General features: G+C 41.0%; 49 protein-coding genes and 1 pseudogene. 28 read left to right on the top strand and 22 right to left on the bottom strand.

The window, feature by feature from the left end; translation table 11 throughout:
* Positions 1-1008, top strand: a 1008-nt coding sequence (locus RRG12_RS08430; protein ID WP_420758960.1) for a calcium-binding protein, incomplete at its 5' end; no start/stop codon positions are given.
* Positions 1009-1230: 222 nt separating this feature from the next.
* On the opposite strand, the gene hypB is transcribed toward RRG12_RS08430, so the two are convergent.
* From hypB to RRG12_RS08395, 7 genes are all read right to left on the bottom strand, one after another.
* Positions 1231-2052 (bottom strand): hydrogenase nickel incorporation protein HypB, encoded by an 822-nt coding sequence (gene hypB / locus RRG12_RS08425; RefSeq protein ID WP_420758959.1) that lies wholly within the window; start codon positions 2050-2052, stop codon positions 1231-1233.
* Positions 2043-2384, bottom strand: a complete 342-nt coding sequence (hypA, locus tag RRG12_RS08420; RefSeq protein ID WP_420758958.1) for a hydrogenase maturation nickel metallochaperone HypA — start codon at positions 2382-2384, stop codon at positions 2043-2045. The genes hypB and hypA overlap by 10 nt, the downstream gene beginning before the upstream one ends.
* A gap of 20 nt (positions 2385-2404) precedes the next feature.
* Entirely contained in the window at positions 2405-3508 is a 1104-nt protein-coding gene (hypE, locus tag RRG12_RS08415) for a hydrogenase expression/formation protein HypE (RefSeq protein ID WP_420758957.1), read from the bottom strand.
* A gap of 83 nt (positions 3509-3591) precedes the next feature.
* Positions 3592-4773, bottom strand: a complete 1182-nt coding sequence (gene hypD, locus RRG12_RS08410) for a hydrogenase formation protein HypD (protein ID WP_420758956.1) — start codon at positions 4771-4773, stop codon at positions 3592-3594.
* Between the two features lie 249 nt (positions 4774-5022).
* Complete coding sequence (locus RRG12_RS08405) at positions 5023-5283, bottom strand: HypC/HybG/HupF family hydrogenase formation chaperone (protein WP_069074263.1); 261 nt, start codon at positions 5281-5283, stop codon at positions 5023-5025.
* Between the two features lie 65 nt (positions 5284-5348).
* Positions 5349-7697, bottom strand: a complete 2349-nt coding sequence (gene hypF, locus RRG12_RS08400) for a carbamoyltransferase HypF (RefSeq protein WP_420758955.1) — start codon at positions 7695-7697, stop codon at positions 5349-5351.
* 78 nt (positions 7698-7775) lie between these two features.
* A complete protein-coding gene (locus RRG12_RS08395; protein ID WP_420758954.1) occupies positions 7776-8990 on the bottom strand; it encodes a hypothetical protein in 1215 nt (404 codons plus the stop codon).
* 562 nt (positions 8991-9552) lie between these two features.
* Between RRG12_RS08395 and RRG12_RS08390 the strand changes: the two are divergent.
* The 13 genes and pseudogenes from RRG12_RS08390 to RRG12_RS08330 form a co-directional block, all read left to right on the top strand.
* A pseudogene (locus RRG12_RS08390) lies at positions 9553-9735 on the top strand (transposase); the annotation flags it as partial.
* A gap of 215 nt (positions 9736-9950) precedes the next feature.
* Complete coding sequence (locus tag RRG12_RS08385) at positions 9951-11222, top strand: ISAzo13 family transposase (RefSeq protein WP_069074259.1); 1272 nt, start codon at positions 9951-9953, stop codon at positions 11220-11222.
* A 991-nt stretch (positions 11223-12213) separates the two neighbouring features.
* Positions 12214-13404, top strand: coding sequence for a calcium-binding protein (locus RRG12_RS08380; RefSeq protein WP_420758953.1), 1191 nt, complete (start codon positions 12214-12216; stop codon positions 13402-13404).
* Positions 13405-13902: 498 nt separating this feature from the next.
* The gene (locus RRG12_RS08375; protein WP_069069225.1) at positions 13903-15495 is read left to right on the top strand and encodes a hypothetical protein; all 1593 of its coding nucleotides are present in this window, start codon (positions 13903-13905) and stop codon (positions 15493-15495) included.
* Positions 15419-16882, top strand: coding sequence for a hypothetical protein (locus RRG12_RS08370; protein ID WP_420758952.1), 1464 nt, complete (start codon positions 15419-15421; stop codon positions 16880-16882). Before RRG12_RS08375 ends, RRG12_RS08370 begins: the two co-directional genes overlap by 77 nt.
* Before the next feature lie 227 nt (positions 16883-17109).
* On the top strand, positions 17110-17580 hold the full coding sequence (locus RRG12_RS08365; protein WP_069069223.1) for a (2Fe-2S)-binding protein: 471 nt from the start codon (positions 17110-17112) through the stop codon (positions 17578-17580).
* 13 nt (positions 17581-17593) lie between these two features.
* Positions 17594-19750 carry a molybdopterin cofactor-binding domain-containing protein gene (locus RRG12_RS08360; RefSeq protein ID WP_420758951.1) on the top strand — a complete coding sequence of 719 codons (2157 nt, stop codon included), beginning with the start codon at positions 17594-17596 and terminating at the stop codon, positions 19748-19750.
* 98 nt (positions 19751-19848) lie between these two features.
* On the top strand, positions 19849-20946 hold the full coding sequence (locus RRG12_RS08355) for an NAD(P)-dependent alcohol dehydrogenase (RefSeq protein ID WP_420758950.1): 1098 nt from the start codon (positions 19849-19851) through the stop codon (positions 20944-20946).
* A gap of 55 nt (positions 20947-21001) precedes the next feature.
* Entirely contained in the window at positions 21002-21523 is a 522-nt protein-coding gene (locus tag RRG12_RS08350) for a DMT family transporter (RefSeq protein ID WP_069069220.1), read from the top strand.
* A gap of 57 nt (positions 21524-21580) precedes the next feature.
* Positions 21581-22018, top strand: a complete 438-nt coding sequence (locus RRG12_RS08345; protein ID WP_420758949.1) for an SRPBCC family protein — start codon at positions 21581-21583, stop codon at positions 22016-22018.
* A gap of 1 nt (position 22019) precedes the next feature.
* Positions 22020-23174 (top strand): amidohydrolase family protein, encoded by a 1155-nt coding sequence (locus RRG12_RS08340; RefSeq protein ID WP_420758948.1) that lies wholly within the window; start codon positions 22020-22022, stop codon positions 23172-23174.
* A gap of 36 nt (positions 23175-23210) precedes the next feature.
* The gene (locus RRG12_RS08335; protein WP_256090859.1) at positions 23211-24476 is read left to right on the top strand and encodes an XdhC family protein; all 1266 of its coding nucleotides are present in this window, start codon (positions 23211-23213) and stop codon (positions 24474-24476) included.
* Complete coding sequence (locus RRG12_RS08330; RefSeq protein ID WP_420758947.1) at positions 24458-25063, top strand: nucleotidyltransferase family protein; 606 nt, start codon at positions 24458-24460, stop codon at positions 25061-25063. The genes RRG12_RS08335 and RRG12_RS08330 overlap by 19 nt, the downstream gene beginning before the upstream one ends.
* Before the next feature lie 67 nt (positions 25064-25130).
* Here the strand turns inward: RRG12_RS08330 and RRG12_RS08325 are convergent, their stop codons facing one another.
* The 3 genes from RRG12_RS08325 to RRG12_RS08315 all read right to left on the bottom strand — a co-directional run bounded on the left by RRG12_RS08325 (position 25131) and on the right by RRG12_RS08315 (position 28018).
* Positions 25131-25760, bottom strand: a complete 630-nt coding sequence (locus RRG12_RS08325) for a glutathione S-transferase family protein (RefSeq protein ID WP_069069217.1) — start codon at positions 25758-25760, stop codon at positions 25131-25133.
* 152 nt (positions 25761-25912) lie between these two features.
* Positions 25913-26971, bottom strand: coding sequence for a methyltransferase (locus RRG12_RS08320; protein ID WP_069069216.1), 1059 nt, complete (start codon positions 26969-26971; stop codon positions 25913-25915).
* A gap of 183 nt (positions 26972-27154) precedes the next feature.
* Positions 27155-28018 (bottom strand): NAD(P)-dependent oxidoreductase, encoded by an 864-nt coding sequence (locus tag RRG12_RS08315; RefSeq protein WP_069069215.1) that lies wholly within the window; start codon positions 28016-28018, stop codon positions 27155-27157.
* 109 nt (positions 28019-28127) lie between these two features.
* On the opposite strand from RRG12_RS08315, the gene RRG12_RS08310 reads away from it, so the two are divergent.
* The 3 genes from RRG12_RS08310 to RRG12_RS08300 all read left to right on the top strand — a co-directional run bounded on the left by RRG12_RS08310 (position 28128) and on the right by RRG12_RS08300 (position 29778).
* The gene (locus tag RRG12_RS08310; protein ID WP_069069214.1) at positions 28128-29030 is read left to right on the top strand and encodes a LysR family transcriptional regulator; all 903 of its coding nucleotides are present in this window, start codon (positions 28128-28130) and stop codon (positions 29028-29030) included.
* A gap of 170 nt (positions 29031-29200) precedes the next feature.
* Complete coding sequence (locus RRG12_RS08305; protein ID WP_069069213.1) at positions 29201-29461, top strand: AbrB/MazE/SpoVT family DNA-binding domain-containing protein; 261 nt, start codon at positions 29201-29203, stop codon at positions 29459-29461.
* Positions 29461-29778 carry a type II toxin-antitoxin system PemK/MazF family toxin gene (locus tag RRG12_RS08300; RefSeq protein WP_256090858.1) on the top strand — a complete coding sequence of 106 codons (318 nt, stop codon included), beginning with the start codon at positions 29461-29463 and terminating at the stop codon, positions 29776-29778. Before RRG12_RS08305 ends, RRG12_RS08300 begins: the two co-directional genes overlap by 1 nt.
* 74 nt (positions 29779-29852) lie before the next feature.
* Here RRG12_RS08300 and RRG12_RS08295 read toward each other — a convergent pair whose 3' ends face one another.
* The 3 genes from RRG12_RS08295 to RRG12_RS08285 form a co-directional block, all read right to left on the bottom strand.
* On the bottom strand, positions 29853-31073 hold the full coding sequence (locus RRG12_RS08295; protein ID WP_420758946.1) for an ISL3 family transposase: 1221 nt from the start codon (positions 31071-31073) through the stop codon (positions 29853-29855).
* A gap of 181 nt (positions 31074-31254) precedes the next feature.
* The gene (locus RRG12_RS08290; RefSeq protein ID WP_069069211.1) at positions 31255-31944 is read right to left on the bottom strand and encodes an SAM-dependent methyltransferase; all 690 of its coding nucleotides are present in this window, start codon (positions 31942-31944) and stop codon (positions 31255-31257) included.
* Positions 31945-32096: 152 nt separating this feature from the next.
* Positions 32097-32642, bottom strand: coding sequence for a protein-tyrosine phosphatase family protein (locus tag RRG12_RS08285; protein ID WP_069069210.1), 546 nt, complete (start codon positions 32640-32642; stop codon positions 32097-32099).
* 571 nt (positions 32643-33213) lie between these two features.
* On the opposite strand from RRG12_RS08285, the gene RRG12_RS08280 reads away from it, so the two are divergent.
* From RRG12_RS08280 to RRG12_RS08270, 3 genes are read left to right on the top strand one after another with little or no spacing between them, the layout of a single operon-like run.
* The gene (locus RRG12_RS08280; protein ID WP_012406943.1) at positions 33214-33423 is read left to right on the top strand and encodes a DUF2997 domain-containing protein; all 210 of its coding nucleotides are present in this window, start codon (positions 33214-33216) and stop codon (positions 33421-33423) included.
* Positions 33424-33462: 39 nt separating this feature from the next.
* On the top strand, positions 33463-33849 hold the full coding sequence (locus tag RRG12_RS08275; RefSeq protein ID WP_012406942.1) for a DUF1257 domain-containing protein: 387 nt from the start codon (positions 33463-33465) through the stop codon (positions 33847-33849).
* Positions 33849-34310: a ferredoxin gene (locus tag RRG12_RS08270; RefSeq protein WP_069069208.1), complete on the top strand. Its 462-nt coding sequence runs from the start codon at positions 33849-33851 to the stop codon at positions 34308-34310. Before RRG12_RS08275 ends, RRG12_RS08270 begins: the two co-directional genes overlap by 1 nt.
* 265 nt (positions 34311-34575) lie before the next feature.
* Here the strand turns inward: RRG12_RS08270 and RRG12_RS08265 are convergent, their stop codons facing one another.
* From RRG12_RS08265 to RRG12_RS08250, 4 genes are all read right to left on the bottom strand, one after another.
* Positions 34576-34860 carry a YiaA/YiaB family inner membrane protein gene (locus RRG12_RS08265; RefSeq protein WP_069069207.1) on the bottom strand — a complete coding sequence of 95 codons (285 nt, stop codon included), beginning with the start codon at positions 34858-34860 and terminating at the stop codon, positions 34576-34578.
* Positions 34861-35071: 211 nt separating this feature from the next.
* Complete coding sequence (locus tag RRG12_RS08260; RefSeq protein ID WP_420758945.1) at positions 35072-36304, bottom strand: RNA-guided endonuclease InsQ/TnpB family protein; 1233 nt, start codon at positions 36302-36304, stop codon at positions 35072-35074.
* 272 nt (positions 36305-36576) lie between these two features.
* Positions 36577-38250 (bottom strand): DUF4335 domain-containing protein, encoded by a 1674-nt coding sequence (locus RRG12_RS08255; protein ID WP_420758944.1) that lies wholly within the window; start codon positions 38248-38250, stop codon positions 36577-36579.
* Positions 38251-38463: 213 nt separating this feature from the next.
* Complete coding sequence (locus RRG12_RS08250) at positions 38464-39069, bottom strand: DUF3038 domain-containing protein (protein ID WP_069069205.1); 606 nt, start codon at positions 39067-39069, stop codon at positions 38464-38466.
* Positions 39070-39790: 721 nt separating this feature from the next.
* Here RRG12_RS08250 and RRG12_RS08245 point away from each other — a divergent pair.
* Positions 39791-39979, top strand: coding sequence for a hypothetical protein (locus RRG12_RS08245; protein ID WP_420758943.1), 189 nt, complete (start codon positions 39791-39793; stop codon positions 39977-39979).
* A 245-nt stretch (positions 39980-40224) separates the two neighbouring features.
* On the opposite strand, the gene RRG12_RS08240 is transcribed toward RRG12_RS08245, so the two are convergent.
* Together RRG12_RS08240 and RRG12_RS08235 are read right to left on the bottom strand one after the other, a co-directional pair.
* Positions 40225-41112, bottom strand: coding sequence for a 2Fe-2S ferredoxin (locus tag RRG12_RS08240; RefSeq protein WP_069069204.1), 888 nt, complete (start codon positions 41110-41112; stop codon positions 40225-40227).
* A 642-nt stretch (positions 41113-41754) separates the two neighbouring features.
* Complete coding sequence (locus RRG12_RS08235; RefSeq protein ID WP_069069203.1) at positions 41755-42354, bottom strand: hypothetical protein; 600 nt, start codon at positions 42352-42354, stop codon at positions 41755-41757.
* Between the two features lie 338 nt (positions 42355-42692).
* On the opposite strand from RRG12_RS08235, the gene RRG12_RS08230 reads away from it, so the two are divergent.
* Positions 42693-43613 carry a lysylphosphatidylglycerol synthase domain-containing protein gene (locus RRG12_RS08230; RefSeq protein WP_420758942.1) on the top strand — a complete coding sequence of 307 codons (921 nt, stop codon included), beginning with the start codon at positions 42693-42695 and terminating at the stop codon, positions 43611-43613.
* 12 nt (positions 43614-43625) lie between these two features.
* On the opposite strand, the gene RRG12_RS08225 is transcribed toward RRG12_RS08230, so the two are convergent.
* Complete coding sequence (locus RRG12_RS08225; protein WP_420758941.1) at positions 43626-44948, bottom strand: hypothetical protein; 1323 nt, start codon at positions 44946-44948, stop codon at positions 43626-43628.
* 1053 nt (positions 44949-46001) lie between these two features.
* Here RRG12_RS08225 and ndhL point away from each other — a divergent pair.
* The 5 genes from ndhL to RRG12_RS08200 all read left to right on the top strand — a co-directional run bounded on the left by ndhL (position 46002) and on the right by RRG12_RS08200 (position 50490).
* Positions 46002-46214 carry an NAD(P)H-quinone oxidoreductase subunit L gene (ndhL, locus tag RRG12_RS08220; RefSeq protein WP_069069200.1) on the top strand — a complete coding sequence of 71 codons (213 nt, stop codon included), beginning with the start codon at positions 46002-46004 and terminating at the stop codon, positions 46212-46214.
* A 24-nt stretch (positions 46215-46238) separates the two neighbouring features.
* A complete protein-coding gene (locus tag RRG12_RS08215; protein ID WP_069069199.1) occupies positions 46239-46550 on the top strand; it encodes a DUF3007 family protein in 312 nt (103 codons plus the stop codon).
* Between the two features lie 101 nt (positions 46551-46651).
* Entirely contained in the window at positions 46652-47479 is an 828-nt protein-coding gene (gene trpA / locus RRG12_RS08210) for a tryptophan synthase subunit alpha (RefSeq protein ID WP_420758940.1), read from the top strand.
* 242 nt (positions 47480-47721) lie between these two features.
* Positions 47722-48387, top strand: a complete 666-nt coding sequence (locus tag RRG12_RS08205; RefSeq protein WP_069069197.1) for a heterocyst differentiation related protein — start codon at positions 47722-47724, stop codon at positions 48385-48387.
* Between the two features lie 1368 nt (positions 48388-49755).
* On the top strand, positions 49756-50490 hold the full coding sequence (locus RRG12_RS08200) for an FHA domain-containing protein (RefSeq protein WP_420758939.1): 735 nt from the start codon (positions 49756-49758) through the stop codon (positions 50488-50490).
* Between the two features lie 869 nt (positions 50491-51359).
* Here RRG12_RS08200 and RRG12_RS08195 read toward each other — a convergent pair.
* On the bottom strand, positions 51360-51494 hold the full coding sequence (locus RRG12_RS08195; protein ID WP_420758938.1) for a hypothetical protein: 135 nt from the start codon (positions 51492-51494) through the stop codon (positions 51360-51362).
* Between the two features lie 975 nt (positions 51495-52469).
* Between RRG12_RS08195 and hetF the strand changes: the two genes are divergently transcribed.
* Entirely contained in the window at positions 52470-55016 is a 2547-nt protein-coding gene (gene hetF / locus RRG12_RS08190; protein WP_420758937.1) for a cell division protein HetF, read from the top strand.
* A gap of 148 nt (positions 55017-55164) precedes the next feature.
* Here the strand turns inward: hetF and RRG12_RS08185 are convergent.
* Positions 55165-57214, bottom strand: a 2050-nt coding sequence (locus RRG12_RS08185; protein WP_420758936.1) for a COR domain-containing protein, incomplete at its 5' end; no start/stop codon positions are given.

The raw sequence follows: 57214 nt of genomic DNA, 5'->3' as shown, positions 1-57214 counted from the left end.
ACTGGTTCACAATACGCCGATATCCTACGTGGTACTACTGGCAATGACATCCTCACTGGTGGCGCTGGTGATGACCAGCTTTTTGGTGGTGTTGGCAATGATACGCTCAACGGTGGCGATGGCAACGACAGAATAACTGACACCGATGGTATTGTTGATGGTGGTGCTGGCACTGATACTCTAGTTGCAGACTACAGCAAATTGAGCAATGGGGCTGGTGTTGATGTCGGATTCAATGGACAGAATGCCATTTTCAGCCGTTTGAGTGGGAATCCCGTACTCAGCTACAGCAATATTGAGCGATTTGAACTTACTGGTTCACAATACGCTGATGTCTTGCGTGGTGCTGCTGGCAATGATATCCTCACTGGTGGCGCTGGTGATGACCAGCTTTTTGGTGGTGTTGGCAATGATACGCTCAACGGTGGCGATGGCAACGACAGAATAACTGACACCGATGGTATTGTTGATGGTGGTGCTGGCACTGATACTCTAGTTGCAGACTACAGCAAATTGAGCAATGGGGCTGGTGTTGATGTCGGATTCAATGGACAGAATGCCATTTTCAGCCGTTTGAGTGGGAATCCCGTACTCAGCTACAGCAATATTGAGCGATTTGAACTTACTGGTTCACAATACGCTGATGTCTTGCGTGGTGCTGCTGGCAATGATATCCTCACTGGTGGCGCTGGTAATGACCAGCTGATTGCTGGTGCTGGCAACGATCTTCTGGTTGGCGGAGTTGGCAGTGATATTCTCACTGGTGGTACTGGCGCAGATCAGTTTGTTTTCAATTCTAAGCTTGAAGGACTTGACGTTATCAAGGACTTCAGTCGAGTGGAAGGTGATAAGATTCAGATTTCTAAAATTGGATTTGGTATTACTGACTTCAGTGGTTTCAGCTACAATGACGCGACTGGTGCGTTGTTATTCCAAGGAACTCAATTTGCGACTCTTGAGAATAAGCCTAGTAATTTCGCGGTTAGCTTAGACATCCAGCTGATCTAGAATTTTGGAGAAATGAGTCTGACAAGTTCATAATTTGAAGCCGACAAACTTACACCCGGAAATTATTTTTGAGTTCCGGGTGTAATTTTTTCATTGTCAAGATGACTATTCAAAATTCAAGACATTTCATTTACGATAAATTAAGACAAAAAGACGCGATAAATCGCCGTCTCTACAATAATCAGTCTTTTGTCTTGGCGGCGATTTATCGCGTTTCTTACCTTAATTTTTAGTTATCCATTTATACCAATTATCTAAACCTACACCAGTAGTTGCGGAAACCTGAAAAATCTTAATTTGGGGATTTACCTGTACAGCATATTCTATGCACTTTTGCACATCAAAGTTCACATAAGGTAGCAAATCAATTTTCGTGAGAATCATTACATCACTAGCACGGAAGATATGCGGGTATTTTAGCGGCTTATCCTCTCCTTCCGTGACTGAGAGAATCACAACTTTTGCCTGTTCTCCCAAATCAAATAAGGCTGGACAAACTAAATTTCCCACATTTTCAATCATCACAACTGAATTCAGTGGTGGATTCAGTTGTTGTAAACCCTTGTCTATCATTGATGCATCTAAATGACAGCCTGTTCCGGTATTTATTTGGATGACTTTAGAACCTGTTTCTTTAATTTTTTTGGCATCATTAGCAGTTTCTTGGTCGCCTTCAATAACGCTAATAGATAATTGATGTTTTAAATCATTAATGGTTCGCGTCAAAAGAGTTGTTTTACCTGCACCGGGAGAACTCATTAAATTTAAGGCGAGAATATTTCGACCTTTAAACCATCCGCGATTTTGGGCAGCTAGCAGGTTATTCTTTGCCAATATATCCTGTTCTAAAGATATCGTTGTGTTGTGTATTTTGGCATGAATTTGAGGCGCTTCTATATGAGTGTCGTGACTATGGGAATGAGTAATGACAGTACCATCTGGTAAAGTATGAGTATGGTGATGATGGTTATGTTCAGCTTCATCTGTTTCTAAATTGGTAATTTTAGCTTCACCATCATCCGAACAACCACAGGTTACACACATAATTCCTCGATTTCTATTTCTTTAATTTTCAGCTCTTCACCAGTAATTAAATCTAATTCCACGCTACCGCAGTTACAGATTCCAAATGGTTTATCTAAAGAAATTTCTGCACCACATTGGCGACATCTCCATAAACCTGGAATTTCTAAAATTTCTAATGTCGCCCCTTCTAAAACTGTACCTTGAGTGCAAATATCAAAACAAAATCGGATAGCGTCGGGCATGATGGCTGAAAGTTTGCCAATTTCTAATAAAACTCGCTGCACTTTTGCGCCTTTGGCATTTTCAGTCACAATTGCCACAATATTTTGGGTGATTCCGAGTTCGTGCATACTATAAAATCTATTAAATATTAACAAATTCGTGGCAATTGGTCGCCTACCAACATATCAACAATTCTTTCAGCACCAAAAACTGTTTTTAACAATACAATACCTGGGGGTGAGGTAATAACTTCGCCAATAATACAAGCATCTTTCCCTGCTGGGTGAGATTTCATAGCTGATAAAACGTTGTCAGCATTCTCTTTTGGAACCACTACAACTAACTTACCTTCATTAGCTAAATATAATGGGTCTAAACCGAGAATTTCGCAAACTCCGTTGACTTCTTCACGCACTGGTATAGATTCTTCGTAAAGACGAATTCCCACATTTGAACTGAGGGCAAATTCATTTAATACTGTAGCTAACCCACCGCGTGTAGCATCTCGCATAGCATGAACTTGTGGACATACTTGGAGAATAGTTTCTACTAAATTATGCAACGGCTGACAGTCACTTTCAATAGTAGTTTCTAAGGCTAATTCCCCACGGGCAATTAAAATTGCTGTCCCATGATTGCCTATTTCACCATTAATTATTACGGCATCTCCAGGTTTAATATTATGGGCGGAAATGCTAATTCCTCGTGGGATGATACCAATACCAGCAGTATTAATAAAGAGTTTATCGGCAGCACCACGATGTACAACTTTTGTGTCACCAGTGACAATTTGAACACCAGCTTTTTCTGCGGCTGCTTTCATGCTGTTTGCGACACGGCGTAAGGTTTCTACAGGTAATCCTTCTTCTAAAATTACGCTACAAGTTAGATATAAAGGTTTAGCACCGCTGACTGCTAAATCATTAACTGTGCCGTTAACGGCTAATTCTCCTATATCACTACCGGGGAAAAATAAGGGGTCTACAACATAAGAATCTGTTGTAAATGCGAGTCTGTCTCCTTGTTGCATGAGACTGCCTAAGTTGAAGCTGGCTTGGTCTTCTAGTTGTGAGAGAATTGGGTTATCAAAATTGCTGACAAAGATATCATCTATTAAATCACGCATGGCTTTACCACCACTGCCATGTGCGAGAGTTATATGAGTGTCTTGCACTTTAGTTTGGCGACGACGGACTTTTTCTATTTTTTGGAATAGGGGATTTTGGATTGGGTTTGTGGGGGAAATATTCATATTAAATTTTTTTTAAACGCAAAGGGACGCAGTAGACGCTTTTGCGGCTTGCCGCAGGCTGGGAAGCAGAGGTACGCTGAGTGTTATAAGTCTGAAGAGAAGCCGCAGGCGGGGAGAGGTTCTTGAGTTATTTTTGGTTTTTGGGCGATTGTTCTTTTGGCAATGGTGGAAAGTCGCCCGTATTTGTAATAGGCTGCACAAGCACCTTCGGAAGATACCATGCAAGTTCCAATTGGTGTTTCTGGTGTGCAAGCTGTACCAAATACTTTGCACTCCCAAGGTTTTAAGACTCCTTTAAGGATTTCTCCACATTTACAGGCTTTATGGTCGGCTACTTTGAGATTAGGAATGGTAAATTTAAGTTCGGCATCGAATTGGGCATATTCAGGTTGAATTTGTAATCCTGAATAAGGGATGTCACCTAAGCCACGCCAATCAAAACTATCTCGGACGGCGAAAACTTTATTTATGGCTTGCAGGGCTACTCTATTTCCAGATTTTTCGACAATTCGGTTATATTGATTTTCAACTTCGCAACGATTTTCTACTAGCTGTTGCAATAGCATCCAAATTGATTGGAGAATATCTAAGGGTTCAAATCCTGAGACGACAATTGGCTTATTATATTGTTGGGAAATAAATTCATAAGGGTCAGTGCCAATTACCATGCTGACATGGCCAGGGCCAACAAATCCATCTAGTTGTAAGTCGGGATTATCTAGTAGTGTTTTGAGGGCGGGAATCACGAGAACGTGATTGGAAAACAGACTAAAGTTATGAATTTCTTCGGCTGCTGCTTGCAGAATGGTGAAGGCGGTGCTGGGGGCTGTGGTTTCAAAGCCTAAAGCGAAGAATACTACTTCTTTGTTGGGGTTATCTCTGGCAATTTGTAGACTGTCTAAGGGAGAGTACACCATACGGATGTCTGCACCTTGTGCCCTGGCTTGCAGTAATGTGGTTTTGGAACCGGGAACTCTCATTGCGTCGCCAAAGGTGGCAAAAATGACGTTATGATTTTGAGAGATTGCGATCGCATCATCTAATCTCCCCTTTGGCATCACGCATACTGGACAACCAGGGCCATGAATTAGTTCAATAGCTTCGGGTAAAATTTCTTCGATACCATATTTAAATATAGAGTGGGTATGTCCGCCACATACTTCCATAATTTTGATAGGTTTTTCTAGCTGGCGGCATAATTTGGCGATTTCGCGGCGTAAGGCTTCTGCTTTTTCCGGTTCGCGGAATTCGTCAACATATTTCATAGGAAGTGAAGAGTAGTGAGTTTTATCTATAGGAATCCGCTTTCAGAAATCAAATATGAGTCCTATATCAGTTAATTTCGCTTTTGTGGTAGGAAGTTTTTTTAACAAACTGCTTTCTCTGCCTTTCTTTGCCTCTTGACACAACAAAGGTCTATTGTTTATAGCAGATTCTAGGTAAATCAGGTACAAAATTTAAGAATAAAGCCATATACCAATAAAGTTTAAACCCTATTCCCTATTCCCTATTCCCTATTCCCTATTCCCTACTTGTGCTGCTGCTAATTCTTGGAATAGTTGTAAAGTTTCCGCCGCTTCTTGTTCGTTGATTCGATTCATCGCAAAGCCAACGTGTACTAGCACCCAATCGCCAATACAAGCTTCGGCGGGATGTTGTTCATCTACGATACAAGCAATATTTACCTCGCGTTTAACACCACCAATGTCAACTATCGCTAATTTATGGTTAGCATTGGTAATTTCTATAATTTGTCCGGGGATTCCTAAACACATTTTTTTATTTGTCAAGATAAACTAACCGCAGAAGAAATTATTTCTAAACAAAAGTTTGTCAACTATCAACACTCATGTATTAATTGTGCGGCTGTAATAACTGCTTGTCCTAGAGATAAACCGCCATCATTAGCTGGAACTAAGCTATGAGTAAGTACTTTTATTTCCAATGCTTGTAATCCTTTGGTAACTTGGTCTAACAATATACAATTTTGAAATACGCCTCCTGTTAGGGCTACCTGATTAATCAGATTTTCTTGACTAAGATGCTTAACCATTTCTACAATCGCATTTGCTAAACCTTTGTGAAATTTAGCAGCTATAACTGATTGTGGAATCTGTTGCTGCAAGTCATCGAGCAAAGCTTGCCACATGGGACGCGGGTCTATACAATAAATACTATCTGAAAAGCTAAAACTAAAAGGATATATTAGCGTTTCTTTATCATTATTTAAGCTACTAACATCTACTATAGCTTCCATTGCGATCGCAGCTTGTCCTTCATAGCTACATTCATCTCTATAAATACCGATAGCCGCCGCCACCGCATCGAACAATCGCCCCACTGAGGAAGCTAGAGGAGAGTTAATCCCTTTATCTATTAGTTGATTGAGTAGTTTGAGTGGTTTGTTTTTCAAAAATTGAACTATTTCTAAATCAGTATATTTTTGTTCGCAATCATCCCAAAGGTTAGCCGCTACTAATTGGGTATATGTATTACGCCAAGGCTGATAAATAGCTTGTTCACCACCAAGCATTGCTACTGGTTTAAATGTTGCTAGGCGTTTAAATTTCCGGTAATCTGCTAAAAGAAATTCTCCACCCCAGAGTGTACTATCGTCGCCGTAACCTAAACCATCTAAAGCAATGCCTAATACTGGAGGGGAATCTAAAGGAATCCCATTTTCTGTCATACAAGCGGCGATATGGGCGTGATGATGTTGGATGTGATGAATTTTGATTTGATTTGTTTCTGCAAGTTCTTTACCAAATTTGCTTGAGAGATATTCAGGATGTTTATCAATAGCGATTACTTCTGGTTTATGCTCAAATAAATTTAAGTATAAATTTAAAGTCTCTTGATAAGTATTGAAAGCCGCAGCATTTTCTAAATCTCCCAGATGTTGAGAGAGAATTGCTTCTCCTTCCCGCAATAAGCAAAAGGTATTTTTTAACTCACTACCCATTGCTAAAATTTGCGGTATTTTGTGAAATCCTGGTGGTAAACTAATTGGTGTTGATGCATATCCTCTAGCACGGCGAATTGTTTGAACTTTATCGCCGATAACACGCACAACCGAATCATCTACCCGATTAATAATCTCTCGATTATGAAAGAGAAAATAATCAGCTATTTTCCCTAATTTCTCTCTTGCTTCGTCGTTATCAATACATTGTGGTTCATCAGCAAGATTGCCACTTGTTAGAACTATTGGGCGATTCATCCGCCGCAAAATCAAATGATGTAAGGGCGTATAAGGTAACATGAAGCCAAGGGTATTTTGCCCATATGCTACCGATGGTGCTACTACTTTTTTACCTGTCACTTGTAATAAAACAATTGGTGCGGCGGAACTTGTCAATAATTCTTTTTCTTTGGCGTTGACAATACAATATTGTTCAATTATCTCAATATCTCGCGCCATTAAAGCCAAGGGTTTATGATAGCGCTTTTTACGCTGACGCAGTTTTTGTACAACAGTTTCCTGTGTTGCATCGCAAGCCAGATGAATACCACCTAACCCTTTAATTGCTACAATCTCTCCCTTTTGCAATAAGGTACAAACAGCATCGACATCATCCAACATCGAAAACATAGAAGCAGTAACCGATTTCCCATCAGCACGTTCTAACCAAGCTGTAGGGCCGCAAGTATAACAAGCTACAGGTTGGGCGTGAAAACGACGGTTTTCGACATCGTGGTATTCCTTTCCACATTCGGGACACATAACAAACGCAGACATACTGGTATTGCATCTGTCATAAGGAATGGCACGAATAATACTTAGGCGGGGGCCGCAATGAGTGCAGTTAGTAAATGGGTAGCGATAAAAGCGGCTAAAAGGGTCGAATATTTCTTGTTGACACTCCGGACAAGTGGCTGCATCAGGAACAACTTCTGTTTTAATTGCACTATTAACACTACTAGAAATCACAAAATTTTTAAAGTTAAATTCACCTTTGTAAGGAGTTCGAGTTAGTTCATTAATTTTTGCTAATGGTGGACACTCTGTTTGCAATCTGGCAACAAATTCTGTTAATGCTTCCTCACTACCAGATACCCGAATTAATACACCTTCACCATCATTACAAACATCTCCACATAAACCGTAAGCTTTAGCCAGACGATATACAGTAGGGCGAAATCCTACTCCCTGAACAGTACCGCGAACTCTAATTTCTTCATTCGCCATATAATTCTGACTTTCAAAGATTATAAATTACGAATTACGTTAGCGTAGCGGTAGCGAGTCTGCGAGCGTCATTACGAATTACGAATTATTAATCTGCCACAGCAATATTCGATTATTTCCAGAATCAGCTATTACCGCCGTATTACCACAAATTTTTATCCCGTAACACCAATTTAAGCTATCTCGTTTCGGCAGCCCAAAATTCCGATTTTCACCTTTACTTTGAAAATTCATTTGTCCTGCCAACCCATCTGCCACTACACCTTGCAGTGATAAAATTGATTCTGGCTTTCTCCATCCTAACAACCGAGAATTAGCCGTATCTGCAACTACTAACCAATCTTCAGTTACCCCTACACCATAAGGCATACTCAAACTACTAGCGCTTGGCAAATAAACTCCTTGATTCATTTCCACAAAATCAAAGCTTTTTTGTCCTAAAACCACTGCACAAGGGGTATTGTTTTCTGTTGGTATTCCCTGCCAAATCATCACTCTATGATTACCTGCATCGCTGACAACCAGATTCTCTCCCCAAAAGGTAATATCGTGACACCAACGCATACTCGCTGCGGTTGCAGAAGCACCGCCGTTTTCATTGCGAGATATCATATCCGGTTGTCCCAAAACTAAATCAGCAGGTTGACCATTTTCTGTTGGTAACTGATGCCAAATCAATACTCTTCGATTTCCTGTATCGGCAATAAATAGCTGTCCTTGATGATAAAAAACACCATAGGGCCAGTGCATTGTACTGGCAGATGCTTGTTGACTTCCCCGATTGGGTTCATTATCAATAAAATTAGCTTGTCCTAACACTAAATCTGCTGGAACATTGTTATCTTCTGGTAAGTTTTTCCAAATCAAAACCCGATGATTCCAAGCATCTGCTACAGCTAATCCTTCGCCACAAGCACAAATCCCAGTTGGTACACTTAAAGTTGCGCTTCCCGGTGTACCTTTAGCATTTTGTCCTTCATGAGAAAAGTCAGGTTGTCCAATTACCCAATCAGCCGGTTGACTATCTCTAGTGGGTAAATTTCGCCATCCCAATAACCGATGATGTCCTGTATCTGATACCCACAAAGGGCCAGTTTCGGATAACAAACAAGCACCACGAGGCCCAAACATTTCTATAGAACTTGGTGCTACAGGTATAACTAATTGCTGCGGTTCAATAATGTTGCCTAAAATTACCTCTGCACCCTGAGATGATAGAGGTAAACCTTGAGAAATCTCTGTTGCTTCTGACGGTAATTGTGATATGGGATTAATTATGATTGGGATATCCATAAACCGCAGATAGACACTGTTAATTATTTAAAAACATTAATGTTTATTAGCATGTAACAACAGTCACAAATTTGCATTATGTTTTTATCAACAAATCAGATGCGTTCCCTGGCATAAAACAAATTCTGTTCAGAATTCAGAATAAAAAATAAATATGTCTATTTGCTTGCGGAAAACACCGAAATGAGAAAGCGAACTGCGGTTTACTTGCTAAATCTACCGAAATGAGAAAGCAATATGTCTATTTGCTTGCTGAATCTACTGAAATGAGAAAGCAATATGTCTATTCAATACGGTTCGCCTAAGGCAAGAGACGCGATAAATCGCCGTCTCTACAAAGGACTGATTCTTGTCAAGACGGCGACTTATCGCGTCTTTGCGATTGGTTGCGTGTCATCAAAAAACCTTATCCGAACCGGATTGTATGTCTATTTGCTTACACAAAACACTAAAATGAAACAAGGTATTTAACATATACAGCTAATAGTTTGGCATAGCAAGTACAGAAGATCCAGAATTTATGCGTTGGGTAATGGATACGTTTCGGTGGATTGTGGCAATTGTTCTTAGACCTTTGGAGAAAAGGGGTTTTGTCCATTTACCCAAGCGTTGGGTTGTTGATCGCACCTTTGGCTGGCTGAATTGGTGTCGGCGTTTAAGTAAAGATTATGAAAGACTACCCGAAACTTCGGAGACATTCATTTATGTTGCCATGATTCGTATCACGGTTCGACGGCTTGCATAATTTTTAGCTGACTCTGACTTTTAAAACATCTTCTTAGAGCTTTTCTTAGTGCAATTCGGGGTGCAATTCGGGATAAACCCTTCTTAACCTTTCACGAATGCTTTTCGCAACACCCTTGAAAAAAGGATAATTTAACCTATTACTGACAAAAATTGCATAAAATCTTAAACAATCTCTGATAAATTTATAACTGTTTAATATATTAGGATTGCTGTATGTCAGCAAAAGAGTTTCTCAAAGCTAAATTTGATTCCCTTTATCCTCATCTGAATGAGAGATCAATACGTCTGTGGGCTGCCGCAGAAGCTATTGCATTCGGAAGAGGTGGGATTACGCAAGTTTCTCAAGCAACAGGTCTGTCACCAAAAACGATTCGTGTCGGAATCCGTGAACTTGAAATTGAGCCAGATACTCAAATCAAACATACTCAATTTCAGGAGAAAGTTCGATGTAAAGGAGGTGGTAGAAAGCGTCTGCTAGACACTGACCAAACCTTAATTCCAGACCTGGAATTATTAATTCAACCAGTAAGTTGTGGAAATTCAGATCCACCTCTACGTTGGACTTGTGAAAGCACCACAAAAATAGCTGAAAAATTGCGAACTAAGGGTCATGTTATCAGCGCTAGAAAAGTTGCTTATTTATTGTGTGAACTGGGCTACAGTCTACAAAAAAACTGTAAAACCAAAGAACGATCTTCTAACTATGATCGAAACATTCAACTTCAATATATTTATGATCAAGTGCAGAATTTTCAAGCCCGTGGACAACTGATAATTTCACTTGTAATCAAGAAAAAAGAAGTGATTAAAAATTTGAAGGAAGATGTAGAAGAATGTCAATCTAAAAAACAGTTTATCAAGGCTAATACTGATTATTTTCCCGAATATCAAAAACTCTTAAATACTCTACCGTATGAAGCTTATGATTTGACTACAAGCCAGGGATGGGTAAATGTGGGCATTAATAATGCCACTGTAGAGGTCACTGTTGAGTCAATTCGTCGATGGTGGCAAGATATGGGTAAAAAAACTTACAAAAATGCTACAGAATTGTTTATTACAGCAGACTGTAGTGAGCGTGATGAGTATTGCTTGCAGTTATGGAAGGCCCAACTCCAGAAACTTGCTAACGAAATTGGACTTATCATTCAGTTTGCACATTTTCCGCCTGCTACAAGTAAGTGGAACAACATAGAACATCGTATGTTCTGTCTGATTACAGAAAACTGGAGAGGTAGACCACTAACCATTAAAGAAGTAGCTATTAATTTAATTAGTACTGTTACCACCAATGAAGAACTAGTAATTAGTACTCCAAAAGATGAAAATAAATGCCAGATAGATATAGATATTAATGACAAAGAATTGTCAAGAGTCCACCTAGAAAAAATTAAATTCCATAATGACTGGAACTACCGATTTTTACCTCCGACTTATTTAGAATTATCGTCTTGCTTTAATAATAAAGGCGAACACACATTTTGAGATTAATAGAGAAAGGCACATGCATTATCTGCGAATTTTAATCCACAGTATCCGCATATATGGTTCTGCTTTTTCGGGGCTTTTGAAGTAACATACCATGTTCCTTGACAGGCAACCGTCGGCTATCTCCAACTCTCTCACCATAATGATTATCATTACTATAAAAGTGAGAATTTAATTTACTAAAATCCTTATTTAATAAGGGTTACGCTAAATCCCACTCTGATTCAGACTTGTCAATATTTAGATGCGTTTGCCCTGAGGTTAGGAGTAGCTACTATCCTTGTAGGAGAGGGCTTTCACCTTTGTCCCAGGTTTCGTTAGGAGATTTTCAAGGTTCTGTTCCTTGGTGTTTCACCCTTAGTTATGTGTTGGCTTAGGAACGAGTCACAGATTCATTGCCTTGGGGTATTAAACAGTATCGTAGACTACAAAAACTTTAGCAATCGCTCTTTGAGGAAAACGTTTTGATTTATTGCAGATGTACAAGCGACATCTTTAAATACCTCTAGTTTAGACCTCAATCTTTACTCCAAAATAAGTAAGTTATTTCTGCGTGATTACTAATAGACAAATCTTACTTGAATAGTCATATTTAGTTATGCTATTGTAAGCTCGTAAGCATTGATTTCGCCATAGTAACCTATGCTAAATAACAGTTAATGCAAAATTACACCCGTTAGCATTGGTTACTACCATATCCTGATTATAAGTTTTATTTTTCAACCAAGTAGCTCAATTACGTGAGAGTAATTCTCAATTTAATAATAATTGAAAGCTAATAATTTTATTATTAGCTGCTTGAATCAATACCTATAGGTATTGCTCTAATACTCCTGAATTTCTCTGCATCAAGTAGGAATTCTAGTAATTTAATCCTTGTCTATTATCAAAGCTTACGCGTTGAAAGGCTCCTATGTTAGTGGCTTCAATGTGTAAATTCCAATACTTTACAACAACATCTACAATCTACAAGAGGTAAAAAGCAGAAATGGCAAACGTATTTGTTAACGGAACTCAAGGAAATGATGTTTTCGCACTTATAAGCTCAAAAGATAATATTACTGTTACTGCCTTTGCAGGAGATGACTTGATAGCCACTGGATCTGGTAACGACTTTATTATTGCAGGTAGTGGGAACGACACTATTCCTACTCGAGAAGGCAACGATACTATCGATGGTGGTGATGGTAACGATCTAGTCGTTGGACAAGTAGGAGATGATTCTATAGATGGTGGTGCAGGAAACGACCTTCTTTCAGGTGGGCCTGGCAACGATACTATCAAGGCTGGCCTGGGCAACGATACTATCAATGGTGGTGATGGCAACGATACTATCTTTCTTGAAGGTCTTAATGATGAATTGAACGTAGTTTTTGCCGAGGGTGGAAACGATACTGTCATTGGTGGTAATGGCGTTGACTCCATTGATGCAGGTGACGGTAACGACTTTGTTTCTACTGGTGCTGGGGATGACGTTTTTACTGGTGAAGATGGTAACGATACTCTCAATGGTGGAATCGGTAACGATTTGATAGTTGGTGGTAGGGGAGATGATCGGGTTTTTGGTGATGCAGGTAACGACTTACTGTTTGGAGTTGATGGCAATGACATTCTGAATGGTGGTGCCGGGAATGATAATCTCGAAGGTGGTGATGGCAACGATGTTCTGACTGGTGGGATCGGGAATGATAATCTCGATGGTGGTGATGGCAATGACATTCTAAATGGTGGTGCTGAAAGTGACACCTTGACTGGTGGTGGTGGAAGTGACGCCTTGAATGGTGGTGCGGGAGCAGATAGATTAAATGGCGTCAATCCGATTGTTGATACTTCAGGTTTTGGAAAGGGTGAGATTGACGTTCTTACAGGTGGTCAAGGAAGAGATACCTTCGTTCTAGGTGACCAGAACGCTGTTTACTACAATGACGGCAATCGGTTATCCACTGGAAATCAAGATTACGCTATTATCAAAGACTTTCAATCTCGCTTTGATACTATCGAACTCAAAGGTTCAGCATCAGATTATTTATTGGTTCAATCTGTTGGTAGTCTTCCATTTGGGACATCTATATTCTTCACTGGTGGTTCAAATATTTCTGCTGAACTTATAGGTTTAATTGAAGGACAAGCGGCTACAAATTTCAATCTTAATAATACTAACCAGTTCTCTTTCGTTTAACTTGGTTTACTAGCTGTAATTAAAGCAAAAGAGAGGCTATCTCGGCAATATCCACTAGTTTTTTAGCGAACGCATGGAAGCCGACGCTAATGTTAAAACTCATTATGTGCGATAGCGCAAGTGCTATCGCACATACCTTCATCCGTTGAATTTTGCTCAGTTGCAGCGCTTGTATTCGCTTCTTCAGCCGAGCATTTTCCTCTTGACATATTAACGCTTCCACTTCTTATACACTTTCTCAATACGGTTTGGTTAAAGAAAAAGGGTTTTTAAGTCTTGCGCCTTATATCCCTCCACTGAATTTAAGTACAAAATTCAGTGGAGGGATATAAGGCGGGAAAAACCTAAATATTTTTCAATAAACATTTGAGGTTTTTCCAAACAATTCAGGAATCGTATAAACGTAGGTTGTATGTATATTTGGTCGCTAACCTGAAGATTAACTTCAGACGGTCAAATTGCACGTTAGTTATTACAATCCATAACATATAAAGATTTATGAAACACCAAGATCAGTCATTTCAAAAAACAAAGCCGAAACACAATCGTGAAGCTAGTAAATTAGAAGTTATGCCTAATACTTTGGGTTTAGATCAACAACATTGCGACATCCTTGAATATTGCAATGTACTTGTTAAGCATCTAACTCCAGATGATCTGACTAATTATTTAAATCCTGACGAGACTTTTTTAGGATTTGGATATGGAGGGAGTGAATCTATGACCCTTTTTTTAGAAAAGCCAGGTAGTGGAAAATTTGTTCGTAAGGTGTTAAGTGAACGTCTGATTACCCCAAAATGGGGACGGGAAGGCAGCGATGTAATGTTGCCTCCTTGTGCGAAAGCCAAGAGTCAGACTCAATACTTGATGAATCTGCCGGAATCAGTTAAGCCTCTTTTTCCTCAAGTATTGAACGTGATTGAGCGCGAACAAACAGTAACAGAGGATGGATCTACAATCTACGAATATATTTACGACATGACTTTTGTTCCTGGCATTGAAGTTAGCCAGTTTGTCAGAAGGTGTAATCCGTCCAAGGAAATCGTAGCCGCACTCTATTGCGTAATCTTCCGGCTGCTGAATGAAAAGATTCACAGTCAGCGTCGGCGCAAAATGTCACAGCCTACTTTGGAGCAATCCTATTTCACCAAAATTGAAAAGCGTCTTGCTCTCGCGCAGGAAACAGCACCGAAAACTTTCAATGACAGCCTGCTAAAAAGCGAAGACATCATGATTAATGGCAAGAGAATGCGTAACTTGCCTCGCCTGCTCAGAGAGTTTCGAGAAAATCCAATTTACCATTCGATTTTAGAGCCGAAGTTCCACTCTCTGGTTATGGGCGATACTAATACGGAGAATATCAAAATTGGCAATATCGAGCCATTGTTGAAACATTATGACAACTTCTCTGTCACAAACCCTCCGTTTACTGCTGAAGATATAGAGATTCGTTTCCTCGATCCGCGCGCTATTGGATTTTATGAGAACGGTGTTGATACTAATGCCGACGATCCGATGTACGACAATAAGCCCTGGCATAATAGTCTCGGCAACTATGATAAGATTCACGGCGAGTATTTTGATCTTGCCTACCAACTCCACAGAGAAATACCCCATATTTTGCTCGCTTTTGATGAAGAAAACCCATACGAACTCTCATATAGTGGGATAGAAGAACATTTCAGCGAAGTGATGACTGCTGCTTGGAAGTTGGACAATCCAGATTCAGATGTAAATCAGAACGATCCTAACTGGCTCATACGTTTTGTTTTCCTTATGGGTAGCCACTTTGCGGCAATGCCCCCCTACCACTTTAGCAAGAACAACGATGGTGTTTTGATCGACAATGCACATCACCAAAAACGTCCATTAGCAATCTACGTTGAAGGGATCAAGTGGCTTAATTTAACTCTCGATATGCTCGAAGGAAAGATAGATGAATTCCACGGCATCCCGGTTCCTAATTTCCAGATTTTCAACCATGAACTAGAAACAGTAAAAGCACCTTTAGATTATGCAGTTCCCGAAAATTTCACCGCAAATCAGTCAGATGATCGGTCAACGCCAGTGTTTCAAAGGGCTGCTAAATGAACGACGGGTTTTTCCAACCCCTTGGCACTGGTGCGTTCACGGCTTAGGAATCGGACAGGAAGCAACAGGCTTTGATCCAGAGAAATCGGATCAGTTGCTCAAAATAAGTCTTGCGCTATCTCGAAAAAATAACACTAGTTACAATACATTTGCACATCATTTGCTTAATGGCATCCTGGCAAGATGTGAAGCTGTATCGTTCAATAGTTACCTTGCTCAAGAGCGATCGCATGACGAGTTTAAAAGCGCTATCGACCAGTTACCGACTGAACCTTGGCAGTACGCACGTGCTTGTGCTTTATTAACGGAAAGTTTAGTGAAGGTCGGTCAGCTTGAACCCTATCGACATCTTGTCCATTGGCATCTAGAAAGGGCATTAGAGCAAGTAGCAAAATTAGATTTATCCAGCGATAAGCTGCGTTATGAGCAATTACAGCTATTTGCTAATCTGCTCTTGGCCGTAGGACAGGCAGAGTTTACAGACTTGCTAGTGTTACAGCAGGAAAATGGGGATACATATACTGCTAAAGCTTTGCAATTGGCTACAACTATCTCTGATATCTTTTACCGTGGTAGAGGTTCCGCGATTATTTTTTCCGTCTTAGCCATCATCGGTTGCAGAGATCAAGTATGTACTGGAGAGCAAAATCATCTTCAGACTCTTTTAGATATCTTTGATTCGGAGATGTCTAATTCATTAAGACGAAGTTCAGATGGAGTTCATGAGGGATCAGATTACTACCTATTCCCCCTCTCGCTCATACTCAATGCAATTGCCGTGTTGGATTGTCCTGATTATCTAACCTATAAGAGGGACTGGGTAGAACAAGCTGTATCGCTTTATCATACGCTCTCGCCTGCTTCACAAGCTTCGCAGATAACATTTTTTATCTATGCATTAGATAATCTCGGAGTGCTTGATGTCTATGTGCCTGATATAGTTATATTCTTTCATCAGTGTATGGAAGGATATATACAATCAACAGACGGCTTCCGAGTTGATGCTTATTTACGATGCACTTACTTGATTCATCTGGCTTGCCAATTAGGACGTTCTGATATTCTTCATTCGTCTATTTTGTCAATATTCTCGAATAGTGCAGCCGAGATATTTGGTTCAGAACATTATCTCGAAAGTACTTACGGCTCCAGTTATATGGTGGCGGCTTATGCATTATCTGCATTTGATAGAATAGGCAAATTGGATATGTTGTTTAGTCCAGAACTCAGACTGCCGGATGCGATCGCTCGTTTTCAAGATAATCCTGAGTCAACCGCAATAAATTCACCAAAAACCGTGTTTGCGCTGATTGAAGCTGGGTTGCGAATGCGTCCTATCGGGTTTTGTGACACGCCACTTTTCCAAAAAGTTCACATTAACAAGTAACAATTTGGAAAAGCATATTCATGGTTCACAGTTTTGGTAAAGTTAAATAGATGATTTGAAAACCACATAGGTTGTAGGAGCAATTCATTAATTGCCCCTACAGCAAGGTTTTATTTCCCATTCAAAAATGATTTTATTTACGTTAATCCACAACATAATTCTTTTTTTCAGTGCATAATTCCTAATAAAAGGATAGATAGTTAAAGAGAGGTTAAAAACTAATTAATATGGCAACTATAAATTTAAAAGTGAACGGAGAAAATAGAGAGGTTAATGTCACTGAAGACACTCCACTTCTATGGATGCTTCGGGATCATCTTGGGCTAAATGGGACTAAATTCGGGTGTGGGATGGCGCAATGTGGTGCTTGTACAGTACATCTCAACGGTATTCCGATTCGTTCATGTGTGACGCCAGTATCGGCAAGTATCAATCAAGATATCTTAACGATAGAAGGACTGTCGGAGATCGGCGATCACCCAGTTCAACGAGCTTGGACAGAACTTGATGTACCGCAATGTGGATATTGTCAGTCTGGGCAGATGCTCTCTGCTGCGGCGTTGCTTTCTGAAAATCCACAACCTACGGATGCTGATATTGATGCTGCGATGTCTGGTAACATTTGTCGCTGCGGTACTTATCAAAGCATACGAGCCGCCATTCATAGAGCTTCCGAATTGTTGAGCCAGCAAAGTTAAGGAGGTTGTCAGAATGGAAAACAATACAACTACGCGGCGCAGTTTTCTCAAGGCATCTGGCACAGTGGGAGCAGGTTTGTTTCTTGGGTTTTATCTGCCACCGACTAGCCGCGTACAGGCCGCAACCTCTCCAGCTAATCCAACCAAGCCCCTATCAAAGCCCAACGCCTTTATCCGCATCCTGCCGGATAATACTGTGACGATTGTTGTCCATAAAGTTGAAATGGGGCAAGGGGTTTATACTTCTTTACCGATGATCCTCGTTGAAGAACTCGAAGCCGATTGGGACAAAATTCGCATTGAGTCTGCCCCCGTGCATCCCGACTATGACCATACAGTATGGAAAAATTATCAAGGTACTGGCGCTAGCACTAGCATTAGCTCCACTTGGGATCAACTGCGGCTCGCTGGTGCTACAGCACGAGAAATGTTGATTGCTGCGGCTGCCACAACCTGGGATGTATCACCAGAGAGTTGTATTGCTGAAAAAAGTTATATTTTACATCCAGCTAGCGATCGCCGCTTATCTTTTGGAGAATTAGCCGATCGCGCCGCCCAAATGCCAGTGCCAGAAAACGTTACGCTCAAAAAGCCCAGTGAATTCAAACTCATCGGTAAGCCAATCAAGCGCTTGGACACTGCTGACAAGGTTAAGGGGAAAGCGGTATTTGGGATCGATGTCCAAGTTCCCGGAATGCTGATTGCTCTGATTGCGCGACCGCCAGTTTTTGGCAGTCGCTTGCAGAATTTTGACGCTGAAGCAGCCAAAGCCGTTGCAGGTGTAAAGCATCTGGTAGTGCTACCTATGGGTATAGCAGTTGTGGCCGATAGCTTCTGGAATGCTAAAAAAGGGCGTGATGCCCTCACAATCACATGGGATGAAGGCCCCAATGCCGAGCTTTCCTCTGAAGGTTTACAGAGCAAATATGCTGACCTAGCAAATAGTCCAGGGTTAGTGGTGAGAAAAACGGGCGAAGTCACACCCGCACTTGATGCAGCAGCGAAAAAGCTCCAAGCCGTTTACGAAACACCTTACCTAGCCCATGCACCGATGGAGCCATTAAACTGTGTAGCTGACGTGCGATCGCACAGTTGCGATATCTGGACAGGCACACAGATGCATACAACCGATCAACAAGCTGCCTGTGCAATTACCGGACTAAAGCCCGAACAAGTTCAGATTCATACAACTTTACTAGGGGGTTCCTTTGGACGACGCTCTAATCCACACGGTGATTACGTCAAAGAAGCCGTGCAACTATCCAAAGCCATTGGCAAGCCGGTGAAAGTAATCTGGACACGGGAAGACGATATCCGTGGCGGTTATTATCGACCAGTGCATTACAGTAAAATTGCTGCCGGGCTTGATAAAGATGGCAACATTACTGGATGGTCTCATCGGTTGATTGGTGAGTCAATTGGCAAGGGTACTCCATTTGAAAAATTATTGATTCATGAAGGCATCGATCACCTTTCGATTGAAGGGGCAGATCACCCTTATACAATTCCCAACCAACTGGTAGACTATCACCCTGTTGATAATGGTGTGCCAGTATTGTGGTGGCGTTCAGTTGGTCACAGTTTTACTGCCTTTGTTGTCGAGTCTTTTTTGGATGAATTGGCCACCGCCGCCGGCCGAGATCCGCTTGAATTCCGGCTTGCCATGCTAGGTGAGCAACCACGACATCGAACCACTTTGAAACTCGCTGCTGAAAAAGCAGGTTGGGGACGCAAGCTTCCAGTCGGTGTACACCAAGGACTAGCCCTACATAAATCATTTGGCAGCACCGTCGCCCAGATTGCCGAAGTATCCGTCACTGCCGACGGACAACCTCGTGTTCACCGAGTAGTTTGTGCTGTTGATTGTGGCATTGTGGTCAATCCTGATACTGTGCGGGCCCAAATGGAATCGGGCATTGTCTATGGCTTATCCGCCGCGTTATATGGCGAGATTACCTTTAAAGACGGTCGTGTACAGCAAAGTAATTTTCACGATTATCCCGTACTGCGGATGAATGAAATGCCCAAGGTCGAAGTTTATATCGTGCAGAACACAGAAAAACCTAGTGGTGTGGGTGAAATTTCCACACCTCCCATCGCACCTGCGGTATGCAACGCGATTTTTGCAGCCACAGGCAAACGGATTCGGCAATTACCCATAAGCGCATAAAAGTTACAGCAAGCATAGATAAATTAGTGTGACTGCATAGCATACCGATTTAAGACGTATCACCCACGAATTTTCTTTACAGCTAACCAGGAGGCAAAATGACCACAACGACAACTGCTGCTGTAGTCCACGAACCCCAAGGGCAATTTACATTCGAGACTATTGAACTCGATGATTTACGCAGCAACGAAATATTGGTTCGTAATCAAGCTAGCGGCATCTGTCATACAGATTTTGTGGCGCAAAATCTCATGAAACTACCGATTGTGTTAGGTCACGAAGGTGCAGGGATCGTGGAAGCTGTGGGGTCGGGTGTTAGCCGAGTTAAACCAGGCGATCGCGTCATCATCTCTTACCCTTGGTGTGGTACTTGTCATGGGTGTTTGGAGGGTCAGCCTTATTTCTGCGATCATCACATCCCCTTGGGATTTGGTGGTACTCGCTTAGATGGCTCCCACACGATTAAGTTGGGCGGAAAGAAGATTTCCGGTGCATTTTTTCAGCAGTCCTCTTTCGCTAACCACTCAATTACAGTAGAGCGCAATGTCGTCCCAGTAACCAGCAATCAGGCTGCTGAGAGGTTGGCAGCCATTCCTTGTGGGGTTCAAACCGGTGCGGGTTCTATTCTCAATACCTTTAAAGTCGGCCCCAGAGACGGACTGGCGGTTTTTGGTGCCGGTGCTGTCGGTTTGAGTGCCATTATGGCAGGTAAACTAGTCGGTGCGTGGCCATTGATTGCTATTGATGTGGTGGAAGAACGCTTAAATTTGGCGCTGGAGTTGGGTGCAACCCATGTATTTAATGCCAAAGACGGGAGAGTTGCCGAACGAATCAAGGAGATTGCCCCTCATGGTGTTCGCTATACCCTGGAAACCTCCGGGAATGAACAAGCGCTCAATGATGCCATTGACTGTTTAGCCACTGGTGGCGAATGCGGTATGGTGATCGCGCCTCACTTTGGCGAGAAATATCCGTTTTCACCAACGCAGGTTTTTAAACGTGCAGCAAATTTGCGGGGAATTATTCAGGGGTCTTCTGTACCAAATACGTTTTTGCCGACATTACTGGAATTAAATCAGCAAGGGCGCTTTCCCTTTGAACGTTTGATTACCGTTTATGATTTCCAGGATATCAATAAAGCTGTAGCGGATACTAAAGCGGGCAAGGCGATCAAGCCAGTCCTGAAAATATCATAATCAGCCGTCCTTTAAGGCTTTTGAAGTTAATACAAAGGAAAAGGAAATCTCAGTCATGCAATTTATAGTATTTATATTAGGTGCCTTCTTGATGGGAGCCATTACCCCCATCTATCTGCCAATGAATAGCTCTGTGGCTCGGTATGTAGGTTCGCCAATTCTAGCCAATATAGCTTTCTTTTTCATGGGTCTGGCTACCACCTTTATAGCTTTGTCAATAACCTTGCTTTTTACATCAAACATAGATGGGTTAGCGATCGCTTCAAAATTCAAAAATGTTCCCATACATCTATATCTCAGTGGTGTCTTTAGTGCTTTGTTAGTCTTCGGAACCACCACTTTGATTCCCCGTTTGGGAGCTAGTACTTTCTTTGTTTTGTTTGTGTTGGGTCAGGTAGTGATGGCAGCGGTGGTTAGCCATCTAGGTATCTTAGAGTCTCCTAAAGACCCGATTTCGCTCCAAAAAGTTGCCGGTATCATCTTCTTGATCGCAGGTGTAGGGCTAGTCACATTTTCTAATGTTAAAGAAATCAGTTGGCTACCTAATTTCTTAAAAAGCTTTGATGCCAGCCTTTAGCAGCAATAATCTACCCTCAATTAAACTCATCTTAAGCAGAGTTAGTCTAGGAATGAAATGCTAGTAAACGTTACAACCAGTTCTGTAATCAACGCATCAGTTGAACAAGTATGGGCGAAAATCCGGGACTTTAATGGTCTACCTAATTGGTATCCGTCTGTAATCGACAGCCATATAGAAAATGGTGAGCCTAGCGACAAAATAGGCTGTATCCGTAGTTTTAATCGTGAAGATGGACTGAACCTGCGGGAGCAATTACTAGGACTTGACGATCAAAAATATGTCTGCACCTATTTTCTGCTAGAGCCTAATAAGCCGATGGAAGACTACATTTGTACTATACGACTGTTACCAATTACAGATGGCGATCGCACTTATATCGAATGGCTGGCAAACTTTAAATGTTTACCTGAAGAAGAAACCGAATTACGGCAGAATCTAGAACAGGTGTTTCAAGTCGGTTTTGATGCCTTGAGCAAAATTTTCAGCAGATAATATGGATTTTAGCAAACGAGCTTTTTTGAAAACAGCAATGGATCTGTCCATCGGTGCGGTGGTGCCTCCATTGGCAACAGATGCATCCCAAGTCACCAACTACACTACTGAGTTCAGCAAGAGCGTCTTCAAGAAAATTGCGATTGAAGAGGCTTTTGCAACGCCAGAATTATTTGATGAGTGGCGCAAACTCCTTGCTACCAGTGTGGATAAAGAACCCGGATTCCAAAAATTGTACAAACCGTTTCTGAATAGCCCTGCAACTAAAGAGATCCGCGATCGTCTCACTGATGTTGGAGCCAGCCGCATTCGTGATATGGATCAATATGGAATTGACATGCAAATACTGTCAATCACGTCGCCAGGTGTTCAAGTATTCAGTACCGACAAAGCTGTAGATATTGCCAAAAAGAGTAACGATCAACTAGCTGAATTCATCTCTGCTTACCCAGATCGGTATGCTGGACTTGCCGCAGTGGCACCCCAAGCACCGAATGAGGCCGCTCGCGAGTTGGAAAGAGCAGTAAAATATCTGGGTCTTAAAGGTGCAATAATTAATTCCCACACTCACGGGGAGTATTTGGATCAATCAAAGTATTGGGTAATATTTGAAGCTGCCCAAGCATTGGATATACCAATTTACTTACATCCGAGAACACCTTCTCCAGAGATGATAAAACCTTTTCTCTCTTATGGTCTCGAAGGTGCTGGTTGGGGCTTTGCTGTAGAGACTAGCACGCACGCAATGCGTTTAATCCTCAGTGGTTTATTCGATCGCTTTCCCAAACTTAAATTTATTCTAGGGCATTTAGGCGAAGGTATACCGTTTTGGCTTTCCCGGATCGACGGTCGTTTTGCTAATGAAACTTGGACAAAAATGGATGATTCGAGTCAAGCAATAAAGCGGCAAAAAAAACCAAGCGAATATTTCATGGATAACTTTGTTGTTGCTACCAGTGGGGTAAACTGGTCTCCAGCTTTGCTGTTTGCGCTTTCAGTATTAGGTTCTGACCGTATATTGTTTGCCATTGACTACCCGTATGAACCTACTGCCAAAGCAGTTGAAGGTATAGATAGTACACCTATGAGCGATGTTGATAGAAAAAAAATATACCATCTAAACGCGGAAAATTTGTTTAAACTGAAAACCCTGTAAAGTATGGGTAAGTGTAGTGTCAGATCGTCATTCACGATGGCTGAAACCCTTATTTTTACGTTCTATTTCAAAAGTTTGTGGTTTACTGAAAATAAAGAAGTCCGAATATCTTCTCCCTATCTTCTATCTCCTGCCTTCTCTACACCACCCATGAAAGAACTTCAAAACATCCTCGCAGCTTTTGAGCAAAGTCAAAAGAAAGGTGAACTTACTGCTCTAGCCACCGTTGTCAAAACTAGTGGCTCTGTCTATCGTCGCCCTGGTGCTAGGATGCTGCTGACTGAAGAAGGGCAAATGATTGGCTGTGTGAGTGGTGGTTGCTTAGAAAGTGATGTGTTTGAAAAAGCCCAAGCCCTGATGTTTGCTGATGGAGTTCCGGTTGTTGTCAACTATGATACTACTGCCAGCGATGATATTGTTTGGGGATTTGGTCTTGGTTGTAATGGTGTAGTTGAGGTACTCATTGAGCCGCTTTCTAACCAATTGGCCAAAGGTCAGCTAGATTTTATTGCTGAATGTCTGCATGGGCAAGAGTCAGGGGTAATGGCTACTGTATTTAAAGTGAGTGGAGAAATCATCGCCAAAGTAGCATCTCGATTGTTCTTAAAGCCAGATGGTACTGTTATTAGTAATATTGAAGATGAATTACTTGTGCAGCAGATTTTGGTAGATGTCCAACAAGTACTCAACCAAGGGGAATCGCGGGTAAAGTCTTATATTCTTCCCAGTGGTATTGCTGGAGTCTTCCTAGAAGTCATTCATCCTATTGTTCCTTTGGTAGTTTTTGGTGCAGGCCATGATGCCATCCCAGTTGTCAATCTTGTCAAACACCAAGGTTGGCACGTCACAGTTGTCGATAACAGACCAGGCTATATAACTTTTGAACGTTTTCCCAATGCAGACCAAATTATTTTTAGCGAACCTCAAACAATTCAGAACCACCTCAATCTGAATTCACGCACAGTTGCTATAGTTATGACTCATAGATATGAGAGCGATTTGGCACTGCTGCGAACCTTGTTACCATCTTCTGTATCCTACATTGGTATTCTCGGCCCTAAAAGTCGCACTCAGCGATTACTACAAGACCTCAAGTCTGAGGAATTTTTGCCAAAAGATACACAACTGCAACGTCTTTACGCTCCTGTGGGTCTTGATATTGGTGCAGATTCACCAGAAGCGATCGCGCTCTCAATCGTAGCAGAAATTCAAGCAGTGTTGGCAAATCGCGCTGGTGGAATGCTCAGGGCACGACTTGGCTCAATTCATGGAGAGGAAATCACATGTCTGATGTCGGTCTAATTATTCTTGCTGCTGGTGCATCCACTCGTATGGGAACGCCAAAACAACTTCTACGTTACGGTGAACAGAGTTTGATTGGGCATATCGTTCAAGTGGCAAATGCTTCAGTTTGCCACCCAATTATTGTTGTATTAGGGGCATATTCTGAACTTATTAAACCAGAGATTAACTCAGAACAAGTATATGTTATGGAAAATCCACTTTTTGGTGAGGGAATAAGTAGCTCTATTCGTGTTGGTATAGAAGCCCTTAATCTCATCAAAAAAGAAGCAAAAGCTGTTGTTTTGATGGTATGCGATCAACCTTTTATTTCACCTCAACTCATAAATCAACTTGTTGAAGTTCACGAAACTACTCTTAAGCCAATAGTTGCTTCACAATATGCAAACACTCTAGGTGTTCCTGCATTATTTAACCGCACTTTATTTGCAAAACTGACCAGACTCAGTGGCACGGATGGTGCAAGACAGATAATTAAAAAATCTCTTGGAGAAGTTTTAGCAATTCCTTTCCCCGAAGGTGTATTTGACTTAGATACTCCAGATGATTACGAGCAGCTTTTAATAAAAAATGGGACGGGATTTTAAAATTGATAATACAGCAGATTGCAGTTAGTGAAGGGTTGTATGCAACAGCTTACAACCCCATTGGAAATTATACAGTCACTTTTTTCACATTCTCAAGCTGATTGACCTTATCCCACCAACTCCGTAGTTTCGGAGTTTGACCAGTAATTACCTCAAACTCCGAAGTCTGCGATAGGTAGATGAAGAGAGGAATTAGGTAGAAATCGGCAATGCTTAGTTGGCTACCAAGTAGATACGGGCTAGCAACAGATAGTGATTCAATTGCCTCTATAGCCTTTTTTGCTGGTGCGGAAGCCTTTTGTACCAAATCGGAATCTGTATTGCCGCCCTGACTTGGTACAACCAAGCATTGCATTACAATTGTTCCAACATGAGCATAAAGATAGTTATCAATAATCCCTATTATCTGACGCATCCGCGCTTTGAGCATGGGTTCAGATGGGCTGAACTTGTTATCGGCAAACACTATATCGAGGTATTCGGTAATTGCTGTTGTTTCATAAAGCAGTTCCCCATCTACTTCCAGAGTTGGTATTTTTCCAAAAGGATTTTTGGATAAATACTCCGCTGAGTGGTTTTCTCCAGTAAATATATCAATTCCTTTAAGGGTGTAATCTACACCTGCTGACTCTAGCAGCAACCGGACAGTGCGAACATAAGTACTGAGGGGAGTTCCGTAAACTATGAGTTTGGTCATTATTTTCAAGTTCCCAGTTAAAAATTTTACAGTAGAGTTGGTAAGTCTTTAATGTTGAGAAAACTTTATTGCTACCCAACTTATCCAGTAATGCTTGCCAATAGGCGCAGGGCTATGATCTTTGATTACTGAATCGGTGTTTTAGCGATCGCCTACTCTGGCTTTCGAGCAGTTACAATACTCCAGTATTCAAAGGTCGGTTTAACTTCAATGTCAACAAACCCAGCTTCTGCCAGTATGCTAGATAGCTCCAGACCTGAATATTCTTGTCCGCCAGCACACCAAATCTGCATAATCACGTTGAATGCCGCAGTGGATAATGGCCCTGTCCGATGATCGTTAAATAGCCACTGGTGAATAATTATGCGTCCACCAGGCTCTAAACTATCAAAGCTTTTTTTTGTCAGAAAACGGTTTTTCTCAAGGTCGTAATTGTGATATATCAGCGAGTAAAAATGCAAATCAGCAGAGGGGAAAGGATCATTCCACATATCCCTAACTTCAGTGGTAATTTGCTCTGACAGTCCATACTCGGCAATATACTCTTGAGCGACTTCGCAGACTGGCGCTATATCCAAAATTGTGGCTTTCAATTTAGGCCACTTGAGGGTTGCACCGATGCTGTGAGCGCCAGAACCCCCAGCAATATCAAGCAGATGTTTATTGCTAGATAGGTCTAAAGTTTCAGTCCACGCCAGGGCGGGAGCAACACTAATGGAATGCATCGCTTTTGTAAAAGTTCGCGTAACTTGATCTTTATTTTCTTGTTCGTGAACTTCGTATAGTGAATCACCCTCATAAACAATAGGAGCATCTGTTAAAATTGCTTTCTTAACTCCCACGTAGGAGAAAGAATCGGCGTTAGCAATCATCAAATCCAAATAGCCGCAAAAAGAAGTAGGGTTAGTTTCAAGTAAATACTCAGAAGCAACATTCGTAAGGGAGTAGTATCCATCCTTTAGTTCGATAAAATCCAGAGATGCACATACAGATAAAAGCGTTCCTGCTGCTCGTGGTGCAAGGTTTAGACTCTGGGAAATCTCTTCTAAAGTGCGTGGTGTTTCCGCTAGGAGGGGAAACAGTTTTAGTTCATGAGCAACTAGCAAAGTTGGATAATTGTATAAACCAACGATCACATCCCAAACTTTTGTACCAGATGTTTGTGGTTTGTCAAGCTTGTTAATTGAAGCTTTACTTGTTACTTGGGTCATTTTAATTCTCCTAAGTAATTGCAAAAATGGGTAGTGCTAAATATGTAGTAAAAATGCAGATTTACTAATTTAAATTGGCGCTGTTGCACAAATTAGGGAGAATGGTAAATTTTGCCTATTACCATATTTCGTTCCCCACTCAGCCTGAATATGAAAACCAAAGCCAACTACAAAACTATATATCTATAGATAGAGATGAGACACAGCAGTGATGTTCTCATCACCGTGACCTTGCTTGATAGCTTCTGTAAATATATGCCAAGCTGTTTCCGCCATTGGCACTGACGCGCCATTTAGTTTGGCTGTGTCGAACACATAACCTAAATCTTTCTCCACAAGCTCAACAGGAAACATTGGGGCAAAGTTGCGAGCCAGTATTCCACCTGCGGCTGCTTTAGCTGCTGGGCTACACACCGGAGTTGAGGACACAATGTCCATCACTTTGGTTTCATCTAGTCCGCAACGTTGCATAAGTCCAATCAACTCGCTTACAGTTGCAACTTGCACACTGAACAGCGCATTGACAGCAAGTTTGACAGCTGCTCCGCTTCCACTTGGCCCAGCATGGTGTACAGCGTTACCCATAGCTTTTAAAACTGGCTCTGCCTTTGCAACAGCATCGGCTTCACCACCAACAAAGTAAATTAACTGGCCTGCTTTTGCCTGTGGGCGAGAACCAGCTACTGGTGCATCCAAGAAGGTGATTCCTTCATGAGAAAAGTGCTTTGCAAGTTCCCGCGCCCAAGCAACAGTTATTGTTGAACTTTCAATAGCTACGGAGTTTTTAGACAAGCCAGCCAGTGCACCAGTATCAGGATTTAACCATACATCCCTTGAGGCATCGTCATCTCGCACCATGCAGATAGCAAAGTCTGCTTCCTTCACAGCTGCACGAGGTGTATCGGCGGCTTCAGCCCCCATCTCCACAAGAGGAGCTGTCTTATCTGGACTTCGGTTCCATACTTTAACCTCATGACCTGCCTTTAAAAGTGCTGCGGCCATGGGCGACCCCATCGCACCCATACCAAGTACAGCAACTATAGACATATAATTATTTCCTTAGAGAGATGATTGTTTTCTTGGGCATCAGCTTACTTTATCTATCAAATGGTATCAATAGTTGCTATTGCATCACACTCGTGCATAATATACAAGAATGGATTTGGAAAGCTTACGTATTTTCATTGAAGTTGCTCGTCGAGGCAGTTTTGCAGCAGTCGCCCGAGACCACAATATAGATCCCTCATCTGTATCGCGGGTCGTCGCCTCTCTTGAGGAAGAATTAGGCATACGCTTATTCCAGCGAACAACACGGCACATGACCCTAACAGAGTCCGGAAATCTCTACCTGTGTCGTGTTGATGCTTTGTTAGATGAGCTAGAGCACGCTCGTGACGAAGCCCTTGCAGTCAGTGTTGGCCCTATCGGTACTTTGAGAGTCACGACCTCAGTAGCGTTTGGTCATAAGTTTCTTGTGCCCTTACTCCCAGAATTTCGGGATTTATTTCCCGATCTCAAACTTGAACTACTACTAACAGATACAAATCTTGATTTAGTATCTGAACGGGTGGATTTAGCGATCCGTCTCGGGCCAAATATTCAGATTGGTGTTATCTGCCTAAAGTTATTCAACACGCGCTACCGAGTGTGCGTTAGTCCTGCCTACGTGGAGCGTGAGAAGTACTTACACGTTCCAGACGATCTCCGAGTTCATAAGTGCCTACTTTTCACTTTACCAAACTTCCGATCAAGGTGGTTATTCCGTGACAATAATGGAACAGTCAGCGAAGTACCTATCGAAGGTGATGTAGTGATATCAAATGCGTTAGGACTTCGTGATTGTGCGCTTGCTGGTATGGGGCCTGCACTGTTAGCCAACTGGCTGATTGACGAAGATATCGCTCAGGGAAAGCTTATTGACTTATTCCCAAATTATCATGTGACTGCGACGGATTTCGAGACAGCTGCATGGCTTTTATACCCTAGTCAAACTTATTTACCAAACAAAGTGCGAGTCATGATTAACTTTCTAAAACGAAAATGCTCTGACTGCAAATAAGATGAGTTATCCCTCTTTCAAGAAACCCTTTCTACATAAGCTTTAAGTCAAGTGTTTCTTGAAAGAGGGATAAGTGCGATCGCATTAAAAATTATTGAAAAATTGAGCGCTTGTTGACAAAATTCTGATTAGTAATCACAATGTAATTACAATCAAGGATAAGTCTTCTCATGGGGACAGCAATTAGAACCCGTATTGTTAAAATCGGAAATTCTCAAGGTATCCGCATTCCTAAACTTCTGCTGGAACAAAGTGGTATTGGCGAAGAGGTGGAAATTGAAATTCAAGATTGTCACCTAATTGTCCGTGCTGCCTCTCAATCGCGTCATGGATGGGATGAAGCATTTGCAAGAATGGCGAAGCAACACGACGATACACTGCTCGATGATGCAATAACTACAGAGTGGGAGCATCTAGAGTGGGAGTGGTAGTGAATCGATTTGATGTGTTTTTGGTTAACCTCGACCCAACAATTGGCAGTGAGATTCAAAAGACAAGACCCTGTGTAGTAATTTCACCAGATGAGATGAATAAATATATTGCCACGGTTATTGTTGCTCCGATGACAAATAAAGGACAGTCTTATCCGACTCGTGTCACTTGTGAGTTTCAGGGTAAAAATGGGCAAATTGTTCTAGACCAAATTCGTACAGTTGACAAAACTCGATTAGTCAAAAAGCTAGGTCAGATTGACCCGGATGAACAAAAAGCAGTTTTAGATACTTTGGCTGAAATGTTTGCTGAATAATATACCTAACAATCTATACATCCGATGGTTATACCAATTTTTTATAGATACGAATTACGGTTCTTCGGTTACTTTTATGGAGAATTAATAGTAAAATGCCAATTTAATAAACTGCGTAATCGAAAATTGCTAAAGTTACGAAAGCCATATCCTAGTCTTTTAATTAACTTGAGTTTATTATTAATTCCTTCTACAACACCACTTGTAGTTCTCCCGTCAAAATAGCCTACTATTTCACCAAACCATCTAACCATTGTACCTATACTTTTGGGAAAACATAAAAGTGAATTATGCATCCAATCTAATAATTTAATTATGCTATCTCCCCAAGATTTAGTTGATTCAAATATCTCTCTAAATTCTTCTTTTAGTTGATGCATCTTAGCCAAGATAGGTGAAACCTCTTGGGCAGACTTTAACTTTTCTTTTTGCTTCTCGTTTAAAGAAGCCTCATTTTTAATGAAGCTATATTTGCTTTTATTTAATCCCTTTAATATTCGTTCTCTTTCTAATTTATTTTCTAGGGACATTGCTATTTTCTTTTCGGTTTTACGCATAGTATCTAATTCATCATTTACTTGTTTCATAACATGAAATCTGTCAGCAGTTATATTAGCATTAGGCATTAACTCTTCTACTAAACTTTTATAAGGCAACCAGAGATCAATGCTCACTTCTTCGATTTGTTTAAGCACCTGAACTCCCCATTTTACAAGGACTTCCCTGATTTCTTCTATTCGTCGTGAATGCACAATTTCAATTGGTTTATGAGTATCTAAATCTACTAATATTGCTAAATAGTTTCCTTGTCCTTTAACTAAAGCAATTTCATCTATACCTAGCCTTTTTAGATGAATTAAATTTATATTTAATATTTGCGATACTTGTCCTTTTAACATAGATTCGACTTCTTCATCGCTTAAATCATTTCTTTTGCCGACACTATGAATATTGCTATTTAATACTTGTTGAACTATTTCCATTGCCAATCTTTTAGTATATCCTTTACTCTTCTCTACAAAATTCAACTTTTCACTAAAGACTTTTTTACATTTATTACACTTGAATTGGCGACGATTTATTTTTAGTAGCACTCGTTTTTCACTCCAAGATAAATCATGAATCATCCGCCAATGATTTTGATGTATACTGTGAGTAATTTGTTTACAGGATGGACAAGCAGAATAGTTGACAGCTTTTTCTATTGTTATAATTATTCCTTCCCCTTCAATTTCTTCAAAATCTAACACTTTCATCTCTGGAAGATTCAGTATTTGGTCTACGGGAAATTTCATGACGATTGCCAAAAACTTTTGGATTTTATAAATATGATTATAATATTTTCACTATCTAAACATATCTAAAGACTTGTAAAGCTTTACAGGGCAGCAGTTTTGAGCTTAAAAAATTGAAAAATATAGGCATTAAATCTTCATGATTTTAATTTATTCCATAAAAAGAGCCGAAGAACCCGAATTACATAACATATCTGGTTATCTTCAACATCTGGTTTCCACCAGGCTGTAGTTCGTATTCAACCTTTTCAATATCTATTTTGTAACCTTTCGAAGTGTAATATTTAACTATTTCATCTAAATGTTGTGAATGTTTCCACATTAAAGTTATCAGGGGAAATATTCTGACTTCTTTCGCAATACGCAACATCTCACCTACTGAATTTAAATGAAAATCGTAATCGAGATGGTCTGAATATAAAAATAATAAATGCGAACAAAGAGCTATATCAAATTCTTGATTATCATAAGCCAATTTTGGTAATTCACCAACTGTATATCTATTACTCTTTTTGCCAGTTTCATAATCAGACAGAAATTCTTGAATAACTTTGACTCGATTTTGTCGCAAATCATCCGGGGATTTATGATAGCTCCATACCCAATCATTCGATGTCGCCTTGACTTGGTTAATGATGTTATCTACCACTTCATTAAATCTTTGCAATATTTCATCACCGGAAAATTGGTATAGTGGATCAACAGAAACTACACTTTTACCCTGACGTGTCATTTCGGCATTAAAGCTTGCTGGCCCATCCCCAATCCCAATGATTCTTTTATTTAAATCTGCATTTGTTAAATTGAATATTTTTATATATTCATCCATCGACCTCCCAAAAGGAACTACTTTCTCTAAAACCATTGCCATAGAATTTACCTCGTCAATAGACTGATTAAAACAGGATAATATAGGAATACGCTTTGATTTCTGAACGAATTTGCGTAGACAGGCAACAGTCAAGAAGGCTTCTTAGTTGTACTGAGTTTTTTCAGAAATCAAATATGAGTCCTATAGTAAACTTAAAATGTTTTATGCATTGCTAGACGGCAATTATTCAGAAGCACGTCAAGTTGTTTTAGAACAGTCAAGGGATTTCTACCTCTAAATACAGCAGCGATCGCAGCTTCATAAGGATTTCTTCCTGTTCTCTTAACAGCATTTATTGCAGCTTGATTTGATAAGCCTCGCATACTAACTAGCCATGCCGCTAACACATGTCCAGTACGTCCAATTCCACCAGAGCAGTGTACAATAACTTTCTCATTTTGTTCATCAGCTTCTATTAAGAAAGGAAGTATTTTCTGTGTGAGGGTTTCTAAATCAGATAAATGGAAATCTGCAATTGGTGCCCAACAAACCACCTGATTCCCAAATTCTTGTTTGTACATTGTGAGAAGATCAGAGAAAGAAGCTAGCTGTTGTTCAGCAAGAAGACAGCAAACACGCTTGATATTTTGGCGCTTCATGAATTCTATCCAATCCTGAACATTCTTGTCAGTGTATCCAGGTCGCGCAGCACCAAAGACTATTTGCTCCTTCTCCCAAGCTGGGGCAAACTTGTACATATTGAACTGTCTAGAGTCGAGGTTAGTAAATCTTACCAATGGCAGAAAATAGCGATAGCTGCGCCAACGCTTTCAGCGATCGCAGTTTAAAAATCCTTTTACACCCGATGCTAACTAAAGTCACTATATCAAAGACTTAATACAATACCTACGTATACACCACTATCTTGCTCTAGGCTGATACAGCATTGCATCCAACCTACCCGGAAGAGAATAAGGTAAATCGAATGGTAATAATAAAGTTTTTCAAGAAATTTTATATTTTTGTGAATTCTCTTGCTGGCTATACTACCTCTAATGCTTATTCTTAGGACTTTTGCAGCTTACCTAGCTACCTTCAGTTCTCACCTTGACTAATTAAGGAGGTTAAGAGAAACTAACTAAATACTGATGCATCTGCTTATAATATTAATAAGTTTTGTAAAGATTCTGAGATATATGTGTTGAAAGATGGAACATTAGTTAACAAATGGCAGGTTTGTATCTAAGTAAAAATGTTCCTACGGCTATATTTGTAGCCTTCTGCTAAGGCAGTACAATTTAAGCGTACTTATCCTGGTTGGCCAAAAGAATGGAGACATTAGAGTTCATAATTTATCCAGACGGTCGGGTACAAGAGAAAGTCACTGGCATTGTGGGTGCTTCTTGCGCTGAAGTTACAGCAGCAATAGAAGCACAGTTAGGGCAAGTACTTAATCATGAGCCAACCTCAGAATATTTCGCCGCCAAGGTGCAGCAATCTAATGTGGCGAATACACACACCACTTACAGCGATTGGTAAGTTTTCACAGTAGTTTAGTGTTATTAATTCACAACCACCATGTCACACTTTAGCCAAATTAAGACTCAAATCCGTAACCTTGATTCTTTGAAAGATGCTTTGACTGAATTGGGCGTAGACTGGAAACCCGGCCCACGCGAAGTCCGTGGCTATCGCGGTCAAACCCATCCTGCGGAAGTTAGTATTGAGCAGGAAAATGGCTACGACATCGGTTTTAGATGGAATGGCAAAGAATATGAACTGGTGGCTGACTTGCAATATTGGCAGCAAGATTTATCTGTAGATGGATTTTTGCGCCAGGTAACACAGCGCTATGCTTATCAAACAGTTGTGAAAGAAACCGCTCGTGTTGGTTTTCAAGTTTCTGAACAACAAAAAAATGAAGATGGTTCAATTCGCCTGGTAGTACAGCGCTGGAGTGCGTAATGGCTGATTTTCTGCCGTCGCCGGAAGAACAAGAAGAGAACCGTTCCGGTTTGGAACCAGAATTAGGGGGTTTCTTACGGGATGCCCCAGAACGTTCTGGTTTGGAACCGGAATTGGGCGGTGTGCTGCGCCAAAATGGTGTTTATGTTGACGAAATCACCTGTATTGGTTGCAAGCATTGCGCTCATGTCGCGCGTAACACTTTTTACATTGAACCAGATTACGGGCGATCGCGCGTGGTTCGCCAAGATGGGGACGCTGAGGAACTTATCCAAGAAGCAATTGACACGTGTCCAGTTGATTGTATTCATTGGGTTGATTACACTGCACTGAAAAACTTAGAAGAAGAGCGCAAATATCAGGTAATTCCTGTAGTGGGTTATCCGGTAGAACAAGCCGTGGCTGCTAGCGAACGTCGGCGTAAAAAGCAAAAGTTAAAGACCAAAAAATCCCGTTATTAAGATAAAAACAAACGTTAAATCAATATAATAAAGGACTGGTATATCCAGTCCTTTAGTTTTTCGTAATACAATACTTGTCGGGTTTTGGGGGAAAGGGGAATGGGAAAGGGAAAAGAAAAAACCTTTACCCCTTAACCTTTAACCTGTTTCCCCAAACCAGATTCCGAGTTAAAAGTGATTAACCGAGGAGTATTGTTTCGTAATATAGTTAATTTTTAACAGCTTTTTAGTAAAGCCTTTTAATCCAAAATTGCTGTAACTCGCTTCATTTTAAATTTAGAGGATCGTGTTGTGAAAGCAATTTTTCTACTTTCGCCTCGTCTAACCTAGCAGTTAATCTTCTAGTTTCGTGCAAGTCTCTAGTAGTTTTTGCCAAAGTAAAAGTTGAGCCAACAGAAAAAGCTAAACCCATACCCATAAATCCTTTTACCCAACTGTTCACAGGTAAATTTACAATACCGAAGGTGGTCATAGAAATAGAAATCACAAAAGCTGCCCAAGTTTGAATAACCCAAGCTGGACTGTCTTTTTGAGTACCAATTGTTTGCATATTTCTTATCTTTGATATGAGTTATTTGTACCAATTCGTAATTAAGAGGTATAAGATTTAATCTGATCCTCTAAACTTTTATTAGATAGTTTGATTTTAGAGAATTGGTGTTAACAGTAATTGTATTAATGGGTAGGTTTACTGGTATCAATAGTAAGACCAGTTTGATAACTGTACTCCAAAAAGTAAGCTCAAGAGCAATTGGAGTGAACTACCCACACTGACTTGGAGTACCAAGTACAGTGTTGGCTTCTGTAATCATGAGGGAGTGCCGCAACTTGGACTTTCGCCCTAGTTTTGGTCTTACCTCCCCTCCTACAGCAGAGACGGCTGAACCTTCCGCCTTTATCATTCTGATACCCTCTGCTCTAATATTTGCGGCTGCGTTTCCATCACGATCATGATGAGTATTACAATGAGGACAAGTCCAGTCACGGACATCCAATGGCATCTCACCTATTTGATAGAAACAATTAGAACAGAGCTTGGAACTAGGAAACCATCTATCAATTTCAACAAACTTTGCACCCTTGCGTTCCAGTTTGTAGGCTAAAAAGTTAGTGAATGTTCCCCATCCTACATCAGATATTGATTTCGCCAATTTGTGATTACGAACCATGCCTTTGACATTAAGATTTTCTACTATGACAGCTTGGCTATCGCTGACCAACTTATAACTAAGTTTATGTAGAAAATCTTGCCGCGAATTACTAACTCGCTCGTACACCTTGGCAACAACTCTTCTATATCTATTTCTTGAATTACTCCCTTTTACCTTACGTCCTAATTTTTTCTGCTTACGCTTGAGATTTTTTTCATGTTTGGCAAGGTGTTTAGGGTTGTCGTATTTAGAAACTTTCTCGCCATCGGTTACAACAGCAAAGTGTTTCAAGCCTAAATCAATACCATATATCTTACCTTCTGAAATAATTGGGTTTTCACCCTCTAACTCGGTCAGTATAGACGCAAGGTATTTACCAGAAGGTGTTTTGCTTACAGTAACAGTTTTGATTTTCCCTTCAATCGGTCTATGTATTTTGGCTTTGATTACCCCTATATTGCCAGGGAGTTTAACATTGCCATCTACAATTTTGACGTTTTGAGGATACTGGATAGACTGTTTTTCATGCCTAGACTTGAATTTAGGGAATCCAGCACGTTTCTCAAAAAAGTTTTTGTAGGCTGTAGTTAGATTGAGTGTCGTAGCCTGTAAAACTTGGCTATAACAATCAGCTAACCACACAGTCTCTTCTGCCTTTTTGAGTGTAGGAAGAAATGCGTTGAGTGCTGCACGGCTAAGTCCTTTCCCTGTTTCCTTATAAGTCTCAATTGACTTATTTAGGGCATAATTCCACCACCAACGAGCGCAACCAAAAGCTTGAGCTAATTGAATTTGCTGCTCAACTGATGGATATAAACGAACTTGTACAGCCTTGTGCAACACTCAACATCACCTCCTGAATATATTTATTTTACCATAATATGTAATTTGTGATAAGTAAGCAAAAGAAAATAATTGTTGACTCGTAATACATCTAATATTTGTTTTTGCTGTGCAAAAAGTTAATATTGGATGCAATCCTCGTCAACCACCTTATATCTCGCCACTGATTTGGAGTACCAAATTCAGTGGGAGACTTACGGCGTAATAGTTAAATAAAAACTGGTACAAACTTTGTACCAGTTTTACAAGTGGCATTAAACAGATTAGTTTACTTATTCATCTGGAAAAGTCTGTACCTTGCCATCAGGACTGAGAACAACTCGAATTCTGACATTTTGTCCGCCTCTATTAGGGGAAACAAAAGGTTTACCCACTTCAGGCATCCCAGTGCTATCAACGAATTCTCTTGCTGGCTTATTAAGGGGAAAAATTCGTTCAACTGTGCCGTCAACGCTGACTATCAAACTGTACTCTAATGTTTGTCCCAGTCCAGTGGGTGGTTGCCAACGTTTTTTGAGGTATTCTCTAGCTTCTGCTATTTGAGGTGTATCAAATAATGTACCAGTAGCCACTTCTGTGGATGTGGGGGGTTTGCGTTCGTCCCCTAATTGATCGATAAAGGGATTGTTCTCCGCAGTTCTAGAGGAAGGAAGTTGTGAAGCAGGTTTTTCTCCAGGAGAAGGTTGCTGTAGAGAATTGATTCTTTCCTCTAGCTGTTGTGAGCTTAGTGACGGTGGTTGGGTAGGGGTATTGCCAGCACTATTATTGGGTATATTGCCAAGAGATGGGGGAACTACAGGTGAGATATTAGTTGGTAAGCTGCCTGCATTAGCAGATAATCTGGGTGGCAAATTCCGCAGTTGAGGGAGAGTACCAGCTTGGGAACTTGATCCTGTAGGGTTCTGTCCCAGATTTGGTAATATGGCAATTTCCTGACCTGGGATTTTGTTGGATGGTGCGTTAGCGCTTGCAGAGCGTCTTGTAGAGAAGTTCGCTGTTCGCGTAGCGTCTTGCAGAGAAGCCATCGCTCCATTAGTGGGAAGAGTTCCAGTCGTCCCTTGAGGTATTGTCAATGCATTATTTGGAAATAGAGGTGGCGGTGTAGACAAACTGGAACTAGGGGCTGTTAGAGGTGCTTGGGGTAAAGTTGATGTGGAAAGTGGAGGGGTGGAACCTAACAAATTATCTGATGGAAGAGTAATCCCGGATTCAGGCGTGGGAAAGTTTAGTGAGGGTGAAGGTTCTAAAGCAGCCTTTATCGCTTCTGGATCTGATGTTTTGGCTGTTTGCTGTTGCTTTTCCCTAATGGTATTAGCATATTGCCAAGTAACTGGTAAAAAACCCACACCTAATACTAATACTGCGGCAATAGGTGCCCAAGCCGGGAATCTCAGAGTCGAACTCGTGCTGTTGAGAGTTGGGAGTGCCATGACATCAGTCGAATATTCATCTAAAGCACTTGCCAAATCAAATAGTTGCAGCAGACTGAGTTGAATTACAGGGCCAGATGAGTGATTGGCGAGAGAACCGAGAAATAAATTGTGAGTTAAATAGCTGCTTGGTTCTAAATGAATATTTGCCCCTGGAATCTGGGTACTAAAGGAATTTAATGTTTTTGTTGAAGACTTTAATTCCGGCTCATCCAGTGCAGTGCTTGACTGCTGGGTACCGGAGAAACTTACCCAAAAGCTCTCTGGAGACTGTTGGAGGAATTCTTGTACGTAGCTGGTGACAGCATCACATAAAGCTTCAAGTTGTTCGCGATCGCCCCGAATTGGAACTCTGTGTTCTTCTGGTAGTCGGGGATCATCAAAACGTAGCTCAAAGCTTAGGTGTTTGAGGACAGTTTTCCCCATCCAACGAGACAGAGGTGAACTTTGCGCGAATACTTCTAGCGTGCAAGTCGGCGGTGTATAGCAACGAATGACAGAATTTGATAGAGGCATGACAGGAACTGCGAAGAAGACTATTTGGGATTTTGCAAAAAATTGAACCAGTTGCTTGCCAGGAAAAGTTGAAACAGCGGATTCCTCCACTCAAAACTTTGTCAGGTTCCTTCCGTAGTGCATTGCCCAAGAGCTAACGACCATCAAAAGAGTTTCCTGATCTAGCAAACAAATCACGAGCGAATTTTGGTTGAGAAATTTCAAATCTAAAATTTAAAATTTTGTTGAACGGTCTATGAGTGCTAGCCAGAGACGGCGATGCCCACCAGGAGCACTGTAAAAAAGTAAATCTACAAGCAGTTTTAGGGCCAGGTTGGTTAGTAAATCCGTTGAGATTTGCTCGTCCTCTTCCATCCGCTCTTGGTAGGTGTTGCAAAAAGCATCAATATAATCTCCAAGTAAAGCAGCCTGGTGAGGTTCCCGGTTATTTTCTGCCATTTGTTCCAACAGGCCGACAGCGCGGCGAATCAATTCCTGGTGCTGTTTGGCTAGGTAGCAGATGATCAGAACAAGCGATCGCGCTTCTTCGACATCTAGCTTTTTTCGCCCTCCTTGACCTTTGCGTAGGGGATTTGATTGGCGCAGTCGCCATAAAGCTACGCGGTCTGGCACTCTTGACTCTAAATTCAGATCAGTTGCCGCCGAAAGCATTGCCTCTGAACCAATCCCAGTTAAGGTTTCTAGGGCCAACAGCACCAAGTCTAATTGGGTTTTGATATTGTCCCATTGAACTGTGTTTGGGGCTGGAAGCTTGATTAAATCCTCCCACTGGGAATTTGGAGTGGCTGAGTTGGCGGCCGAGTGCATAACTTTTAGCATAGGTGATCAAGCTGATAGGGGATGTTGCTGTTACCCATTTTGAAACCAGACTCTCAAGCATCAAGCTTGGTTTCCCATAGCTATGAGCCAGAGGCTTCAGCTAGATTTTTATATGTGGTAAACAGCAGGTATCTTTGTCCTACTCTAGATGAAAATTTATTTTTGACAAAGTAGAAAATTATCAATTCTAGTTAAGGTTTATCCGACTTTCGCAGCTAGTTCCGTACAAGAGTATAAATAAACAATTGTTTTGAATGCTAACTGCTAATTACCCTCAAGTAATTATGTAGAATACCTCCTAATTTGTTTACGGGTTTAAATTTTGAAATTTCTTGATGTTTATTAATTAGTCTTTGTGTATACATAATTACTATACAAATATTTTGGCTGTTTACTACAGACGCTTCTGCTGCTGGACAGCAGTTTCACTTGTGTGCAGCCTGTTATTTCAGTACAGGCTGGGCAACATCAGGACGATTGATGCATTCTTGAAATTGATGACAAACTGAAAAATTTTATCAAGTCAGCATTTGAAGATGTTGGCCAATTGATTATTTCCAACTTAGTTGGTATTATGTCTTCAATCACAAACTACGCACATATCAAAACTCATTTATTACTTTGATGGGTAGAGATAATGGCTAACTCACTGAGTAGTAATAGTAACCCAATAATATAATAACGATGAAAAAGCATTTTTTTGCCTTTTCACTGATAGCTTGTGCTGTCAGTACTGAAAAATGCCGATCCTGCTGGTGAGAAATTAACTGCATATATCCTGTCACAAGAAGCGCAAGAAATTTTGGCAAAGTATGGATTTAGGACTCCCTCTACTTCTGTTCCCGAACATCAGGGTGTGAGTGGAATTTTATCGAACAGAATAAAGGCGTCAGTCGTCAGAATGGGCTAAACCTTAGCTATCCGCTAACAGCAATGTTTTCTGTGAGTTGAATTGTTGTGGAAGCTTTTAAAGATGCACTTAGGTGATTTCCAGAATAAAAATTACCACACAACATTATTCCATCCTAGTGGAAAACGGCTGTTGCCCTCTGCACGGGTAAAATTATTTTGAGAAATCACCTTATAGCTTGACAATTTAATTACTAAAAACGTCAATCGCTTTATCAATGCTGACTAAAAAGTTAGATTATTAGTCTAACTACGCCATCGAAGTGTCTTTTCTTTAATTGGGTTAACAAAAGAACGCCCCTGTATTTGAGATTTAGCAAATTCTGCTTTCAATCTATAATACCAACGGGCTTGGGCATCGGCATCTCCAACTAAAGTTAAGGGTGGATTATGTTTCAAGCCGATTTGTTGTTTAAGCAAAATTTTTTGATCTTGATTGAGAAAACTGCGCGTAAACCATAGTAACAATGGCTGGAGAATAGGAAACCAAGGTAAAGTTGTGTAAAACATCGTTGTTTCCTCAGTCTCAGTTTCGGAAATGGGAGTAATTGCTGTTAAGTTACAAACCATATGTTTCTCAGTAAACACCCGCTCAATACGAATTCCTGGTAAACGAAATGAGATTTCGATCTGTGGATTGCGTCCAATCAAACGATAGAACAAGGTTTGTTGTTCTAGTGGGTGCTTTCGCATGGTAAAGCCATGCAAAGATGGTTCAAAGATTTTGACTACTTCCTTTAGTGTCTCAGGGGAACGCCACCACCACGCCTGGTGAACGAAAGCAATATGAGCAGGATCGATCAATCCGACTACGGCGTGATCAACATCACAGGAAAAGCGGATGGACTCAACGGCTTGGTGGCTTTGATCGGCAAACTCAGGGATTAATGGGATTTCTTCTAATATTAAGGAAGTCTCATCATTTGACATATAAATCCAAATATTTCCTTGTGCCTCTTGTATTGGATAACTTTTCGTTTCACTTACCTTGGCAAAGACTTTTCCTGAGCGATCGCGACTAAAAATTATTAGCTCATTTAAGAGGGTTTTTGAAATTATTTGTCCAGATTTTAGCTGCTTACTGGGTAATGCATAGTACCAAGTATTTCTTAAAAACAAAGGTGTTTTAGCCATATTTAGAATTGGAATCAAAGCAATTGTGCGATCGCAATTTGTGAGTCTAGTTTAAATTAATTCAGGAGAGATATGTTGCAAAAACTGTTTAAGACATAAAACACATCTGTTCTTAGTTGACGACTCACACTGCTGTTTAGTTCAATTCTAAGCAAATGAATGTATTTTATTCATTGGATGCGATCGCTTGAACCGCACTTTGGATTAAGCGAAGCAGGCGCAATGGTTCAACCATTTAAAAACTCAGTGCGGTCGCTAAAAACGGTAGTTTATAATACACTATCCTTTCATTGCGTATTGTTACATCGCTTAACTAATTATCTAAGAGGTTGTTTGAAAAGTAGTATGTTGTGATTTTAATCGAATTATTACCCCCCTTAGTCCCCCCTTATAAAGGGGGGAAACAATAAAATCCAGTTCCCTCACGCCACATGCTTCAAGTCGGCGAAGCCGCCCAACGCAGTGGCTCCCCTTTATAAGGGGAGGGCTAGGGTGGGGTAAAAAAATTTTATACATCAATCATGACTTTTCAAACATCCTCTAAAACTCAAAAAGCCTGCGTAGGCAGGCTTTTTTTAGGTAGCCCCAGACTAAAGGTCTGTGGGCGCTTTCATATTTTTTTAAGAGATTGAATGACTAATTTCAATCAACGTTTCTAACTGCTCCCTTCACTGCGTCGCCTGCATCTTCAGCTGTGCGCTGAACATTTTTACCAGCATCTTCTGCCCCACGCTGAACATTTTTCGTCAAATCTTGGGCTGCATTCTGGGTATTACCCTTCAAATTTTCAAATCCACGCTGAGTCCCCTTAACAACACCTTCCCGTAACTCCTCAGCGGAACTGCCAATATCTTCACCTAGATTCTTCACTCTTTCACCGACAGGTGTACCTTGTTGAAAATTACGGCTATATTGCTCTCGGCTGTCAATTCCCTTTTGCTCAATGTTTCTTTGAGCATTTTTCACTAGTGCCTCAGCCCTGTCATTTGCTGCCTTTTCATCTCTCGCTCTAGGATCTACATCACTAAAGTTGTTCATCCCACCAGCGGGAGAGGAGAGAGGATAATCTTTTGTGGCATCGTATCGTTCGATATTAGGTGCTTGAGCGCCAGGTTGTGGTGGCTGTGTTGCTACTCCCGGAGCGCCACAAGCCTGTGCCATAAATAGAAACATTCCTGCTAAGAAAACAGTTAAAATTTTCAAGGGACGGATATTTTTCAGCCAATTCATTGCTTTTTTCATACTTCTAACTCCCTGCATTTTTGTGACTAAGTTAAACTTCAACCAAGATTGGTATTTGTGAATTATTTTTGTATCCGAACTATTCAGACAAAACAATAACTTTTCTTAATCATACGAATAATAAAATGAATTTTACATCTAGCGCAAGTCACATTTTAATTAGTACAAAAATAATATTTTTATCTAACTCTAGGGAGATATAAACTAAGTTAATATGGTTGTCGTCAAAAGAGCTAATCAAGTTGTTTGATACTTCAAAAGCTTTGCATATATAGCTTATATACCATAAGAGTTGAGGTATTCAGCCATTGTTGCTCTACCGTTAAATTACTAAATTCATGAAACAATTTTTACGCTGGATAATTTTGGGAGGAACGCTGTTTTTTTTGGGGAAAGCTCTGAAGGATAATTGGATTGAGGTGACTGCTATCCGCATTGATGAGGTAGGATGGGCAATTATGGCGATCGCTACAGGGGTCACTTTACTGGCACATACTTGGGCAGGCTGGATCTGGACTTGGATTCTACAAGAGTTAAATCAACCTGTATCATCTCCCCAATTTATCCAAGTTTACCTAAAAACGAACATAGCTAAGTATTTACCAGGTAATATCTGGCATTACTACGGGCGAATTGTCGCCGCCAAAAACGCCAATGTTTCTGCTGGTGCAGCCACCTTAAGCGTTTTGCTCGAACCCCTACTCATGCTAGCGGCTGCTTTAATCATTATTGTCCTATGCAGTAGCCAATTTGCAGCAGCGAATACTACCCTCGTTTTGCAAATACTACAATTGCTGAGTTTAGCTGTAGTCCTTTGTGCGATTCATCCTTGGTTTTTAAACCCAGTTATTCGCTTTTTGCACAAATTGAAAGCAAAAAAGTCTGCTGCTACCACTGAACCAACTGTTCCCTTCAGTCTTAAAAGCTACCCTCTACGACCTTTGTTAGGAGAATTGGGTTTTATGCTACTACGCGCCACTGGGTTTATACTAACTATCTTCGCCCTGGGTTCGTTGAATGCGAATCAAATACCTTTATTGTTAGGGGCTTTTAGCTGCGCTTGGTTATTGGGGCTTGTCATACCCGGTGCGCCTGGTGGTTTAGGTGTATTTGAAGCGACTGCGTATGAACTTTTACGACACCACTTTCCATCTGCCCTAGTATTTAGTGCGATCGCTCTATATCGCCTCATTAGTATTCTAGCTGAAACTGCGGGTGCTGGCCTCGCCTGGTTAGACGAACGCCTTGCTAAATCCTGAATCAGGTAAAACTCATTTTTTTCTATCTACCTTCATCTGTGAAAACACACGATAACCATCCAGGTTTAACTGTGGATTACTGCTTTGTTTCTCTTCTTCCATCTTAATCAAGTTATATTCCACGTTTTCTGCATAAATTGCAAACGTGATATTAAAAATTTCCATAAAATTAATGACTCCCTTGCATTCCTCTTCCGAATACTTTTCATAAAAACGAATCAAGTGAGCAATCCGAGTTTCTAAATGTCTGCGAGAGTTTTTAGAAATCAAAATAATTTTTAATAGTATAATTACCAATGTTAGAGAATGACCTTGACTAATTAATAGTATAAATAATGATGAAGGTTGTTTTCCATTTTCTATTGTCAAGCAATCAATAACTCGATTGCAGGTTCTCAAGAATAATTCTTTAGTCATAATTTCTTGATTATAATCCTTTTTCCATAAGGATAAAACATTTGCAAATTGCTGCCTCCAACTCTCTACTGATTCTTGATTTTCTACAGAAAAAAATAGATATTTTTCCAAGTTTATTTTAAATTCTTCCAGAGTTTGATTTTGAGTTTGCTTGATAAATATATGGGCAATATTTTCATGGCTAAATACACCTCTTTTTAAGACAATGGCTTTTATTAGCCGCAGAGCTTGATCTCCCAAAACACTGGGATTTTTATAGCGTGTCGTGCTTGATACAGCAGATTGAGAACGAGCAATATACATTGCTAGTTCAAACTTAAATTTGTCTTTTATCTGTTTAGAAAGCTTTCTAGCAGCCTCTTGTTGCTCTCTGGGATTATTTTTATTAACAGATTGGTCAATTAATAAATAGGACGTATAGCGATTAGCCCAATGACCTTTAGATGATTCCTCATATTTATTAGCAAATAATTTTAGTTCTTGATAATCTTTGCTGTTGACAAAATTCTCTAGCCAGTTCTTACAAATTTTTACTATTGGATGATTATTGGTCTTTATCTTCAGATTTTCATTAACAAATAAATTAACTAATTCTTGTATATATTTGTCTTTTCGGTTACTTTTCCAATTATTAACTATGATGTAGCAACACCTTTTAAGCGTATTATATAATTCCTGTTCGTTATCATTTAAAAAAATACTGTATATTCCAGGTATATAATCTGAATCCTCTGAATCAAGACCGTCTATAAATAAACCTTTGAATTCCCGTAAAACATCCTCTGGTGACAGTTTTTTGACAATTTCCACGAAGAAGCTATAAACCTCCTCTTGTGCAATTTGCACATTTAGCTGTCTAGAGTTAGACGTAACACAATGGGGATCTTCCTGACTGATTGATAAACTATTAGCGGTCATTTCAGTTATCAGGACAAAAAGGCTTCCTGTTCATATTATTACCAGCTTAACCTTGGTGAACAGTAGTATCAATCTATTCTTCAGAGATTCAGTAATCTTTTTACATAAATTTGATTAACTAAGACTATAAATAAAGTATTAAAGACAAATTGTTTAATACTTCATTAAATAGTCCAGTGAAATTACTTAAGTTTACCTATAAAAGACCATGCATAAAGATATGGGCGAGTTAATCTATGATTAGATACAACTCGCCCATACTTTTTATGGAAGCTTTTTGGCATTTTAAATTTTTAGTGGGGGTGGAGGGACTTGAACCCACACGACCTATTACGGTCAACGGATTTTCATTCTTCCGCAGTTTTCACTGCTACCTGATAGCTATAGCCAGTTCAGGTTTTAAGAATTGGACTCTCCCTTTACCCTCGACTTAACGTTAGGGTAGCTCCCGTCGGGTCTCTGCACCTTCCCTCAATTTTGGGTTTTGGATTTTGGATTTTGGATTGAAAATTAATCCCAAATCTAAAATCGCAAATCTAAAATTTTTGGGCTTGGCTCAGGATTGCCATGTCTGTCACCAGATTTAGGTTTCCCTGAGTTTGAGAGCTTACACTTGAGGGATTTCTCCTTCAAGGCTCAATTATTTAAGTCCGTAGCGTCTACCATTCCGCCACACCCCCGCAGGTGTTTGGCAACTAGTGTAACTAGTTATTTTGTAGAGGCAGCAAATACCCCCTCATCTATTCCACCATCAATTGTGTCTTTTGTCCAACTAGATTGAAAATATTTTTTCCAGACTGTGCGATTGTTTCCCAAAATTAGAAGTTTTCTTTGTTTCCCCGTAATCAATCTGGATGAGTTTTCGATCTTGTTTGATTTAAGCGCTTGCTTGCTGGTAGATTTACGATAATAGCATAAAACTACGTTTTGTTAGTCAATCTGGATATAAAAAAGAAATTCTACCGCAGTAATGTTGAAAGCATCATGACTATACTTCCCTCAGTTAGGCTGTTCAGCCTATGATGGAAAACAGATGCTTAAGACTTGAAAGTTATGATCGTCGCCCTGCTGTATCTGATTTTGGCTGGAGCTTACCTTCTGGTAATCCCGATTGCTGTCTTGCTGTACCTGAAGCAGCGTTGGTATGTAGCTAGCTCCATCGAGCGTGTGTTGATGTACTTTTTGGTGTTTTTCTTCTTTCCAGGTTTGTTGGTTCTATCGCCGTTTGTAAATTTCCGACCCCAACGGCGACAAATTCAAGTTTAACGAGATTGGTAGGTCATAACTCTCATGCGACGGATTGACGCTATTGGAATTGGCTTGGGTGTTTTTATTGCCGGCGGCTTGGCTTATGTAGGATTACAGCTAGTCGGTTTGGATAATCAGAAAGCTGGTATATGGAGCCAAGTCTTACTAATCAGTGGGTTAGTTGGCTGGTTAGCCACCTATTTTTTCCGGGCGGTGGGACAAAAAATGACCTACCATCAACAGCGGGAACAGTATGAGCAAGACTTTCTGCAAAAGCGGCTAGACGAGCTTTCTCCCGAAGAACTCGCACGAATTCAAGCTGAAATAGAACAAGAAGAGCAGTCTCAGGTGTAAAGTTATCATTGGTCAGTTGTCTCATTTGTCCTTTGTAACTTGCCTAGAGCTAATGACCAATGACCAATGACCAATGACCAATGACCAATGACTAATTACCAATGACTGCGATTTCTGATTGCTTTAAAACCCTTGGGCACAATCGTGAGTGCGCTCTGATTCCTTTTATCACTGCTGGCGATCCAGATTTAGAAACCACAGCAAAAGCGTTGCAAATTCTAGATAGTAGTGGAGCCGACATTATAGAACTGGGCATACCTTACTCCGATCCTCTGGCGGATGGGCCAGTAATTCAAGCTGCTGCTACTCGCGCCTTGCAAAGAGGAACGAAATTGGAGCAAGTGCTGGAAATGTTGCAAGGGATTACTCCCAAATTGCGATCGCCTATTGTCTTATTTACTTACTACAACCCAATTTTGCACCGAGGAATTGACAAATTTCTTCAGCAAATTTCTGCTGCTGGGGTCGCTGGATTGGTAATACCTGACTTACCCTTAGAGGAAGCAGCAGGCTTGCTCCAAGCAGCTAGTGAGATGGGAATTGACGTTATCTTGTTGGTAGCTCCCACCAGTTCTGCTGAACGGATAGAAGCGATCGCTCGTTCTTCTCAAGGGTTTATTTATTTAGTCAGCGTTACAGGGGTTACAGGAGTGCGATCGCAACTGGAAAACCGCGTGTCAGATTTACTCCAACAAATTCGTAGTGTTACTGATAAACCCATCGCTGTCGGCTTTGGCATCTCCGAAGCTGCACAAGCCCATCAGGTAATGGAATGGGGCGCAGATGGAGCGATCGTCGGTAGCGCTTTTGTGAAACGGCTAGCAGAAGGAACACCAGAGCAAGGACTAAATGCGATCGCCCAATTTTGCCAAAGTCTCAAGGCAGCCATCAAGACCACCAACACCAGCATAAATACTCCTCTTGATTAGACGGAGAAAGTAGATTAAAAAAGTATAACAGTGTAGTTTTTCTATCGTTGCTTGGTAGACAATTTGACCATTATGGTCTTGAATATTAACATCAGATATCATGGTGTAAAAAAACTAGCTGATATAGTTGCTTATAGTTTGAGTATTATGTGAAATCAAGTAGGCATAATTTATGAGTGTGAGTGTGAGAGTGAGTCAGTCACAAATGATTATAGTTACGTCGCAATCGAGGAGCAAAGGCGATGAGTGAGAGTATGGCGTTTATCGGCGGGGTCGCCGTAGCTGGGCTGGCGGCTCTCGTATTGCTCAAAGGAACAAATACCCCCCTACAACCTAACTTTGCTGTTGCTCCGCAAATGCCAGGTGTCGTAGCGCCGGGAATGCAGCAACCAATGTATTCTCCTTATAACCCTTATGCGCCGCCACCAGTGTATCCCGGTCAGGCTCAACCACCGACTGCTCCCAATACTGACCAGCGCTTAGAGATGGAGAAACTGAACGCGCAAATGCAGCTGGAGCGTTTAAAAAACGACAATGAACAGCTAAAGTTGCAAAATCAACAACTCCAAGGGCAAGTTCAAAATTTCAATACTCAGCAGCAGTGGCAATTAGCCCAGCAGAATAACCAACCAAAATCAGCAGCATTGCAGCCAGAAAATCCTTGGTGGTCTTCACCCATGCTTTGGGCTGTGGGAGGCGCAACTCTGACTATTGGTGGTGGTGTTGTCGTCGCTGGGGTATTGGCTTTGTTCTCACCACGGCAGCGTTCAGCCCGTACTGTACAAGTTATTCACCCCTACCAAGGAAATACACCACCTTTGGTTCCAGTCCGTCGCGCTGAGTTTCTGCCTGCTTCACGGATGGAAGCAAGAAGAGTTGAAGCCCCAGAATACGATGAAATGCACTAATCAGGGAAATTAAACCACAGATTAATACGAATGCACACAGATAAGTTATCTGTGTGCATTCATTGTTTAAAATCATCAACAAAGCTTTTTACCCACTCAGTGCTGAGTGCTGTTAGCGGATAGCTAAGGTTTAGCCCGTGATGAGTAAAAACCCAGTTGTTTCAAGACTTTGATCAATCAAGACTGTCCTAATCTGTGTGACTACGGCTATATATCAATACAGTTGAGATAAGACCAAAACACTTGTCTTGACGACGATTTATTGCTTCTCAAAAACCCACCATTTTGTACAATTAGCCCTTAACCCAAGTGTATTGGTTTATATATAGGCGTTTTCAAGTGTTAAGCGTGGTATATCATCAAATTATTGGAACGGCTCATGTTGGGGCTTTAGACTTTTTGTGTTGAGTACGATTATTGCTTTTTTTTTACTCAGCCTAAAAGGTAAGTAATTAACCGGATTTTATATAGGACTCATATTTGATTTCTGAAAAAACTCAGTACAACTAAGAAGCTTTCTTGACTGTTGCCTGTAGCAAGATTCCCTATTGCCTGCCTACGCAAATTAGTTCAGAAATCAAAGCGGATTCCTATATTAGAGTTTGGACTATCCTTACAAATGAGTTCTTTTTCTCAAACAGAATTTAGACCCGCAACTGATTGATTCTGAGTCCTAAATTTTGATTTCTGAATTATTCTTCAATGAAGCCGATTATTTAGATTAGCAAATCTAGCCTACGTGTTTTTTAAAGTATCCATTAGTTGTATTTTTATTAAAAATTTTAAACCACTTTTTTAAGCCGTAGTCACATAGGTTAGGACATTTTGAAAAAAACCCCAAGGCTAGGAATAGTAATACTTTGACCTCCTGCCTCCAGCAAGAACTGCCTTCTGCCTCCTGCTATATTAGGATCGCAAGGCTTCCATTTTCTCCCTGACTTGAAAAGTTTAGCCCTGATTATTCTTGATAAAAACTCATATTTATTCAGAATTGACCCAATATATAAATGTTTGGGTTGATCGATAGTCATCACCCTCATAAATGTTAAGAAATATCCAGTTCTATAGCAAAAACACCCAGGCAATTGTTAATTCTTAAGGAAATCTTTATGATTTCTATCTGTTACAAATAACAAATGATTATTTACAATAAACAATAAAGCATCATAAGAATTTTTGATAAATATTCTCATGCTTTTTATAGCTAGAAACAACAGGGAATCTCGCACCTAAAAGTTGTAAAACATAACGTTATTAAGCCACTCAAGTTTTCAGATGGCAGCGGGAAGTGAAAAATCAATTATCCCTGATTGTAGGCTGAAGTAAAATATCCAAAACCGAAATCAGGTAGTACAAGGTTTACGTATAATGGCTGACTTTGCACAAACGGAAATAGAACGGCGATTAACTTTATATCAGGTATTCCTCAAGTTGTATGAACACCACAGCAGCCTTCTAGATGAAATTCTCCAGCTAGAAAACCTATCTCAACCGTCCTTGACGAGAGTAAAGGCATGTTACGTACATGGTGTAGTGGATACTAGTGCTGTTTATTTGATGACCAACTTGTGCGACAATCAGACTCAAAGTTTACGACAGCCACAGCGGATCTGGACGATAGGTCGGAATCGTACCAGCGGTATTTACATTGCTGATAGTTATATGTCTCGTCGCCACGCTGCTATTCAACATATTGACGAGCAAGGCTTTTACTTAATAGATTTCAACAGTACCAATGGTTCCTTTGTGAATGGCGATCGCGCTGTTGGGCCGATCAAGCTCAAAGATGGCGATCGCATTCGTCTAGGCAATATGACTTTTGATTTTTTTGTGAATTATACCTGCCGCGTTTTGCCAACTGTCGCAATGGATTTATTGATGCAACTTATGCATCGAAAGAACAACCATACAGTAGAAATGCTTACTTATTCCCAGAATAAACAAAGACCTCTAAATGAAAAACCAGATTCTAATTTAGAGACTTTCAGAAATTCCGCACTATTTGAGAAGCATGGAAATTGGTATGAAAACTTCAGTTCCGAGCAGAAATCAGAAATTTTAGACCGCTTTTTCAGTAGACAAATACCGTCTAATCTCAGGTGACATACTCCACACACTCCCCTGCGGGTGAGTCGTGGGGCTTCTTTTCGTTTAAGCTAAAAATTTGGTAGATCATGTCTGACCTTTCACCACTAAACTTGGGTATTTGGAGGAAACATTGGCTTGAATTTTCTCCCCTCCCCTTGGTGTAACCCCATTCATTCAGCAGCAGAATCATGTATTTGGGTATTTATGGGGTTCTCTCCACTGCTCCCTTTTCTCTTCTCTGACAGGAGGATTGCTAGCAGACAAACAGTTAAAGGTCAAAATATAGAAAAAAAATTAAGAATGTGATTAAATATCATAGCAATCATTTGGAGTGGCATATCTATCTCACAATAATAAAAAGAAAGCGATTCAGGGATTGAGTGAGACAGTTATGCTCTATCCTGACGATAGGAGGATACTGAAGGTCTACCAGCAGTATCAACAAGAATAGCGGTGCGCTCCATCCAATATGGGTAGAAAATCCTGGGACTATCGCCAAAAAAAACCCCCAGTGAGCGTTAGCCAACCAGGGGAGTTAGTTATCAGGGTGCATCTACCAATTAAATGTTCTCAGGTTAAACACCATACTCCGGATAAATTTGTAGAAAGGTCAGTTATTTTTTAAAATAAAAAACCCCAGTTGGTGTTAGCCTACTAGGGGAGTGATTTATCAGGGTGCATCTACTAATAATTTTTACTAGGGGCAGATAGCATCTTCCGGGGAAAATGGTAAAAATCAAGGGTGATGGCAACGTCTACGCTGAAAAAACCCCCAGTGAGCGTTAGCCAGCCAGGGGAGCGAGTTATGAGGGTCAGTTATTTTTTAAAATAAAAAAACCCCAGTTGGTGTTAACCTACTAGGGGAGTGAGTTATCAGGGTGCATCTACCAATAATCTTTACTAGGGGCAGCCAGCATCTTCCGGGGAAAATGGTAAAAATCAAGGGTGATGGCAACGTCTACGCCGAAAAAACCCCCAGTGAGCGTTAGCCAACCAGGGGAGCGAGTTATCAGGTTCATTTATTTTTTAAAATAAAAAAACCCCAGTTGGTGTTAACCTACTAGGGGAGTGAGTTATCAGGGTGCATCTACCAATAATCTTTTCTAGGGTTAGCCAGTATCTTCCGGGGAAAATGGTAAAAATCAGGGTTGATGGCGACGCCTACACAACTAGAAAAAACCCCCAGTGAGCGTTAGCCAACCAGGGGAGTTAGTTATCAGGGTGCATCTACCAATTAAATGTTCTAACGTAAATGGGTCGCTACCGGATAAATTAGCAAAGGTTGAAGTGATTACTGTTTGTTTATCAGAGAAAAACCTCAGAGGGGTTAGTTATCAGGACAGACCTACCAAGTTAAAGGTGGATTAACTTACTTTCTTCATTAGGACTTACGCAAAACTACACGCGGTAGGGGCAATTCATGAATTTTCCCTACGGTAAAATCAGGGTTTCGGCTATTGTTTGCGTAAGTCCTATTCATAAAAAAACCCCCAGTGGGCGTTAGCCGACCAGGGGAGCTAGTTATCAGGGTGCATCTACCAATTAAATGTTCTAGGTTTAACCACCACGCTCCGGATAAATTTTTGAGAAAATTGATTATTGTTGTGTGTCAAAAAAAACAAGAGTGGATATTAACTACATTAGGGGAGTTAAAGATCAAGGGACATCCATCTACTAATCAAGTATTCTAGGATTAAGCACTATTTTCTGGTAGAGAATATCTGCGTCAGAAGTTGCTGTTGTTTGCCAAAATAAAAAAACCCCCAGTGGGTGTTAGCCAACTAGGGGAGTTGAAGATCAAGGTGCATCTACCAATTAAGTGTTCTAGATCCAAGTAATCCGATCCGGATAAAGTTGTAAAGGCAGAAAAACCAAAACAGCACCGAATCAGAAACATTCAGGGGTGGGATGCATCTAAGTTATTAGAGGGAGCGGAAAATCGACTTGAAACTTTTGCGTTTCAAACCAGATTTAGGAGGCGGACAGGAGAAGTTGTGACCCAGGAATTCCATATTTCCGTAACCCCAGTAGGGCAAAATGACTACTTGGTGCGGACGGAACAAGTCGCGCCTGGGGTACCATTGGCAGAAGAATTGGTGACTTGGCCTATAGCTGATTGGTTGATGGCTGCTAGTCATTTGATGAATGATCCGTTGAAGTCGGTGTTGCAAGGAGATCCGTTCGCTTCTGGTGGGCATGAAAGCGATATCGCCAGAAACTCTGTGAATTTGGTAGCGTTGGGTCAACAATTTTATAATGCCCTATTTCAAGGCACTCTCAGAGATAGTTGGATTACTGCCCAAGGTATTGCCCAAAACCATCAACAAGTGCTACGTTTGCGCTTGGGGCTAAAAGATACTAGGTTAGCTCGTCTGCCTTGGGAAGTAATGCACGCAGGCGATCGCCCTCTGGCTACTGGGCCTTATGTAGCTTTTTCTCGCTTCCAAAGTGGAATTTTAGGGGCTTCTCCTTTGCGATCCCTGCGGGGGACTACGCCTACGCGAAATATGTCCACACTGCGTGAACAAGGTAGTGTCAAAGTATTGATGGTAATTGCTTCCCCTTCAGATCAAGTCCGCCTTGATTTACAGAAACAGGAAGCTATCAAACTGCAAGCAGAACTTCACCGTCAAACATCACGACTGGCTGAAGGTAGCAATCGGTTTCCAGAAATTGAACTGACTGTATTAGACCAACCAGGACGGGAAGAACTAACGCAAGCTCTAGAACAAGGCAGATACCACGTTCTCCACTACTCTGGTCATAGTAACTTAGGCGTCAATGGCGGAGAAATTTATCTTGCTAGCCGCAGAACTGGCTTAACAGAAATTTTAACTGGGGACGATCTGGCAGGTTTGCTCGTCAACAATAATATTCAAATGGCAGTGTTTAACTCCTGCTTAGGCGCGTACACTGCTGCGTCCGATCCCTCTGGAGATACTGGCGAACGTAACCTGGCAGAAAGTTTGGTGAAGCGTGGAATTAGAAGCGTTTTGGCTATGTCAGAACGCATTCCTGATGAAGTGGCGTTGACCCTCACACAATTGTTTTACCGCAACTTGAGTCAGGGATATCCTGTGGATTTGTGCGTAAGTCGGATGCGCCAAGGATTAATTTCTGCATATAGTTCTCACCAGATGTACTGGGCATTACCGATTTTGTATCTCCAGCCAGAATTTGACGGTTTTCTGAGTGAGGAAGGTGAGGTATCCGAAAGTGCGGAGTCGCTGAATCAGTATGGTTCGCCTTTAGGTATAACTTCCACGATGTACTCTGCTCTGGGAGATGATTCCGAGATGCCTTTAGGAATGGAAGAAATGATTCCTGCTGGTTTGGCGCGTGACTCTTCTGGGTTAGACTGGCTAGGTGAAGATACTTGGGGCGATTTGGTTGATGAAATTGAGTATGATGACCCAAGCTATGAAGAAGATTCTGCGATAGTTTCGGATTTGTTTCGGCAGTTGGATAACCAAAAAGCTTCAACTGAACCTGATCAACAAATTCGTGAAGATAGTTTTCACCAAAGCCAGATTTCAGAGGAAATGACTTCCCCAGAAGAGGAAGCCGATTTGTGGGGAGAAGTTCCACCACCGCCACCTCAAGTTGTGGGGAACTTTGAAGGAAATCGAGAAAAATCTGAGTTTTCGCGTAGGTATAGCCCGTCGCAGGCATCGCAACCAGCCCCACTAAGGCCTCGTAACCGTCGCCGCAAGCTGTGGCCGATTCTGGGTGTCGTCGGAATCAGTGCATTAGCAGCTGCGATCGCTTTAAATTGGTGGTGGCAAAATCGACCCCAAGCAAATTTGCCTAACATACCAGCAATTCCCACCCAGTCTTTACCTATTCAAAAGCAGCAAAATATTGATTTAGAAACAGCAACCACTGGAATTGTCACCGCCAGCGCTACGGAAAAATTGAGCCAGGGCGACTTGCAAGGTGGATTATTGGCTGTAGAAGAACTACTCAATCGTGGCGCATTGGCTGCGGCTGACACTGCCCTGAAAGTAATTCCCCCTAAACAAGCTGACGATCCATCTGTGAACTTTTTCAAGGGACGATTAGCGTGGCAGTCTATCCAAACTGGAGACAATAACTATAGCGTTGATGATGCCCGCCGTTACTGGGAAACTGCTGCCAAAGCTAAACCAGAATCGCTTTTGTATAATAACGCTTTGGGATTTGCTTACTACACAGAAGGTAATCTGAATCGAGCCAATGATTCTTGGTTCAAGGCTTTGAATTTAGCTCTTAAAGAGCAGAATTCAGACTCTAGTGCCGCAACGTCTACAAATACGGCAGTCCCTCAAGATGCTTTAACTTCTTATGCTGGTTTAGCTCTTGGATTGTATAAATCTGCACTCAGTCAATCTAGTGGGAAGCAGACACAGTATCTCAATGAAGCGATTAAGTTGCGGCAAATGGTTCTAAAGTCTGATCCAGTAAATTTTCAGGTAGATAAATTAGCTAAAAATTGGCTGTGGACAGAGAAGGCGATCGCAGATTGGCGATCGCTCCTTCAGGAAAAGAGCGAAGAACAGTAATCGTAATTTGTTGCAAGTGAAAAGGGCGGTTAGAAACCGCGTCTACACAGACAAAACACACCTCCGTGGGTTTTAAACCATCAATTTTTCCTTAGTCCGCGCAGGCGGACTTCGTTTGTATAGCCGCGAATTCCATTCGCCGGGGCTTTTATTTATTACCTTGAAACTGCTTAATAATATTGCTAATTAAAGGCAACTGTTCCAGTACTATTTTTGTTAAATCTACAAAAGATTTCTCAGAAAGGCGGTCATCTTGACGAAGTTGCAGAACGCCGATTAAGACAATAAATATTGCTGTACCAATAATTGCTAAAGCTAGATAATGAAATGGTAGCGAACCACCAAAGAATGCAATTAAACAAAATACAACTACAAATACAAATAAATAGAACATTCCATTTCTAAACGCAAACGGAAGCGTAACCTGCACTTCTGGTTTAGAATTATCTTCCTGTTTAGATGGTTCTGTCATAAAATTATTCTCTTGCTTTGATGGCTGAATTACATTATTAATTGTTACAACGACATTTTCCCTTCTTGTCTCAGAGGAATTAGGCAGAAAATCGCCACCCATCTGCTGTTCTGCTTTCAGTAACTCCTTTCTGTCCATCACATCATCAATTAAGCCCAAGACATTAACCATTTGATAGCTTTTTTGACATTGAATGCGTTCTTGCCTATCGGCTACAAACTGTCGCAATATCTCAAAAGGGTAAAAGTGTGGCTCTTGGCTATCTTTGCAGGTGTCACAATTACAGGGAATTAACTTGTTGTACTTTAGTCGCTTGTACGAGTCATGAATTTTATCGAGTTCATGTGTAACTATGGTCATCAAATCTCTTTTGTGACGACCTGAGACTCGAATCTTAATCTCCCGCTTACCGTAATATTCAATCACCTCCGCCTCCGTCTGGTCTTTGCTGAGAACAACGCCGCTTTTCCATACACATTGTTGTTCATTCATCAACTCATTCATGGCGACGATAAACTGGGTGATGATGCCTTTGGGCATGAAGTCATATTCGTAACGCAGAATCAGGTTTTCGGTTTGATTCCAGGCATAGAGGGGTTGATTAGCAGATAGCAGTTGTGGGGCAATATACTTTCCTTGGCTTCTAGGAATTTCGTAGCACAGCTTGAAGTTGATCATCAGACGCAAGAGTTCATCATGCATCGTGGCGTATTCGTCTTCACACCAGATGTTTGCCAAGTCAGACCGGGTGAAACTGCCTAGATTGCTAATCACCTTTTCATTATCCAGCACTTTGTAGACTGCATCAGTTCCCCACTTGGGTTTGAGGATGACAGTCTTGTTCAAAAGTGGGTCTTGCTGGAAGTGCAAGCATACTCCCAAATCGTGCAGATAGCTGCTCAATTGCAACTTGTCATTTCTTTCGGTGAAGCCATTTTGTTGGCAGATGTTCAGGTATTCATCCAAGTTGATGTGATTGCGTGCCTCACTCTCCAAAGCTTCCCGGACTCTAACCCAGGTTTTTGGGAGGGGACTGCCAATATGGGGCAGACTTTTAACGTAATGCTTGATTTGTTCTAAAACTTGTTCTAAACCCCTGTTGCTAGCAAGGTTTGTTGGTAAAGTCTCCTTCAAATTAGTAAACTGCCCCCGTAACTCACGTTCATTAATTTCTCGGTGGCGGTTTTGCTTCTCATTTTTGATGATTAACAGTGGACTGTTATCACTCAACAGTTCTACTACATTCAGCCAGTAATAAAAATCTGTGTCTTCCTTGCGGGTATCTGCTACTAAAAGATAGAGGGAACGCTTGGTGAGGAAAAACTGGTGAGTAGCATGGTAAATCTCTTGTCCACCAAAATCCCAGATGTTGACTCGAAATTCTCGCTCATCTTTTATTGGGAAATCCCACCGAATCACCTCAATTCCTTTTGTAGAGTCTTCCTCTCGGAGTTGATAATTTTGGTCTTCAATTTTCTTCGCCAGTGTTGTTTTCCCTGCTCCACCTTCGCCGATAATTAGTAACTTTGCTTCATACAGATAATCTGTGCCTTCTGCTTGCAGTTGCCGGAGATAATCCTTAATCGCCTTAATACCTTTTTCAACAACTTCTGGCGGTGGCTTTTCGATGGGGTTGCCGCTTAAATCCAGGGAAGTGAGTTGTTGTAGGCGAGCGATCGCTTCTGGCAGCGTCGTTAATTGGTTGCTGCTTAAATACAGGGAAGTG

The organism is Nostoc sp. CALU 546 (assembly GCF_048836525.1).
This window is presented reverse-complemented; position numbering and strand designations above follow the sequence as displayed.

Bases quoted from the DNA above. Each gene is read 5' to 3' on its own strand.
- RRG12_RS08395 (WP_420758954.1), bottom strand. From the start codon at position 8,990: ATGGATATCCCAATCATAATTAATCCCATATCACAATTACCGTCAGAA.
- RRG12_RS08200 (WP_420758939.1), top strand. From the start codon at position 49,756: ATGGCTGACTTTGCACAAACGGAAATAGAACGGCGATTAACTTTATAT.
- RRG12_RS08345 (WP_420758949.1), top strand. From the start codon at position 21,581: ATGCTAGTAAACGTTACAACCAGTTCTGTAATCAACGCATCAGTTGAA.
- RRG12_RS08230 (WP_420758942.1), top strand. From the start codon at position 42,693: ATGAAACAATTTTTACGCTGGATAATTTTGGGAGGAACGCTGTTTTTT.
- RRG12_RS08270 (WP_069069208.1), top strand. From the start codon at position 33,849: ATGGCTGATTTTCTGCCGTCGCCGGAAGAACAAGAAGAGAACCGTTCC.
- RRG12_RS08305 (WP_069069213.1), top strand. From the start codon at position 29,201: ATGGGGACAGCAATTAGAACCCGTATTGTTAAAATCGGAAATTCTCAA.
- RRG12_RS08360 (WP_420758951.1), top strand. From the start codon at position 17,594: ATGGAAAACAATACAACTACGCGGCGCAGTTTTCTCAAGGCATCTGGC.
- RRG12_RS08225 (WP_420758941.1), bottom strand. From the start codon at position 44,948: ATGACCGCTAATAGTTTATCAATCAGTCAGGAAGATCCCCATTGTGTT.
- RRG12_RS08215 (WP_069069199.1), top strand. From the start codon at position 46,239: ATGCGACGGATTGACGCTATTGGAATTGGCTTGGGTGTTTTTATTGCC.
- RRG12_RS08380 (WP_420758953.1), top strand. From the start codon at position 12,214: ATGGCAAACGTATTTGTTAACGGAACTCAAGGAAATGATGTTTTCGCA.
- RRG12_RS08235 (WP_069069203.1), bottom strand. From the start codon at position 42,354: ATGAAAAAAGCAATGAATTGGCTGAAAAATATCCGTCCCTTGAAAATT.
- RRG12_RS08370 (WP_420758952.1), top strand. From the start codon at position 15,419: ATGCAGTTCCCGAAAATTTCACCGCAAATCAGTCAGATGATCGGTCAA.
- RRG12_RS08280 (WP_012406943.1), top strand. From the start codon at position 33,214: ATGGAGACATTAGAGTTCATAATTTATCCAGACGGTCGGGTACAAGAG.
- RRG12_RS08255 (WP_420758944.1), bottom strand. From the start codon at position 38,250: ATGCCTCTATCAAATTCTGTCATTCGTTGCTATACACCGCCGACTTGC.
- RRG12_RS08265 (WP_069069207.1), bottom strand. From the start codon at position 34,860: ATGCAAACAATTGGTACTCAAAAAGACAGTCCAGCTTGGGTTATTCAA.
- RRG12_RS08315 (WP_069069215.1), bottom strand. From the start codon at position 28,018: ATGTCTATAGTTGCTGTACTTGGTATGGGTGCGATGGGGTCGCCCATG.
- ndhL (WP_069069200.1), top strand. From the start codon at position 46,002: ATGATCGTCGCCCTGCTGTATCTGATTTTGGCTGGAGCTTACCTTCTG.
- RRG12_RS08330 (WP_420758947.1), top strand. From the start codon at position 24,458: ATGTCTGATGTCGGTCTAATTATTCTTGCTGCTGGTGCATCCACTCGT.
- RRG12_RS08405 (WP_069074263.1), bottom strand. From the start codon at position 5,283: ATGTGTTTAGGAATCCCCGGACAAATTATAGAAATTACCAATGCTAAC.
- hypE (WP_420758957.1), bottom strand. From the start codon at position 3,508: ATGAATATTTCCCCCACAAACCCAATCCAAAATCCCCTATTCCAAAAA.
- RRG12_RS08205 (WP_069069197.1), top strand. From the start codon at position 47,722: ATGAGTGAGAGTATGGCGTTTATCGGCGGGGTCGCCGTAGCTGGGCTG.
- RRG12_RS08335 (WP_256090859.1), top strand. From the start codon at position 23,211: ATGGCTGAAACCCTTATTTTTACGTTCTATTTCAAAAGTTTGTGGTTT.
- RRG12_RS08290 (WP_069069211.1), bottom strand. From the start codon at position 31,944: ATGGCAATGGTTTTAGAGAAAGTAGTTCCTTTTGGGAGGTCGATGGAT.
- RRG12_RS08275 (WP_012406942.1), top strand. From the start codon at position 33,463: ATGTCACACTTTAGCCAAATTAAGACTCAAATCCGTAACCTTGATTCT.
- RRG12_RS08195 (WP_420758938.1), bottom strand. From the start codon at position 51,494: ATGAACCTGATAACTCGCTCCCCTGGTTGGCTAACGCTCACTGGGGGT.
- RRG12_RS08320 (WP_069069216.1), bottom strand. From the start codon at position 26,971: ATGACCCAAGTAACAAGTAAAGCTTCAATTAACAAGCTTGACAAACCA.
- hypD (WP_420758956.1), bottom strand. From the start codon at position 4,773: ATGAAATATGTTGACGAATTCCGCGAACCGGAAAAAGCAGAAGCCTTA.
- RRG12_RS08385 (WP_069074259.1), top strand. From the start codon at position 9,951: ATGTCAGCAAAAGAGTTTCTCAAAGCTAAATTTGATTCCCTTTATCCT.
- RRG12_RS08350 (WP_069069220.1), top strand. From the start codon at position 21,002: ATGCAATTTATAGTATTTATATTAGGTGCCTTCTTGATGGGAGCCATT.
- RRG12_RS08375 (WP_069069225.1), top strand. From the start codon at position 13,903: ATGAAACACCAAGATCAGTCATTTCAAAAAACAAAGCCGAAACACAAT.
- RRG12_RS08240 (WP_069069204.1), bottom strand. From the start codon at position 41,112: ATGGCTAAAACACCTTTGTTTTTAAGAAATACTTGGTACTATGCATTA.
- RRG12_RS08365 (WP_069069223.1), top strand. From the start codon at position 17,110: ATGGCAACTATAAATTTAAAAGTGAACGGAGAAAATAGAGAGGTTAAT.
- hypB (WP_420758959.1), bottom strand. From the start codon at position 2,052: ATGTGTGTAACCTGTGGTTGTTCGGATGATGGTGAAGCTAAAATTACC.
- RRG12_RS08285 (WP_069069210.1), bottom strand. From the start codon at position 32,642: ATGTACAAGTTTGCCCCAGCTTGGGAGAAGGAGCAAATAGTCTTTGGT.
- RRG12_RS08355 (WP_420758950.1), top strand. From the start codon at position 19,849: ATGACCACAACGACAACTGCTGCTGTAGTCCACGAACCCCAAGGGCAA.
- RRG12_RS08310 (WP_069069214.1), top strand. From the start codon at position 28,128: ATGGATTTGGAAAGCTTACGTATTTTCATTGAAGTTGCTCGTCGAGGC.
- hypA (WP_420758958.1), bottom strand. From the start codon at position 2,384: ATGCACGAACTCGGAATCACCCAAAATATTGTGGCAATTGTGACTGAA.
- RRG12_RS08295 (WP_420758946.1), bottom strand. From the start codon at position 31,073: ATGAAATTTCCCGTAGACCAAATACTGAATCTTCCAGAGATGAAAGTG.
- RRG12_RS08340 (WP_420758948.1), top strand. From the start codon at position 22,020: ATGGATTTTAGCAAACGAGCTTTTTTGAAAACAGCAATGGATCTGTCC.
- RRG12_RS08325 (WP_069069217.1), bottom strand. From the start codon at position 25,760: ATGACCAAACTCATAGTTTACGGAACTCCCCTCAGTACTTATGTTCGC.
- hypF (WP_420758955.1), bottom strand. From the start codon at position 7,697: ATGGCGAATGAAGAAATTAGAGTTCGCGGTACTGTTCAGGGAGTAGGA.
- RRG12_RS08250 (WP_069069205.1), bottom strand. From the start codon at position 39,069: ATGCTAAAAGTTATGCACTCGGCCGCCAACTCAGCCACTCCAAATTCC.
- trpA (WP_420758940.1), top strand. From the start codon at position 46,652: ATGACTGCGATTTCTGATTGCTTTAAAACCCTTGGGCACAATCGTGAG.